Source organism: Paraliobacillus sediminis (genome assembly GCF_003426055.1).
Genome location: NZ_QJSI01000001.1, coordinates 519,040 through 576,710 on the forward strand (window position 1 = coordinate 519,040; position 57,671 = coordinate 576,710).

Below are 57,671 nucleotides of genomic sequence, written 5' to 3' on the forward strand. Positions count from 1 at the left end.
TAGCTCATGATGCAGTGCAAGTTTTATCACATGATTTTGCCCATTCATTAGGATGGAAACTAACATTCTACTTTGTTCTAATTGGGATCGCACTTGCTGGTTGGTTTTTATCAAGTGTTCAAAAAGTAGAAGAGCCTGAAGTAGAAGTAGAAGAAGGAAAATAGCTTATTTTTTACTGGAAAGGATGATAGTTATGGCAGTACATCAATTTCATCTAGAAGCAGATTGGACTGGTGGTCGTAATAGTGTTGGTAAAATTGAATCAGGTAATCTTCAGACTGAAATTTCAATACCACCAGAAATGGATGGTCCAGGAATTGGTACGAATCCAGATGAAATGTTACTTGGAGCAGCAGCGACATGCTATTTGATTACGTTAGCTGCAATGATAGAACGAGCAAATCTACCATTAGAAACGATAAAGTTAACATCAGTTGGAGATGTCGATGTAACAAATGGTATTTTTACCTATCAAAAAATCACACATCGACCTTTGGTGCAATTAAAAATGGAAGCAACTGAAAGAGATTTAGACACACTTAAAATCCTTGTAAAAAAAGCGGAGTCTACTTGTATGATTTCAAAAGCGCTGCAAGGAAATGTTACCATTAAACTCGAACCTAAAATCTCAATTGCAACATTATAAACTAATAGAATCAACTTTTGTTAAAAACCTTGACAAAAGAATGTATAACTTGTAGTCTATTCCTTATAAAACTTATCGGATTAAGTGTAATTCGATAAGTTTTATTTTTGTTTTTTTTACTTAGCATGAAGATACACACATATGGGGGGAATTAGGTTGGATACAGTTTTTATTCTTATCAACATTGCATTAATGTTAGCACTAATAGGTTTATTAATTTTTATGCAAAAAAGGCATGTCTCTTTCAGTAAAAGAGTCTTTACAGGTTTAGGGCTAGGAATACTCTTAGGAGTGTTATTACAAGTTGCATATCCTGCTGATTCAGAGATAGTAAGTACGACAACAGAATGGTATAACATTCTTGGTCGTGGCTATGTTCAATTACTAATGATGATTGTTATTCCACTTGTTATGGTATCAATCATTCAATCTATCATAAATTTAGAAAAATCAGCTGATCTAGGTAAGATGTCAGCTTGGATTATTGGTATCCTTGTTGGAACCGCAATGATTGCAGCACTAGTCGGTATTGTAACGGCTTCTGTATTCAATTTAGATGCTAATCAAATTGAAATAGGTCAAGCGGAACAAGACAGAGGTTTCGCTTTAGAAGAAACATTAGGCGAAGTAGAAAACTTATCTACACCAGACAAAATATTGAGCTTTATTCCAGCTAATCCATTTTTGGATATGACAGGACAACGATCAACCTCAACAATAGCTGTTGTAATCTTTTCTGTGTTTATTGGTGTAGCGGTATTAGGTGTGAGACGAAAAAAACCAGAAGAAGCAGCAAAATTTACTGAAATAATCAATGCGGTATATGCTGTCGTGATGCGAATTGTAACTTTAATATTACGATTAACACCATTTGGTATTTTAGGTCTGATGGCTAATACAGTTGCAGGAACAGATGTTGCGGGGATTCTAGAACTCGGTAAATTTGTTGGAGCTTCTTATGTAGCATTAATTTCGATGTTTATTATTCATTTAATTCTTTTAGCGTTGTTTGGTTTAAACCCATTTACATTTTTAAGAAAAGTATTGCCGGTATTAGGCTTTGCCTTCACATCACGTTCAAGTGCGGGTACGATACCACTTAACATACAGTCGCAGAAGAATAGCTTAGGTGTGCATGAAGGAATTGCAAACATGTCTGCATCATTCGGAGCAACAATTGGTCAAAATGGTTGTGCAGGAATTTATCCAGCTATGTTAGCTGTAATGATTGCACCGTCACAAGGAATTGATCCATTATCATTTGGTTTTATTGTCCAATTAATTTTAATTATTGGTATTAGTTCGTTTGGTGTTGCCGGTGTTGGCGGTGGGGCAACCTTTGCTGCACTAATCGTTTTATCATCAATGAACTTACCGGTCGCATTAGCAGGTCTACTTATTTCAGTAGAACCATTAATCGATATGGGACGTACTGCATTGAATGTTAATGGTTCGATGTTATCTGGAACAGTAACATCAAAAATTTTGCGTAAGTTAAATATAAAAACCTATAACAACCCAACAGCGATTGAAAAAGATACAACTATTTAATAAAGAAAGACAGTTCTCATCAACAATACAACTGGTTAAATGTCACAGTAGATAGAAAAATGCGGCGTAACATTATAAAGGTTAAGTTATATTCCTTGATAATCTGTCGCTGCGGAAAAACACTCGCTTTCCATGGGGAACGCTTCAGCCTCCTCGTGAGCAAAAGTCGCTCACTGCGGGGTCTTCAGACTGTTCCTTTCCCATAGGAGTCTCGCATTTTTCCGCCGCTAGTTTGTGCTAATATTTTCCGTTTCTAAAACGGGGTGCCATAATAAACATGCATTAGTCTTAATCAAACTAGCGTATCAAGTGAAATTGGCGACACTCCTGCAGGAACAGCACGGGCTGAAGATCCACTCGGAAAGCGTACTTTGCTTCCGAGTTAGCTGAAGCCGTGCCTGCGGAAAGGGAGCCAATTTCACTTGAGGAGCGGGTCATGGTATTCTGCTAAGTCTAATTATATCGATTCTTCAAACAATAATCTTGTAAAATATAATGAATAAAAGAGCATCTCCTAATTTGAGGAGATGCTCTTTTAGATTTGTGCTTATTTTCGAATGCGGTCCATTGTTACGTAAAACGCTGGTAATAACAAGAGCGTTAAGATGGTTGAGAATAACAAGCCGAAAACAATCGAAACTGCTAATGGCTTAAACAGTACATCTCCCGTGAAAATAATTGGTACAAGCGCCGCGATGGACGTAAGAGTTGTTAATATGATCGGACGAATACGAGCACGACCAGCTTCGGTTATAGCCTTTATCGTTGACTCATATTTTACTTTGTTTTGTTCAATAAATTCAATCATTAAAATTGAATTTCGAACGACAACACCGGATAAGGATATAATACCTAACACGGCTAAGAAACTTAATGGCTGTCCTGAGATGAATAGTCCAACAATTGCGCCTGTAATGGCTAAAAATACTGTACTTGTCACAAGCAATGGCGTTAACAAGGAGTTAAATTGAATAGCAATCGTTAAGTATATCAAAAACAGAACAATCAAGAATAGTTTTGCAACTTCAATAAAGAAATCTGATTCAGCAGACGATTCACCCGTTTCTAAGATTTGATACCCTTCTGGTAAATCTTCTTTAACACGAGCAATAATTTCATCTGCATCTGTAGTGAAGGATTGCCCCTCACCGTCAACTTCATATCCCTCAATTGTAATCGTGCGCTCACCGTCTAGGTGTGGAATCGCACCAATTTGTTCAGTTGTCTCGGTTGTAATAAATGTATCAAAACTTACCATAGTAGGAATACCATTTTCAGTCTGATTCGTTAATGCAACCTCTAATGTGCTCAAATCAATACCTTCTGGATTTCCGTCATCTAATCCTAATTGGATAGGTAAACGTTCAATACCATTATCGAAATTGCCAAGAGGTACGCCTATGTTAGCTAATTGTAATGTACCTGTTACTTGATCAATGCTGATACCTTCCGCAGCTAAAAAGTCTCGATCAATCTTATAGTTTATAAATGGCTGATCTTGACTTGTGTTACTCGTCACAATTTTAGCTGTTTCTAAGCTAGCTAGTTCTTGTTTGAGATTGTCTGCAATTGTAACGAGTTGATCAATTTCAGGTCCTTGAACCTTTACTTCTACACTTGAAGAAGGAGGTGGACCAGAAGTAATTGTTTCTAAGAATAGTTCAGTATTAGGGAATTCCGCACGTAAAGCTGTTTCCCATTGATCAATAAATGTACTTGCATCTGTTTGATCACGATCTACACGAACAACTAATTGTCCTGTGTTTTCTCCTGATCGCGTTAAAGAGGAATTAAATATGCCTGGTAGCCCACTACCGCTGTAAACGGCTGTTTCACTTATATCATCTGCTTGTGAAACTAAGAAACTTTCGATTTCTTCAAGTTCCTGGTTTGTTGATTCCAACGTTGTTCCTTGTGGTAACATAGCTGAAATAGTAACCTCGGCACGGTCGGCCGCTGGGAAAAATTCAAACGGAACTTTAAAAGCCAAAAGAACTAATAATAAGCATAAGACTACGCCGCTTGTTACTGTCAACCAAGGTTTTTTAAGTGTTGCAGGAATAATTTTGTCTGCATAACTTCCTTCCATTTTACTGAAAAGAGGTCCTAAAAGTCCGGTTTTAGATTTTGTTTTCTTCGTTTTTGAATATTTTTGTTTTGTATATTGTATCGTTGGTATCATGGTTAGTGCCAATAAAGTCGAAGCGACTATTGTACAAATTAACGCTAAAGGCAAGGAACGGATAAAGTCTCCATTACTTCCTGATAAAAAGGTCAACGGTAGAAAACTGAATACAATCATCAACGTTGAGGTAATAATCGAAACAGATATCTCACGTACCCCATTAATTGTACCTTTAAGTGCTGATTCACCCATTTGGAATCGCCGCTGAATATTATCGTTTACTACAATCGCATCATCAACTAAGATACCGATCGCAACAATCATCCCGATAATTGATATTTGATTTAAATCAACACCTGCATAAGGTAAAGGAATGAGCCCGATAATAATCGAGATTGGTATAGCCAATGCTACTAGGATGGCTGATGATAGTGGTAATCCCAATAACATGATAACTAGAACAGCGATTAATGATATCGCAAATGAAGTAATAAGACTTGAATAGACCTCATCTATTACTGTACTTTGCGTGTAAAATTGGTCAACAGTTACTTCACTAGGAAGACCCTGTTCTAATGCTGCAATCTTCTTATCAATTTGTTCCTGTAAATCAGCAATATTTACGCCTTCTTTTGCTTGAATGGTTAAAGAAAGCGCATATTGATCCTGATAACGAATAATATCCTCGACGGGATCATCTGCGATTTCTAGCGATGCAATATCTACCAAATACACAGGTTGATTGCTTGCATTTTGACCAATTAAAACATTCTCTAGATCATCTATTTCTTGATAAGATTCGAGAGACAGTTGATAAATCCCGTCATCTTGTTGTTCGGTACCAATTGCTGTTGGGGCAATTGCTGTATTTAGTGCTGAAATAACTTGATTAGGTTGGATTTGATTGCTACCTAGATCATCTGGATTCATGGTAATTGCAATGGATTGATCTGGTAATCCTTTTGTTAAAATCGCTTCTACTCCAGCAATTTCAGTTAATGTTTGTTTCCATTCGTTTACCGACGCGCGAAGTGCAAATAGGCTAGCTTGATCATCAGCTAGTAAATGATACGTCGCAACATTTGAAGTGACAATATCAGTATTTACAGAGGCTGGTAGAGCAGTTTCAGGAAAAGACGTACTTTCTTCCGCTGCAGCTTGGCGAATTGTGCTATACACTGTAGATGCTTCAACATCACTATCCAGTGAAATAGTTATCGTAGAAAAACCGGTAGTCGATGCGGATGATAGTTGTGAAATCCCATCAATACCTTCTAATGCGTTTTCAAGCGGATTGGTAATCGTTTGTTCAACTTCCTCAGGGTTTGCACCAGGATAAACGGTAGAAATGGATGCAATGTTTTGACTGATTTCAGGTATGTCACGTTTAGGTAGCTGGATATATGTAAATATACCGGTGAAAAATAATAATATAATAAAAACCCAAACGATTTTACGGTAATGTAAAAGCAGTTTCATATATTTCCTCCTAGACTTTATTAGTGTTCATTATATCAGATCAATTTTTTAAATGCCTCTTAGATAAGCTATTTATTTTTTTGAAAATGTGAAATAATAGTAATATAATACGTAGAAAGTGAGGGGATTAGAATGCCTCAAAAAGAAATAGTAACAAAGTATGGAGAACTTGCAATTAAAACAGGTGTTAATGTCCAACAGGGACAGGGGTTAATTATTAATGCTCCAATTGAAGCGGTAGATTTTGTTCGAAGTCTTACAAAAGAGGCTTATAAAGCAGGCGCAAAAAATGTTCATATCCAATGGAGTGATGATCAGCTTACTTATCTAAAAATGCAACATGCTCCTCTTGCAGTGTTAGAAAACTTTCCAACTTGGCAAGCAGAGGGTTTGATTGAAATGGTAAAGGATGGATACTCCCTTTTAACCGTATACGGACCAGATCCGGATTTACTGAATGGAATTGATGGCGAACGTATTAGTGCCGTGACAAAAGCAAGTGCAAAGGCATTAAGCGAATATCGTGATTACGTGATGAATGATCGCGTGACATGGTCAATAGTAGGTTATGCATCAGAAGCATGGGCAAAAAAAGTATTCCCAGATTTACCACTAGACGAAGCACAGGAAAAACTATGGGAACAGATCTTCTTTATTACACGTGTAGATCAAGATGATCCAGTAGCAGCGTGGCAAAAGCACAATCAAACGTTAAAGTCAGCCCGAGAGTATTTGAACGAGAAGCAATATAAAAAATTGATCTATCGTGCAGAAGGAACTGATTTAACTATTTACTTACCAAACGGCCATATTTGGCAAGGTGGATCTGGACCTTCAGACAAAGGGATAGAATTTAATGCAAATATTCCAACAGAAGAAGTGTACACATTAGCTGATAAATATGGTGTAAATGGTACAGTGGTGAGTACAAAACCACTTAGCTATGGCGGAAACATTATCAATAATTTTAGTCTAACTTTCAAGGATGGGAAAGTAATTGATTTTACAGCGGAAGAAGGAGAAGAAGCGTTGAAAAACATGCTCGATACAGATGAGGATGGTGCCAGGCGACTTGGAGAAGTAGCACTGGTTCCACATGAGTCTCCGATTTCAAAGTCAGGGTTAATTTTCTATAACACGTTATTTGATGAAAATGCATCGTGTCATTTAGCTTTAGGCAAGGCGTATCCAACTTCAATTAAAAATGGATCGACAATGTCTAAAGAAGAACTTGATCAACATGGGGTAAACGATAGTTTAATTCATGAAGACTTTATGATAGGTTCAAGTGAGATGAATATTGATGGTGTAACAGAAGAAGGAGAAACCGAAGCGATTTTCCGAAATGGCAACTGGGCAATTCAAATATAGTTTAAAGAACATGCGTGCCAAATCAATTAAGATTGGCACGCATGTTTTTTATGTTATTCTTTTATTTGGACAACAATCTTTTTAACTCTTCTATCTGTAACCTCATCTACAATAATGTTTAATTTGTCGTATGAAAAGGTGGCGCCTATCTCTGGGATTGCCTCTAATTTCTCGATAATCCAACCACCAAGGGTATGATAAGAACTTTTTGGAATAGGTACATTCATAATATTTGCAAAGTCATCTAAAGGATATTGTGCATCAAGCCTATAGTTAAGCTCGTCGATTTGGAAAAGGGAAGTTAACTTTTCATCCTGCTCATCCCATATTTCCCCTACAATCTCTTCTAAAATATCTTCTAAAGTTATTAAACCTGCTGTACCAGAGAATTCATCTAAAACAATTGCCATATGAACTTTCTCTTTTTGTAGAGTTGGTAATAAAGTTGAAATATTTGTTGATTCTACAATGAATAAGGGCTCTCTGAGCAATTCCCTAACATTAAATTCTTTATATCTAATCATATGTGTGAGGAAATCTCTTTCTGACAATATTCCAATTATATTATCAGTATTACCTTCATAAACTGGTATTCTTGAAAATTGTTCTGCAAAGAAAATTTCTTTTATTTCATCTAATGGTTGATTAATATTAATAGCAATCATATCCATACGAGGGGTCAAAATTTCTTTAGCAATCGTATCATCAAAATCCATCGATCGGTGAATTAATTCTCGTTCTTCTTTATCAATAACGCCTTCTTCTTCACTAATATCAAGCATTACTTTCAACTCATCTTCAGTAACAGAAGGCATTCCATCACTTTTAGCAAAGAATTTTGAGACGAATACTTTTAATTTAATAAATAGAAAGTTAATAGGGGCAAGTACTTTTATTAAAAGAAATAATATACTGGAAATCCTCAAAGCGTACGTTTCAGCATGTTCTTTAGCTAAAGATTTAGGTAGTATTTCTCCAAAAATTAATATTAAGATTGTCATTACAATTGTACTAATTACTATAGCACTGTTTCCTCCGACTAAGTCAGTAGCTATTTTAGTAGAAATACTTGCAGCTGCAATGTTCACGATGTTATTACCGATTAAAATTGTTGATAAGGATTTGTCGAAATTTTCTGAAATATACAATGCTTTTTTACTTCCACTTTTTCCTGCTTCAGCAAATTTTTTGATTCTAATTTTGTTAAGACTAGAATACGCTGTTTCGGCAGATGAGAAAAAGGCAGATAACAGGATTAAAGATATAAGTAAAAAAATCGCATTCAGTGGTAAATCGTCCAAAAAAAGTCACGCTCCTAATAGTTTAAAATGATTTTTGAAACCTAAATTGAAAAGGTATACAAAGGATATTATAATATAAAGAATTGTGCATGTATAGTTTATTATAAAGTGGCTAGTTATAAAAGATAAGATAGCAGATTAGTAAATAAAGTGAATTAATTACAAAGATTACATTAGATTAAAAATCAATTACAAGTTGATTAACGGCATTTAAATTTGCTTATCTTATCATATAATGGGTATATAGATAAAGGAGATCTTTCAACTAGATAAGGGTGAGTGAAATGAAGCGAGATGCTTTTTTTGATAATGCTAAATTTATATTGATTTTTTTAGTGGTATTTGGTCACATGATTCAACCGTTCACGCAAGATTCAGCAATCATGCGTGTCAGCTATGATTTTATCTATCTATTCCATATGCCTGCATTTATTCTTCTCAGTGGCTTCTTTGCTAAAGGAATAGGAAACGCGGGGTATATTTGGAATCTAACTAAAAAGTTAGTATTTCCATATATCATTTTTCAAGGTGTATATTCGGCTTATTATTATTTAATTGGTAATGCTAGTTGGCAAACACCAATTTTTCAACCACATTGGTCATTATGGTTTTTACTAAGTTTATTCTCTTGGCATCTGTTATTAATCGTATTTAAAAAAATGCCACCATTGGCTGGGATTATTAGCGCAGTCGGAATTGGCATTATAGTTGGTTATATAAATGGTATTGGAGCGGAATATAGTCTTTCTAGAACTTTTGTCTTCTTCCCATTCTTCTTAATGGGTTACTGGATAACAAAAGATCAAATAAAAAATCTAACGCATCCAATTGTGAAACATGTAAGTTTTGCAATAATGAGTATAGTAGTAATACTACTTGTCTATCTACCTAGTTTTTCATCGCATTGGTTACTGGGATCGTTTGCTTTTGCAGATTTGGATCAACCAATATGGGGTGGTTTCATACGTCTAGGTATTTATCTTATTGCAACAATTCTAATTTGTAGTCTATTTGCTTGGATTCCACGTAAACAATATCGATGGACAAATCTGGGACAACAAACACTCTATGTTTATTTATTGCATGGATTATTCATTCAATTCTTTCGCGAAGCTGGATGGTTTAGGGTAGACCACATACTTGATGTATTTGGATTAGCTATATTATCACTTTTAATTGTTTTGCTTTTATCAAGCAAAACGGTGTTTATATCGTTTCAACCAATTATCGAGGGCAGATTGACGCAAATAAAACTAAGAATAATGGAAAGAAAAAACAGAAAAGACAAACAAGTAAACTATCAATAACAAAGGACTTTTCGCGAGTATTGTTACTCCATTCGAATTTGATAGAAGCTGCGACGTAACAGAAGACCCTTACCCGCTTCACAAGTGAAATGGGCTCGCTTTCCGGTGGGCACAACCTCAGCTATCTATCGAAGCAAAAATCGCTTCGATAGAGGATCTTCGGTTTGTGCTGTTCCCACTGGAGTCTCACCCATTTCACCTGCTCCGCTAGTTTTGTCTTGAAACATTTTATGAACTACAAATAAACACATTAATCATTAGTCTCTTGAAAATGTTTCGATTGATTCTGTCTTACACTTAAAAATAGTTCCACTAACTAGCGAAGGAAGCAAATGCTTGACACTCCTACGGGAACAGCGCGAGCTGAAGATCCACTTAGTAAAGCGTTCTTTGATTTACTAAGTTAGCTGAGGCCGTGCCCGTGGAAAGGGAAAGCATTTGCTGACGTAGCGAATAAGACTATCGACGCAATGAAATGTTACGTCGGAGTTTATAGAAATTTAGTCATAAACGTAATCTTTTAGGAAACTGCAATAACAAAACAGGTACCCATAATGGATGCCTGTTTTGTTTATTAACGTAAAAGATAGGTGAATCCTGCGATAGCTAATGAGAAAACGGCTATTAAACCTGTATATAACGCAAGTTTTGTCCGGAAGTTGCGGTGTTCGCTTGTTTCAGATTGATAACTAGAGCGTTCTCGATGTGATTGTCTATCTGTCGGAACACCACCAAGGGAAAGCATTGAAACAATCAAGGCAGTCACACCAATGATAAGAAAAACTGTCAAATCGATACCCCTCTCTAGAAAAATACTTTATTTAAAAAACGTTTGATATTTTTGCGTATTACAATATAGTACGTATGAATTTTTTGAAAAGTTTCATTTTAGACGTATCTGTGTAAGATTCGATCTACAGAGCTTCCGTATCCTTCACCAAATAAGGTTAAATGGATAAGCAAATAATAGAGCTGGTATAAAGGTTTCACATCATTATAATAATCTTCAATAGGCATAACTTCATTATAGGCCTTATAAAAGTCGTCTGGAAATCCACCAAACAATTCGGTAAAAGCTAATTCGAATAAATGATCACCGTAGAAAACAGCGGGGTCAATTAAGTATGGTTTACCATTAGCACCAGTCAACCAATTCCCGCCCCAAAGATCACCATGCAAGAGAGAAGCTTTAGGGAAAGAGGGAATCCAATTATCTAGATCATTCATTAGCTTTTCTAATTTCGTATAGCGTTCGTATGGCAATCTGCCGCGTTCACTGGCGATGTGAAGTAGTGGTCGCAAACGATAGTCACGGAAATAACCAACCCACGTATCTGTAAAATGATTCACTTGTGATAAGGATCCGATAAAACCATCCTGATCATAGCCGTACATTGAGTGGCTATGTTGATGAAGCGAAGCAATTTGCTGACCTAGCTCAATTGTCGTCTTGGCTGTTGCTTGTCCTTCAATCCAGTCCATTATAAGTATGGCGTGTTCATGTTGCTTTGGTTCATTATAGTAATGGACATAGGGAACCGCTATTGTATTGGTATCCTTAATTAATTGAATCCCATTTGCTTCAAATTTGAAAAAATTAGACGGGACATCTTGATTTATTTTCACAAAATAAATTGTGCTATTTGTTTGAACGCGATATGCTTGGTTAATATCTCCACCTGAGATAGGTTTAATAGTCTGAATAGCCGCATTTGGATTGATTTTTTCGATTGCTTCGTGTATGATTCGTTTCAATCTGTTCACTTCCTTTAACTAATTATAAAGGGACATCTTAGATAATTTCAAATGCTATCTATTTTAACTAAAGCAAACGAATTGTATAATAGGAAAAGAAGTTTTAGGGAGGCATAAAAAGTGATAACAAATAAAAAGGTATTACAAAAAATGCAGCAAGAAATACAATTGGCACTTACAAAACATGATCAGGTTGCAGAAGTGAAGGAACATGCTCGAGCAATTCGGTTGTTATCTGACTTAGTTTTAGATACGGAAGAAATTGTAGACAAGCCTGCACAAACGCATGATGCACAAGAAGAGCTTGAACTTCGAAAAATGATAGGCGAACAACCAGTCCAGCCGAAACCGAATAGCGGAAGTGTTTCTACACAATCAAAGCCACTTGTTGAAGAAGATGCAAATGGCGATTCATTATTTGATTTTTAAATAGGAAAGTGTGTATTTTAAATGAAAAATATAGTAAGGGGATGGAAAAATGAAGTTATTTTTATTACTTGGTATTATTAATGGATTTATCGCTGTTGCATTAGGTGCCTTTGGTGCACATGGACTAGAAGGGAAGATTACGGAAAAGGCAATAGCTACGTGGGAGAAGGCTGTTCAATATCAAATGTTTCATACAGTCGCATTACTAGCTACAGGATTTTTATTAGCAAAGTATCAAGTCACAAGTATCTCGATGGCAGGTTGGTTCTTTCTAGCAGGAATTATTCTCTTCTCGGGTAGCTTGTACATTTATTCGACAACCGCAATTAAGACATTTGCATTAATCACACCGCTTGGAGGCGTGGCTTTCTTAGTAGGTTGGGTGTTACTAGGCTATGCTATTATGAAATTCAGTTAATTTAGGTAGCATACAAATAACTAACAAAGATTAGGATAAGGATAACGCGTAAAACATGATAGGCAAATTGAATGGTATCATGGTTCTTCCATCCAATAAGCCCTTCACATAATAGGTTAACAGCTAGCATGAGACAAGTGACGTAAGCAAGAAATATGTACCCGGAGAACAATGTTATAATCCCGAATACAATAGCTAATAGTAATGTTGAAAATTCTAATTGTAATAACCTTTGATACGGATTACGCATCATGCTCTTCCTCCAAAAAAGGAGTCCTTGCATCTTGATTAGGAAGCAAGGACTTCTTATTTATCTATTTGCGGGCACCAGGAAAATCGTAATTAATCTCTCCGTCAAATGTAATATAATCTAAATAGACCATTAAAAGGAGATAGCGTTTTGCTGTTTCTGGGTCACTAATAATGATGTGGTCTCTACCAGCAGCTTCAATTACACCTTTAAAAACTTTTGCATTCCAGCGATCATTGTTTTCAAAAGTCATATAAACAGTAGCGACTTTGCCTTTGTTTAGGCGCAAAATGTTTTCAATGTAAGATTCTTCTAAAGGTAACATACCTGGTACTTGGCTAGACGAAGGTTGAGTTTGAGTAGGACTTTGATAGGCTTGTGCAGGATAATAAGATGGTTGTTGATATCCTTGTTGGTACATACCAGGTGTGTAACCGTAATTGGGCATTTGCTGTGGCTGATACATCGTTTGACCTTGTAAACCTTGTTGCTGTGTAACTTTATGGGTTGGTTGCCCCGGCATTGGTTGGGCTTGTGCCATATATCCCCCAGCAGGCGTTTGGCGTAGCTTTTTTTCATCAGTCATTTATTATTCGCTCCTCTCATTATTTTACTTATATTAAGAAATTCTCCACTACCTATACTTATGCATAGGCGCAAAAAAGATGAACAAATATGGCAAGATAATTCAAATGCAAAAGACTTTTTTTCGTAACCTTGCTATTTTAAACATAGGAACAACAATTTTTCAAAAAAGCCCATAATAAAAAGCCACGCATATGCGTGGCTTTCTAACTTAAATATATAAAAAAGTAGGGACTGTCTCTTTTGTTAAAATGTTCCCTACATAAAATTTACCAAATTCACCATACTTAGCACTTACTTCATCAAAACGCATTTCATATACTAATTTTTTGATTTCAAGTGCATCTTTGGCAAAAAGTGTAACACTCCATTCCCAATCATCAAAACCCATTGAACCAGTAATGATTTGTCTGATTCGGCCCGCATATTTACGACCAGTTAAACTGTGTTCATACATTAAGCGACGACGATCTTCCATTGGTAGGGAATACCAGTTTTCATCGCCTTCACGACGTTTGTCCATAGGATAGAAACAAATATATTCCCACTTAGGAAGACGAGGGCGTAAACGTGCTTGTGTACCAGGGTTAGCTTCAGGGTTTTCTCCTTCTTTAACCATATATTTAGATAACTCGACAACTGACACATAAGAATAAGTTTGTGTTGTGAAAGCTGCTAGTGAAGATTTATTGAACTTTAATTCAGCCTCGCTTAATTCTTTCATCGTTGGACGCAAGATCATAAAAATCATATCAGCTTTGTGGCCTATAATTGTATAGACAGCATTACTTCCGGTTTTTGCTTCATCAATCTCTTCCCAATTTGATAAAAGTGTTTGGAATTCAGCAAGAGCTGTTTCTCTTGTTTCAGTTGAAGCGGCTTTCCATGCTCCCCAATTTATTTTGCGTAGATCATGTAAGCAATACCAACCATCCATTGTTTCTACTGCTTCTGCCATATGTATCTCTCCTTATTTTGTAATTATTATAATCTAAAATGGTTTATAGATTTAATATAACATAATTCGGGAATAGTAATCATACAGGAAATTTAAATTTGAATGATTTAAGGCGTTACAGAAAAAATATTGTCATGAATTAGACAAAATTTAATTTTAATCTGATTCAGACAGTAAAGTAGCGCATTTTCTAACGTCAAGAGGTAGAAAATGAATAAAAAAGGGAGGAGAAAACAAGATCAAGATCATGATTTTTAAAAAATAATCGGTATCACTTTCATTCACACACAAAAAGGCGTATTATATATAACAGAATAGATTCTGGAGGGTAAAAATATGAGTAATTTATATGACATGCTAAAAGGTAGATTAAAAGGGAAAAGCAGAAGAATTGTATTCCCAGAAGGATCAGACGAAAGAATTTTAAGAGCTGCAAGTAAATTAGGTGATGAAGGTTTAGTGCAACCTGTACTAGTCGGATTAAGAGATAAATTAGAACAGCAAGCGAAAGAATTGAATGTTTCATTAACGAATGTAGAAATTGTTGATCCTAACAAATATGAAGCATTTGATGAAATGGTTGCAAGCTTTGTTGAACGACGAAAAGGGAAAGCAACAGAAGAAGCTGCACGAAAAATGCTTTTAGATGAAAATTATTTTGGAACAATGCTTGTTTATATGAACAAAGCAGATGGTTTAGTAAGTGGTGCTGTCCATTCTACTGCAGAAACTGTTCGTCCAGCTTTACAAATCATTAAGACAAAAGAGGGTATTAAAAAGACATCAGGCGTATTCATTATGGTACGCGATGAAGAGAAGTATGTATTTGCGGATTGTGCGATAAATATTTCGCCAAATAGCCAAGATTTAGCTGAAATTGCTTTAGCAAGTGCGGATACAGCTAGCTTATTTAATATCGATCCACGTGTTGCGATGTTGAGTTTTTCAACAAAAGGGTCTGCTAAATCAGAAGAAACAGATAAAGTTATCGAAGCTGTAAAAATTGCCAAGGAACAACGTCCAGAATTAACTTTAGATGGTGAATTTCAATTCGATGCTGCTTTTGTACCAAGTGTAGCAGAGAAAAAAGCACCAGATGCAGACATTAAAGGTGATGCAAATGTATTTGTATTCCCTGGATTAGAAGCAGGTAATATTGGTTATAAAATTGCCCAGCGTTTAGGTAACTTTGATGCTGTTGGTCCAATTTTACAAGGGTTAAATAAACCGGTAAATGATTTATCACGCGGTTGTAACACAGATGACGTTTATAAATTAGCGATCATCACTGCAGCGCAATCTGTATAATAAAATATCTATCAAGAAGGGTTCCGCTGAAAAAGACGGAACCTTTTCTGTATCTTTTGGGGGAGGGATTCAATTGCTTATAATAAATCGCGTCGTGCTGCATCACCTGATAATGGAATATAAACACCCGTTTGTGACAAGTTTTGGGCGCGTCGAGCATAAGGATTTTTATATTATAGAAGTTATTGATGAAGACGGTGTGAGTGGTTTTGGTGAAACAGAGGCATTTACAACTCCCTGGTATACAGAAGAAACAACAGAAACAAATCGACATGTGATAGAAAAATTATTAGTACCATTACTAGTAGCAACACCAATTGCCCATCCAGAAGAAATTACGGAGCGCTTTCAAAAGATTCGTCGTAATAACATGGCAAAAGCGGCTGTAGAGAGCGCTGTTTGGGACCTATTTGCAAAAAAGAAAAAACAACCGCTTTACCAGATGATTGGTGGAACGAAACAAGTAATCGATGTGGGCGTAAGTATTGGACTCCAAACATCTACGCATCAACTTTTAAAAGTAATTGAAGCCAAGCTTTCTGATGGATACAAGCGTGTTAAGTTAAAAATAAAGCCTGGAAATGATGTGGAACTTGTTCGTGAAGTAAGGCGCGCGTTTCCAACAATTGATCTAATGGTAGATGCGAATTCAGCCTATAAACTGTCCGACTTGAAGATTTTGCAACAGTTAGATCAATTTAGTTTACAAATGATTGAACAACCATTAGCGAACGATGATTTTGTTGAACATGCTTCATTACAAAAACAATTGCAAACACCAATTTGCTTGGATGAAAGCATTCATACATATAGTGATGTGAAAACAGCAGTAGCACTTGGAAGCTGTCAAATTATTAATGTCAAAATGAGTCGTGTTGGTGGGATCAAGCATGTTAAAGAAATAGAAAAATATGCAACAGAACATAACATAACGCTTTGGTGTGGTGGCATGCTCGAAGCGGGTGTTGGCAGAGCACATAGCCTTGCAGTTGCAAGTTTAGGCCAATTCACATTACCTGGAGACACAGCAGCATCAGACAACTATTGGCATCGTGATATCATCGCACCAGCCGTGCATGTAAAAAATGGCCAAGTTCATATTCCAAATAAACCTGGAATTGGATATGAAGTTGACAGAGAGGCTCTAGAGTATTTTTCAATAGAGAAAATAGTTTTGAACAATTAATTAAAGGCATCTATTAGGTGACAGATGAGGATTCTGACGGAGCGAGTGATTAACGCCCGATTAAGTTAAAGATCGCCCGAATAATCAAAATAACGCCCAATAAATCAAATCTGCGCCCAATTAAAAAGCACGCGGTTAAGCTAAATCACCGAGTGCTTTTTGATTTCTATCAATCATATGTTGTTTTCTTTTTTTGTATTCGATACTTTCTTCTTCTATTAAACCATCTTGATCACTTTCTCCAGTCAAATTCTCCAATAGAGTTGTTAGCTTGTTTATCACTTGTCCGACCGTAATCGGCTCGCCTATTAATTCAGATAAGGAGCGCATAGTTTCAGGTTTAACCGACGGATAAGTGAATTTTGATGTTTCCCCGCGTAAGCCGAGGGTGTAAAAGTGTCGGATTAATTCTGCACGTTCCTGTCCATCACCTTCTACCGAAATATAAATTTGAACAGCTATTCCATCACGAACACGTCGTTGTGAGATACCGGCAAACTTTTTACCATTGATACTTAAATCATACTCCCCAGGACAATATGATCCAACAACCTCAAATGCTTTAATATCATTCGTATAATCTGCCAATAGATCTTCAATGAAGGCAACCATAATATCGTATCCTTGATGAATGCCGACTGTATTTCCTCCAGAAAGTAGGAGCGATATGTTAAGCACACCTGAATCAAGGACGACGGCTAAACCACCTGAGTTACGGACAACCGTTTGATACCCTTGGCTTTGCAACCAGCTAACAGCTTCTTCCATATAAGGTAAGCGTGCATCTGATATTCCTAGCACAACCGTTTTGTCATGTACCCATAATCGAATCGTGTGTGGTGCTGTATGTTTACTAACAGACAGAGCGATAGCATCATCATAAGCAAATGAATCCATTGCCTTTTTGATCACACCTGGATCACTATGGTCAATTAGTCGATATGTTGTTCCGGTAAAAAAAGATTTCCAGTCTATCATCTGTTGTACTCCTTTGTGTGTAGCCATTGTTTTGAAAATTATCCGATTGTTAAAGTTTAGTGCCTCTTTTAGAATAACCAAAACTATTATATAATGAAATGATAAATTGTGCAGAAAAAAAGGAAACGGAAAGGATTAGAAAATGGCTTATAAGGACGAACAATTATATGAAGAAAAAGTTTTTAAAGACCCTGTCCATCGCTATGTTCATGTGAGAGACTTGGTAATTTGGGATCTTATTGGAACTGCTGAATTTCAGCGTCTACGTCGAATTAAACAGTTAGGCACAGCCTATGTAACATTTCATGGGGCTGAACATAGTCGATTTAATCATTCTTTAGGTGTTTATGAAATTGTTCGGCGCATATTGTTTAATTTTGAAGGACGAGCTGATTGGAATAAGGACGAGCGTCTTCTTAGTCTATGTGCTGCATTACTTCACGATCTAGGCCATGGTCCGTTTTCTCATTCTTTTGAAAAAGTTTTTAAATTAGATCATGAAGACTTTACCAAGAAAATTATTTTAGGTGACACAGAAATTAATCAGATATTGCGTAAAGTAGAGCCGGGTTTTCCACAAAAAGTGGCAGACGTTATTAATAAGACGTATGAAGATAAATTGGTAGTTAGTATGATTTCAAGCCAAATCGATGCTGATCGGATGGATTATTTGCAACGGGATGCCTATTTTACTGGTGTTAGTTATGGCCATTTCGATATGGAGCGTATTTTACGTGTCATGCGTCCGATTGAAGATCAAGTCGTGATTAAAGCTTCGGGAATGCACGCGGTAGAAGACTACATTATGAGTCGCTATCAAATGTATTGGCAAGTTTATTTTCATCCAGTTAGTAGAAGTGCTGAAGTTATTTTATCAAAAATTTTGCATCGTGCAAAAGATTTATATCAAAAGGATTACGCCTTTTCTTTAGAACCAACACATTTCCTTTCTATTTTTGCAGGAAAAGTAACAGTGAAAGATTACTTGCGATTGGATGAATCAATTGTTCTCTATTACTTTCAAATGTGGCAAGAGGAAACAGATCCTATTTTAAGAGACTTATGTCGCCGTTTTATGAATCGCAATCTATTTAAATATATTGAATTCAATCCCAATCTTCAATTGAAAGAATCACGAGAATTAACGCGTTTATTTACTGAAGTAGGAATAGATCCAGCTTATTATTTAGTTGTTGATTCTTCCTCTGACTTACCATATGATTTCTACCGTCCTGGTGAAGAAGGCGAGCGTTTGCCAATTAATTTATTAATGCCGAATCAAGAATTAGAAGAATTATCAAGGCAATCTGACATTGTTGAATCAATTTCAGGAAAGAAAAGAACAGATCATAAGTTGTATTTTCCGTTAGATTTTGTTCAAACATTACCAGATGATAATCCGAAAAAAGCTAGAATAGAAGTTTTACTAGGTTTGAGAAAAGAATAAAGATTGCAGATCTGAAAGTATTTTTAACAAGTTTGGAATAGGGGATGTTTTTATGTTAGCAAATCATGCTAAACTGATGAAGTTTTTCATGACTTCTGGCGAAATTGTTGGTCGAAAAAAAATGCAAAAAATGATTTATATCTTAAAACAATGTGAGATACCTTTCGAAGAAAAATTCGAATTTCATTTTTACGGACCATATTCAGAAGAATTATCATTAAGAATGGAAGAGTTATGTAACTTAGGCTTTATTGCAGAACAAAAAGAAAAAAAGAGCAATTATTATCAATACCGTTATACAATTACAGCTGATGGTGAAGACTTTCTTGAACAATCTGACGTAAACCTTCCGCCCTTTGAAGATAAAATTGAAAAGATGAAAGAGAAAAGTTCGCGATTTCTGGAGCTTGTCTCAACAATGCTTTATTTTAACGAGTTAACAAAAACAGAAGTAGAAGAAAAAGTACAAGTTGTCAAAAAAAGTTCAAATTACACACCAACCGATATTGAAGAAGCATGGGCGTTTATTAAAGAATTGCAATAATAAACTTTTTAAAAGGCCTTAACGAGAAAAGCGCAGCAACTAATGCTGTGCTTTTTGCTGTCTGGAGATTTATTGTTAATTTTCATAAATTTCATTATAATGGAAACTAGTAATGAGAAAGGGGTTGTAAGAGTGAAGAGGCTAGCACGTTTTTTACTATATTACATAGCAGGTTTGATAGGTATCCTGATCGTTAGTAGCGCACCTATACTATTTCAACCTACTTACCTTTTTAACGTATCTGCATTTTTAAATCAATTCATCTCCCTTACAAAAGCATTAATACAACCAGATAGCTGGACATATTTTTATTTAGATCGGGAGGTATCTGTTTTTTCGATGTTATGGAATCCCTATCTCTATTCAATAAGAATTTTCGTTAGTGCTATCATTTTGGGGTTTCTTGTTGCATTTATAGTAGCGATAATAACGCTATTTTTACCGAAAATAGCAATGCAATCTATTAAACGTTTACTAGGATTGCTAGAATCAATCCCAGATTTGATGGTGGCTTTTTTATTACAGTTGGGCATTGTGATGATTTTTCAACATACCGATACTTTATTGATGCGATTTGTAACGTTAGGTGATGAGCGTATCTATTTAGCACCTATTGTAGTTTTATCCTTTTTGCCAATGGTTTCACTCTATCGAATCCTTATCTTATTGATCGAAGAAGAGTTGATAAAAGACTATGTTGAATTGGCTCGGAGTAAAGGAATTAGACAAAGCTTTATTCTAGTTAAACATGTGCTACGCAATATTATGAAGAGTGTTTTTTATCAGTCAAAAATTATCGTTTGGACAACGTTATCTAGTTTATTTGTGATTGAATATATGTTTAATATTAATGGAATCTCCAGTTATGTGCTGGAAGACTTTCGTTCGATTGTCCTTGCTGTTGTGCTGTGGATGATTTTTACCCCGTTATTTCTCCTTTATCAAGGAGTGGAGATATTCGTTTTTAATGAATCATATGATTCACATCCTGTAGCTTCAGTAAAACAAAAGAAACGCTGGCAAACACTTAAACAATTGGGGGCTCGAAAATGAAATATGGCTATCAATTGGTAAAAGGACTAGGAGCGCACTTGAAAAATCCTAAGTTCTTAATTGGCTTTCTGACCATCTTTGGAATTCTTGTTGTAAGTATTGGCCACTCCATTATCCAAGAAGAACCTGTAAGACAATATGTGTTAGTTTATGATGAAGATGGTGGCTTAGTAAGTTCTAAACCGCACCCACCTTCTAAATATGTCCCTATGGGCAGTGATCTTCTTGGATATAGTATTAGCGACCAATTAATTACTGGAGCAAAATATACGATCCTTTTTGCAAGTGGAGTCGCTTTATTACGTATATTAGTTGGATTTCTATTTGCAATTCCCTATGTGTTTATGCTGAATAATAAGTGGAGAAGAATGGTTGAGAAATTAGTTGACGGCTTTCACTACTTACCGCTGACTGTTCTAGCAATTGTATTGTTAGCACCTTTTGTAATGGGTTCAACAGGAGGGTTTGAATATAGTTTAACGGAACGTATCCTTGTACAAGGACTTATCTTAACTATTTTAGTAGTGCCGCTTCTTACGGTTTTGATTGGTAATGAGATGCGTTTGATATTAGGAAAAGAGTTTATCAATGGTGCTAGAGTTTTAGGAGCGTCTAATCGGCAAATTATTAAAAAACATGTAATGCCACACTTAAGTGCTAGATTAGGTTTGATTTTTGGTCAACAGTTTATTCAAGTTTTAGTGCTGCTGATGCATTTAGGCTTATTTGGTCTATTTCTAGGTGGAACAAGTGTGATGTTTGATGAAGTTTATAAAGCGCCAAAGCATTCTGTCACATTTGAATGGTCTGGACTGATTAGCAATGCAAGGGAGGCGTTCATGACTGGTCATTATTGGATTGTTGTGCCTGTCTTTATTGCGTTTATGGTCGTGATTATTGCGATGCAACTTATTGTCCAAGGAATACAAGAGGTACAGCAGAGAAGAGTAGGCGTTGGAATGTCTAGAAGGAATAGAAATGTATTTAAACGGAAGACAAAAGCAACTGACAATTCTACAAAAGTAGCATCGGTGAAACCAGAAGACTTTCATTTCTTATAAAAAATACCCTAGTAATTTCTACTAGGGTGTTCTCTAATCATCAATCAATCAGACGTTTACCACCGACACCATATTGACTTTTATCAATATCTTCAATAAATACGATGACTTTCTCTTTAGACGCTCCAGTTGTTTCACTAACTGCCTCTGTAACCTTTTCGATGAGTGCCTTTTTTTGCTCGTCTGTACGACCTTCTAACATTTTTACTGTAACGTATGGCATAATAACTCACTCCTTTTCTTTTACCATTATACTTAAATTAGACTTTGAAATCATTTCTAAGCTTTGCAAGATGAAAAGAGGCTATCCAATATGCTACAATAATAGCACTAAGATAAGTCGTTTAGGAGGATTTTAATTATGTCTAAAGAAGATGGATCAAAGCAGAAGAAAAGTAATGCTTTTACAATAATGAAAGACGATTCGACAGATGGCCATGGTGGTTATGGTATTGGAGCGGTTAGTTTGGAAAATATATCACCAGTAATTATCGACCCAAATGAAAGCCGTGCTTTTGTTGATATGGGTGCCATGCACGCCCGAAGTGAAATAGAGCGACGTGTGAAGTTTCTTCCAAACAAAGACGAAGTGCCAAACGGACTATTATATTGGATTGTCTGGGTCACGGTTGAACGGGGAGAGAATGGTCCTTATTACTATGGTGTTGCAGGTAGTGAAGTACGCGTAGATAGATCAATTAAGCGGGCTTATAAATCAATGCCTGAACATGTTACGCATATGGATAAGTCAATGAAAGGAAAATATATAGTAGAACATATGGATGATGCATCTAAGAAATTATTAGCTGACTTTTTACGTTCGTTTGATGCAAAAATGTGGGAGAATGCACCGGATGAATTAAAAGAGGCACTACCAGCATAATAATATGCACTAAAAAAGGATTCTGCTCTCTGCGGAATCCTTTTTCTTCGTACTCAACTTTCGCAGAGTGAATCAGGCGTTTAAGTATAGGTATTACTTGGAAGTCTCGCAATCCAAAATAGAAGCTGACTTCACGCTTCTTTCGAAAACATCTGACGAACTTGAGAGAAACTCCGTCGTAAGTATCTTCGGTTTGTGCTGTTCCCACAGGAGTGTCAACCATTTGCTACCTTCGCTGATTAAAGCAAATATTTCTAAATGTTAAACAAAATTAGTTATTACAGAAATTAGTAGAAGATGCTAAAAAGCGGTAAAAATGTTGGTTTTTTAATTCATTATGCAATAGATTACCTGCTAAATATTTATGAACTAATCTAGGGTATCAAATTAAATTGACGACATCCTCGAAAATAAAAATCTATTTTCTTCGTGCGAAGTATTGCTGTTGAAGTATTCCTTGTCCTGCAGGAACAGCACGGGCTGAAGATCCACTCGGAAAGCGTTCTTTGCTTATCCGAGTTAGCTGAAGCCGTGCCTGCGGAAAGGGAGTCAATTTCATTTGAGGAGCGGGTCTGGAAATTCTTTTTTAAGACAGAGTCTATGATAATTCTGTCATTGATAACAATCTTTTAGAAAGCAGATCTATTTAAAAATGTCACGTAATAGAACAAATATAAACCAAACGCAATACGGCCAACGATTAGTGTTTACTTTTTAAGTGAGAAAGTTGAGGTCGTATAGATTAATTTAATCTTCTGGTTGATGAACAGAGCAATAGTGTTCAGGAACTGTACCCGCAACAAAATACATCAGTTGTCTATTTTCACAGTATGGCGTAGCTAATTCACCACTTGTTGGATCAATATATGCTGCAACAATGCCAGCGGGTGCGTCAAAGCTTTCAACGGCTTGGTTCGCATGAACAGCTTCCATGAAATCAGCCCATATTTGCTTGGCAGCGTGTTGTTCTTCTGTTTTATTGATCGCTCTGTTGTCGTCATAACCTGTCCATACACCCATCACGAGTTGTGGACTATAACCAATCATCCAGCTGTCGGTTTCGGTTGTACCTGACTTTCCTGCATACGTATGTTGCAATTGATCTGCAATTGATTCTCCTGTGACGTGCATATAACCATTTAAATTGGGATTAAACATCCCAGTCATTAATTGATTCAAGATAAAAGTTTGTTGCGGATCAAGAACTTGTTTTTGCTTCTGTTTTGGACGCTGATAAATAATCTTTCCTTTAGAATCAGTTATTTTTTCAACGGTATGTGGTGTAAGAGAACTGCCACCATTTGCTAACATGCTATAAGCGGTTACCATTTCTTTCACACTAATGGATGCCGTTCCTAAAGCAAGAGAAGGTACTGCTTTAAGCTCACTTGTAATTCCGAACTCACGTGTAGTATCAATTAAGCGCTTCGGAGTTAAGAAAATATTTGTTTTTACCGCATAGATATTATCACTGACAGCCAGTGCTTGTGCTAATGTGACAGGTTGATCGGCATAATAACCGTTGTAGTTACTAGGTTGATAACTACTGCCATCAGCTAAGACAAAGTTGGTTGGCTTACTCATTAATGTTGTGCTTGCCGTATAACCATTCGTCAATGCACTATAATATAAGAAAGGTTTAAAAGTGGACCCGACCATTCGTTTTGCTTGGACGGCTCGGTTATAGGGACTTTCTGTGTAATTCTTCCCACCTATTAGGCCTGTAATCGCACCTGTTGTCGGTTCCATTGCAATCCCACCGATTTGCAACGCGCTACTTGTATTGATTTTAGTAGCTACTGATTGATCTAATTTCTCTTGGTGTGTTTCGTCTAACGTTGTATAAACATGGTACCCACTTGTACGAATAACCTTAGGCTCTTGTGCTAAGATCGTTTCCATTTCGGCTAAAACAATATCTTGGAAGTATGGTGCGATAGAATCTGTAGTTGTTGGAAATGCACTATTTATTTGTAGATCTTCTCTTTCTGCCAAAAAGGCTGTTTGTTCTTTAATTATTTCTTCTTCAGCTAATGCAGATAAAATTCGCTTTTGACGCTCTTTTGCGTGATCATAATGATTAATCGGTGAGTAATAACTTGGACTATTCGGTATACCAGACAATAAAGTTGCCTCTGCAAGGCTAAGATCAGCACTTTCTTTTTTAAAGAAATAGTGACTAGCAGTTTCAATTCCATAAGCACCATGGCCATAATAAATCGTATTAAGATAGCCTTCCAGCAAGTCGTCTTTACTATAGAAAAGCTCTAACCGCATGGTATAAAAAGCTTCTTTTATTTTTCGTGACCACGTTTTTTCATGTGATAAGTAAAGGTTGCGTGCATATTGCTGGGTGATCGTGCTCGCTCCTTCTTTCTTTGACCCGCTACTGATATTGACTAAAACTGCTGCCAGAATTCGCTTAAGATCAAAACCATGATGACTGTAGAAATTTTGATCCTCAGCTTGTATCGTTGCATTAATTAGTGTCGGATTAATGTCTTCTAAATCGACCCAATAGCGATTGACTACACCTAATTCTTCGCCGATTTTGGTTCCATCTGAACTATAATAAATCGTGTTTTGGACAGTAGTTAAAGGAGGCGCTCCAAGAACTAGCGCATATGTGTAAATAGATAGTGAGAAAATAATGATAGAAAGGGAACCGATAAAAAAACTAATTGCAATAAAGCGAAGAGGTCTGTGCTCTATTTTTTGAAATATCTGTTTGAATAGCTTCATCATTTTATTGAAACTCCTTTATACGGCCAAATGCGCTCTGGATAGTAGTATCATTATGGTGGAAATGACACATATATAAACGTATGGATTCGACAAATTTAATAAAAAAAGGAAAAACACTTGCTTTTTTCATTAAACTCTCTAGAATTAGTTTGTTTGAAACATTAAATAAGTAGTTGTAATATAGATTTAAAAGCCAAAGGAGATAGACACATGGAATTATGGTATACAGAAAAACAAACAAATGATTTCAGTATTTCAGCAAAAATTAAACAAACATTACATACTGAAAAAACAGACTTTCAACAATTAGATATGATTGAAACAAATGAATGGGGAAATATGCTTGTCTTAGATGGCATGGTTATGACAACAGAGAAAGATGAATTTGTTTACCATGAGATGATTACGCATGTTCCGTTGTTCACCCATCCAAATCCGAAACATGTTTTGGTTGTAGGTGGTGGCGATGGTGGTGTCATTCGTGAAATTCTAAAGCACCCATCTGTTGAAAAAGCGATTCTAGTTGAAATTGATGGAAAAGTAATCGAATATTCGAAGAAATTTTTACCGACAATTGCTGGTAAGTTAGACGACCCGCGTGTAGAAGTAAAAGTAATCGATGGTTTTATGCATATCGCTGAAAGTGAAGCAATGTATGATGTCATCATGGTAGATTCAACTGAACCAGTAGGACCAGCTGTTAGTCTGTTTTCAAAAGGGTTTTATGCTGGAATATCTAAGGCGTTAAAGTCGGATGGTATTTTCGTTGCACAATCGGACAATCCATGGTTTAAGGCAGATCTAATTAAGCAAGTTTATCATGATGTCGAGAAGATTTTCCCGATCACTAAATTATATACGGCTAACATTCCTACTTATCCAAGTGGATTATGGACTTTTACAATTGGAAGTAAACAATACGACCCATTAGAAGTAAAGCCAGAACGTTTCCATGAAATCGATTCTAAATATTACACAGAAGAAATCCATAAAGCTAGTTTTGCATTACCAAAATTCGTTAAAGATCTAACAAAGAAATAAAGGAATAAAAGACGTAGCGCTTCTATCAGTAGAAGTGCTTCTATTCCATTTTTAAAGCCCTTTCGTAAATTTTGTTTCTTTTAAAACTTCGTTAAAGATATATATGCAGACTTAACATTATCGAGGATTTGTTCTATTCTTTATAAGTGCAGTTTTATTCTGCCACTGCGGAAAAACACTCGCTTTCCATGGGGAACGCTTCAGCCTCCTCGCGAGCAAAAAACGCTCACTGCGGGGTCTTCAGACTGTTCCTTTCCCATAGGAGTCTCGCGTTTTTCCTTCGTTTTGTATGGTTTTTCTTAAGAAAGTATAAAAGTTTGTTATTGTTGGTCTAATACCTCTGATAAATCTGTTCGACTAGCGACGGAAATACACGGAGACTCCTGCAGGAACAGCGCGATCTGAAGATCCACTTCGTAAAACGCTTTTTACTTTACGAAGTTAGCTGAAGACGTGCCTGCGGAAAGCGTAGTGTATTTCCAAAGCGGGATCATTACAGAGTTCATCGATTTATTTTAACAATCTTTTGAAATACTAAAGTTTACGAAAAGGTCCTAAATAAAAAGATACTTGAGTTTAGTTGAAAACCTTCTTATACTTAAGATTATCTAGTTAGTGAGGGTGGTACAATGGAAAGTGAACAAATCCCTGTTACAATTAAATTAGTTACGGAAATTCGTGAGCTAAGTGATAAGACAAGAACAGTAGTCGAAGAGACAGGCTCATTTATCCAAAAGGGTACGATCAAGGTAATTCGCTTCACGGAACATCTAGAAGAACAAGGTGACGTGGATGCCTTCATAACCATTACCGATGATAAAGTTAGCATCAAGCGAACAGGCGCTGTAGCGATGCTCCAGCAATTTAAAAGGAAACAACGTACAGAAAATATCTATCACCATGAATTTGGTACGATACATATGGAAACCCACACAGATCAAATTACTTTTGAACAATCAAAAGGGACACGATCAGGGAAACTGTTTATTAGTTATACAACAAAAATAAATGGTGAAGGTGAACGAAGACACCGATTAACATTGACTTTCAAGGAGGTTTCGTAATGAATATTATGCAAGAAATGCAGGAAAGATTAAAAACAGAAATTAAACAAGCTGTACTCAAAGCGGAATTAGCGACAGAAGAAGAGTTACCTGCTATTGTACTGGAACAACCAAAAGACAGAGGACACGGAGACTACGCAACAAACATCGCGATGCAACTAGCAAGAATTGCAAAGAAGGCACCGAAACAAATTGCGGATGAAATTGTTGCAGCACTAAATACAGTGGAAGCCTCTATTACAAAAGTAGAAATTGCAGGTCCAGGATTCATTAATATTTTCATGGATAATACGTACTTAACACGTCTAATTCCAGTTATATTAAAAGAGGGAGACAATTATGGCCGATCAGAAGCAGCATTAGGTCATAAAGTGCAAGTCGAATTTGTTTCGGCAAATCCAACTGGTGATTTACACCTTGGACATGCGCGTGGGGCTTCTGTAGGTGATTCGCTTTGTAATATTCTAGATGCAGCGGGTTACGATGTCGAACGTGAATATTATATTAATGATGCTGGTAACCAAATAAATAACCTAGCTAAATCTATTCAAGCACGCTATATGCAAGCAATAGGAAAAGACGAGGCGATGCCGGAAGACGGTTACCATGGTAAAGATATTATTGCGCTTGGTAAGGAATTAGTTGACGCATATAACGATGAGTGGGCTAATAAACCAGAAGAAGAACGATTAGCATTTTTTAAAGAATATGGTTTGAAATATGAAATTAAAAAACTAGAAAAAGATCTATCGGAATTCCGTGTAAACTTTGATCAATGGTTCTCTGAGACATCTCTTTATGATGACGGTAAAATAGCTCCTACTTTGGCTTTACTTAAGGACAAGGGGCATACATTTGAAGAAGAAGGTGCCACTTGGTTCCGAACTACTGATTTTGGTGACGACAAAGACCGTGTACTGATTAAAAATGATGGAACGTATACGTATTTAACACCGGATATTGCTTACCATAACAATAAATTAGAGCGTGGTTTTAAAACGTTAATTAATATTTGGGGTGCAGATCATCACGGTTATATTCCAAGAGTACGTGCTGCAATTCAGGCGTTAGGCTATAATTCAGACACACTTGAGGTTGAGATAATCCAAATGGTTAGCCTGTTTGAAAATGGTGAGAAAGTCAAGATGAGTAAGCGAACAGGTAAAGCTGTAACATTGCGTGAATTGATGGAAGAAGTAGGCGTTGATGCAATGCGTTATTTCTTTGTGATGCGTTCAAGCGATTCACATTTAGACTTTGATATGGATCTAGCTAAATCAGAATCAAATGATAACCCAGTTTTTTATGTGCAATATGCACATGCAAGAATCTGTGCGATGCTTCGTCAGGCTGAGGAGAAAGGTTTCCTTGTAGATGAAAACTTTGATGCTAGCCTGTTAATTGCTGAAAAAGAAGAAGATTTATTGAAGCGAATTGGTGAATTCCCACAAGTAATTATCGATGCCGCAGAAAATAGAACACCACATCGTCTAACGCAATATATCTATGATGTTGCGTCTGCGTTGCATAGCTTCTATAATGCAGAAAAAGTGTTAGATGCTGAGCATCCGGAGCGCACGAAAGCAAGATTGGCGCTAATGCAATCTGTTAAGTACACGCTTGCTAATGGCTTACGTTTAATTGGAGTAAAAGCTCCAGACAGTATGTAATACTAATGAAAAAGATCCAGCCCATTTAAAATGGACTGGATCTTTTTTTTAAAGAAGGCTTTTCGTAAAAGTTAGTATTTTGAACGAAACAATTGATGGAAATTGCGACGTAAGGCCAGGGCAATCCGGCGGAAGCACGTCGTAATCCGACGGAGCACATAATTTATACCTCTTCTCCAAAAAAAAGTAAGAAAATTCACATAAATTTGTGTTAAAATATTTTTAACTATCAGAATAGAGGAGGTAGAAACACTGTGATTCGGCAATTGACGGAACAAGATGATGCTGTGACACAAGCGTTAATCCAACAAAAACCAGCAGAAAATTTATTTATCATCGGAGATATTGAAGCGTTTGGATATGCAGAAGATTTCCAGCAAATATGGGGTGATTTTGATGAAACTAACCAGTTGCGCGCTATTTTGTTAAAATACGAAAAAAACTACATCCCTTTTGCACTCGGATCCTTCGATGCAAGAGGATTTGCGGATATTATTAATGCCGATAAAAATGCACCACAGCTTTCCGGGTTAAAAGAAGTTACAATCCAAATCGAACCTCATTTGCAAATTACATATAGTGTGAAGCGGCAGTTATATTATGCGAAATGTACGAATAACGACTCATTACCAGAAGTCGATACAACAGAAGTAAACGAGCTGACACTTAACGAAATTAACAAGCTAGGCGATTTTTTGACTAACGTCCCAGAGTTTTCCGAATTAGTATATGATCCAGAGAGCAAGCGTCGCAATCTAGAAAAGGGCGTATCACGTGATTATTATATCGCGCGAGAGGGTGAAATTGTTTCTTCGGCTTCTACAGCTGCAGAAAATAGTAGCTCGGCGATGATAGTAGCTGTTGCAACACATCAAGACTATAAACAACAAGGACTTGCTACTATGTGCTTGAATAAGCTCTGTAAGAACTTACTAGCTGAAGGGAAACAACTTTGTCTCTTTTACGATAATCCAGACGCGGGCAAGCTATATAAACGGCTGGGATTTGAAGACATCGGTTACTGGACGATGTATCGTTAAATTGTTCTAATGAACTTTTATTTACAAGAGTGGCTCAACTAACTTGCCAATCCATCCAGCAATTTTTGCTCTTAATGATTGGTTATTTAAATAACTTTCTGTAGCGGGAAAACTAGATTTAAGATCTTTTAAAAAAGCATTTTTGATTGGTAAAAGCAGCTCTTTGTCACCAGACATTTCAAGATTGATCTCTTGATTTAAAAAAAAGCTCCGTTTGTCAAAGTTTGCAGTACCAAGATTAGCCCAGTTATCATCAATTAAACTAATTTTTGCGTGATAAAATCCATTATTGTAAAAATGGACTTTTCCGCCTGCAGCTAATAGTTTCCGATAGTAAGGAAATGCAGTGGGTTTTACTAGTGGATGGTCCTCCTTTTCTGGAACAAGTATCGTTACATCGATTCCTTTCGCACATGCTTGTAATAAGCAATCGAAGACGCGTTTACTTGGAATGAAGTAAGGGGAGCCAATGCTAATGGATTGTTTTGCTTGCTGTAACCAATGGACTAACAAGTCTTCTAGCTGCCCTGCTTCTGTTATGTGAACGGTAAAGGAAGTATCTCCTTTTAGAGGTTTGGTCGGGGTCTTTTTTAAGGCAGGTTTATTTTCTGCCTCCCAATCATAAGCGAAAACGTTTTGCAATATCCCAGCCATTTGTTTATCAACTAGCTTTAGATGATAATCACGCCAATCACCCAACTTTGGATCGGCGCCTAGATACTCTTTACCGACATTGAAGCCGCCTAGATAACTAATGGTAGAATCAATTATCGTTATTTTTCGATGGTTTCTTCTGTTAAGTCGATAAAAAAAGAATGGAAAAGTTGGTGGATTACTTTTACGCACATGTACACCGCTAGCTCGCAGGTCTTTTATTAGCTTTCTTTTTAATGCAATTGATCCAACCCAGTCTACCTGTAGATTCACTGTTACACCAGTCTGTGCTTTTTCTTTTAACAATTTAAATAAATCTTTACTAATTTGGTCATTTCGAACAGTGAAAAAAGCAATCGAAACGTTTGTTTTCGCTTGTTTCACATCTTCAAAAAATTGTTTAAAAAATGTATCCCCCGTTGTGAACAGTTCGTATTTAGTAGGATCTAATGGAAAATGAACGAGGGGAGCTTTTCTTTTAAAGTGTTTTTTTCCTATTTGAAAATCAATCCATATAAGAATAAGTAAAATAAAAATCCCGATGATTATACTGTACATAGTTATGTCCCCCTTTAGAGATTCGTACAAGTTATCATGCCCGAAAAAGAAAAAACATTTCCTAATAAAAAAAGTAAATGCTTTTTTAGAAAGTATGCGTTACCATGAAAAGTAGTTGAATTAAAATGTGAAGGGATGATAAATTTATGCAAAAGCTTATATTTTTTGTAGGAGTAGCAGGCACAGGTAAAACAACGGTTGCGAAAGAAGTTGCATCGTTTGTACCAAATGCATTTCTTGATCGTGATACGGTTGGAGGACGTTTTGTCGAGCGGATTTTGGACATGCAAGGAATGGACAAAAATGATCGTGATTCCGCATTTTATAAAGAGAATTTAAGAGATTTAGAATATGATACAACAATGGATATATGTATAGATAATGTAGCAGCAGGTCAGAATGTCTTTATGATTTCCCCATTTACTGCAGAGTTAAAAAACAAAGAGTGGATAGAGGATGTTTTAGCTAAAAGTGGCAAAACCTTTGCTGAAGTCGATGTTAAGGTTGTGGTCGTTACGTTAGGTGATATAGAGACGCAACGTGCTCGAATAGAAGAACGAGGCACTATCCGTGATACATGGAAACTAGACAACTGGGACAGTTACGAAACGCGTGTAGATTTCGTTCCAACAATTAACTGGGCAATTCCAGCTGAAAATATTCATATATACAATAATTCTGGCAGCTTAACAGAAGCTAAAGTAAAAGAAATAGTCGATTTTATAAACTAAACAGAAGTAAGTAGACCGAAAATTCATCTCTTTATAAAATGGAATCGCGGTAAATATTGCATTTTGATTTTCATACCAATATAATGTATTGGAGACAATTCAGATTCACTAGTTGTGCTTGATGAAGAAGAGTCTGTTTATAAAAAGAATTTCATCAGCCATTCGTGAAAATGTGTAATAGATGCTGACGCATTTGCTAACATATAAACAGGAAAATAATATGATAAAAGGGAGTGCTTTGACGGTGAGCTTGGATAAATATAGCCGCGAAGAATTACAAGAGCTATCAATGGTTAATTTAGCAACAATGGTATTGAAAAAAGAGAAAAAAGCGATGCCTTATCAAGAGATTTATGATCGTGTTATCGAATTGAAAGGTTTCAATGATGTGAAAAAAAAGGAATATTACGCTCAATTTTATACGGATTTAAATGTTGATGGTCGTTTTATAACGATTGGATCTGGTTTATGGGGACTAAGAGATTGGTATCCTATGGAAAAAATTGAAGAAGAAATTACTGCTGTTCCTAAGAAAAAGAAGAAAAAGAAAGCAGCAGCTAAGAAGAAGAAAAAGGCTGTCGTTGAAGAAGAGGATCTTACAGAAATAGATCTAGACTTTGAACAAACAGACTTTGATGAAAGTGATGATGAAGAATCATTTGACGACGATGATGATGTAGACGTTGATTTTGATGACGATGATGATGAAGAAGATGACGACGACAATGACGAAGAAGATGGAAAAGCGAAGAAAAAGAAATAGTCGATAAAAAATGCGCTTGACTTTTGATGGTGGAATGCGTACAATTTTATTCGGGCTCCATTATTTATTTAAATAATATAAATAGCGTCCCCCTATTAATAGGGGGACGCTTTTGTTTTTTTATGCACTTATGTCCATAAATTATCTTGTTCAATAGATTTTTTGTATTGGAAAACCAATAAGATCACACATTAAACAAAAAAGGAAGAGGGATGTAAGGTGACTAAATATATTTTTGTTACAGGTGGCGTTGTGTCATCCATAGGAAAAGGAATTGCAGCAGCTTCATTAGGACGTTTATTAAAGAATAGAGGATTAAATGTAACAATTCAGAAATTCGATCCTTATATTAATGTCGATCCAGGAACAATGAGTCCTTATCAGCACGGAGAAGTTTTTGTTACAGAAGACGGTGCTGAGACAGATCTTGACTTGGGTCACTATGAACGTTTTATTGACATCAATTTAAATAAATATAGTAACGTTACAACTGGTAAGATCTATTCTACTGTTATTAAAAAAGAACGACGCGGGGACTATTTAGGTGGTACAGTACAGGTAATTCCACATATCACCAATGAAATCAAAGATAAAGTATTTCAGTCTGGTAAACAAACGAATGCTGATGTTGTTATTACTGAGATTGGTGGAACTGTTGGTGATATCGAATCCCTACCGTTCTTAGAGGCAATTCGCCAAATAAAGAGTGACATTGGTAAAGAAAACGTCATGTACATCCATACGACATTAGTTCCATATATTAAAGCGGCTGGTGAAATGAAAACAAAACCAACGCAACATAGTGTGAAAGAATTACGTTCTTTAGGCATTCAACCTGATGTCATCATTCTACGTACGGAATTGAAAATAACACAAGACATGAAAGATAAGATAGCACTATTCTGCGACATTGATGCAGGTTCTGTGATTGAATCTACCGATGCTGAAACACTTTATCACGTACCTCTAGCTCTGCAAGCACAAAATTTAGATCAAATTACATGTGACCATTTTGGTTTGGATTGCCCACCAGCAGACATGACCGAATGGAATGAATTGGCTGAAAAAGTTAGACATTTATCAAAAACCGTTACAATTGGTTTAGTTGGTAAATATGTCGAGCTTCCAGATGCATATATTTCTGTCGTTGAGGCTTTAAAACATGCAGGCTATAGCTATGATTCCGATGTTTGTGTGCGTTGGGTTGATTCTGAAGTTGTAAATGCCGAAAATGTAGCTGAATTATTAGCAGATGTTGATGGTATTCTTGTACCTGGAGGATTTGGTGATCGTGGGATTGAAGGTAAAATTGAAGCAATTCGTTATGCGAGAGAATCTAAAACGCCATTTTTAGGAATTTGCTTAGGTATGCAGTTAGCAACAGTTGAATTCGCACGTAATGTACTTGGATTTGATGGTGCGCATTCTGCTGAAATTGATCCAAATACACCATATCCAATTATCGATTTATTGCCTGAACAAAAAGACGTTTCTGATATGGGTGGAACACTTCGATTAGGTGTCTATCCATGCCGTTTGAAAGAGGGTACAAAAACGAAAGAAGCATATGAAAATGAAGATGTTATTTACGAACGTCATCGTCACCGTTTTGAATTTAACAATGAATATAGAGAAGCAATGGAAGATAAAGGATTTATCTTTTCTGGTACTAGCCCTGATGGTAAACTTATTGAAACGATCGAACTTGCAGATCATCCATGGTTTATAGCATCGCAGTTCCATCCAGAATTCAAATCACGTCCAACTCGTCCACAACGTTTATTTTATGGATTCATTGGCGCATCAGTAGCACAACAAAATAAGTAATACGAAAAGTCGACATAGTTTTAACTATGTCGACTTTTTTAGTAGTATACTTAAATGATGCGAAACCGTAGAAGAAATAGAATGTAATTTTATACAGCGATTATACAAATTTAGTTAAAAAGCAGGAATAATAACAGTTGTCTAGAAATATATAAATATATAGTAGGTAGTTTTGTGAGAGTATATTTCCTATATTTAATATACTAACAAGTACAATGTTGATTCTTGATAGAGGAGTGGATTACGATGACACGTACAGTTTTGATCGTAGATGATCAACTAGGCATACGATTATTATTAGAAGAAATAGTGAAAAGTGAGGGTTACGAAGCATTTAGTTGTGCAAATGGAAAGGAAGCATTAGATTTTATTGAAGAAATACCGCCAGATTTGATATTAATTGATTTTCGTTTACCAATAATTGATGGAGCTGCCGTTATTGAAAAACTAGAAGAAAGCGGAAAATATATTCCAACAATAATGATGAGTGGGTTAGCAGAGGAAGCAAAGAGTAAAACAAAGAACTTTTCATCTGTAAAAGAAGTTTTATCTAAACCATTTAATATAGAAGATGCAAAATTTCATATGAATCGATTATTAAATGATAACTAATTTCAATAAGTTGGGCAATTCTTCAATATATCTTAAAAATTAGGTTATAAATCGATAACCTTCATATAAAAGACAAATTAATTCGGTAGAAAACGTTTACATATGTAAGATTTGTTGCACCTTCTTCATGAAATTGGTATTCTAATAGTATATCCAATCATCAAAACATATTTGACTGGCTATAGGGAATATTAGATTTACTAATCTTTATTAGGAGGAACAATTTTATGCCATTAGTATCAATGAAAGAAATGCTAGACACAGCAAACGAAAAACGTTATGCAGTGGGCCAATTTAACATTAACAACTTGGAGTATATTCAAGCGATCTTACAAGCTGCTGAAGATGAAAAGTCTCCAGTTATTCTTGGAGTTTCTGAAGGCGCTGGAAAATACATGGGCGGTTACAGTGTTGTAGTTGCAATGGTTGATGCAACAATGAAAGCACAAGGAACTACAGTACCAGTTGCGATCCACTTAGACCACGGTCAAACATTTGAGTCATGTGCTAAAGCAATCCACGCTGGTTTCACATCAGTAATGATTGATGCTTCTCACCATCCATTTGAAGAAAATATTGCGTTAACTTCTAAAGTTGTTGAACTTGCACACTTCCATGGTGTTTCTGTTGAAGCAGAAGTTGGAACTGTTGGTGGAACAGAAGACGGTGTTACAGGTGGCATCATGTATGCTGACACTGCGGAGTGTAAAGAGCTAGTAGAACGTACTGGAATTGATTGTCTTGCTCCAGCTCTAGGTTCTGTACACGGTGCATATGAAGGTGAACCAAACCTAGGATTCAAAGAAATGGAAGAAATTAATGTAGTTGCTGGAGTACCACTAGTACTTCACGGTGGAACTGGTATCCCTACAGCAGACATCAAAAAAGCAATTTCTTATGGTACATCTAAAATTAACGTAAACACAGAAAACCAAATTCAACAAACACAAAAAGTACGTGACGTATTAGCTGCAAATCCTGATATGATTGACCCACGTAAATACTTAGGGCCATCACGCGATGCGATTAAAGCAACAGTAAGCGGAAAAATGCGTGAATTCGGTTCATCTAACCAAGCTTAATATATAGTAGAAAAAGCCATCCTGACGGGGTGGTTTTTTTGTTATAATGAATAAATATAGCGTTAAAGGTAGTCCCTTTTAAATTAAATATCTGGTTAGGGTGGATAGATAGCCCAATTGTTTGTATAATAGAAATTGTGTTAGTGAAAAATTATGCATGTTTTCGGGAAAAATGTGTACGATAAGAAGAATACAATCATCATTTATATAAACAATAGATAAAGCGAGGAATTCAAATGCAAAAATTATATGTGCAGGGCGGTACTCCTCTTAATGGAAAAGTAAGAATCAGTGGAGCGAAAAATAGCGCGGTGGCATTATTACCAGCAGCGATTTTGGCTGATTCTAAAGTTATTATTGAAGGTTTGCCGAAAATATCTGACGTCGGTATATTAGGTGAGTTATTAGAAGAAATCGGGGGAGAAGTATCGTGGCATGGACAGACTGTACATATTGATCCTTCCAATATGACTTCTATGCCCTTACCGAACGGAAAAGTTAAAAAATTAAGAGCTTCCTATTATTTTATGGGCGCTATGCTTGGGCGTTTTAAGAAGGCAGTTATTGGTTTGCCAGGTGGTTGTCATATTGGACCACGCCCAATTGATCAGCATATAAAAGGCTTTGAAGCACTTGGTGCAAAAGTAACAAATGAACAAGGTGCAATTTATTTGCGCGCTGATGAACTAAAAGGTGCACGGATTTACCTTGATGTTGTTAGTGTAGGTGCGACAATTAATATTATGTTAGCAGCTGTTAAAGCAAAAGGGAAAACAATAATTGAAAATGCAGCACGCGAACCAGAAATTATTGATGTTGCTACATTGCTTACTAGTATGGGCGCCAGAATTAAAGGTGCTGGAACAGATGTTATTCGAATTGAAGGCGTAGATTCTCTGACTGGTTGCATGCATACGATTATTCCAGATCGAATTGAAGCAGGTACCTATACAATTATGGCAGCAGCTATGGGGGAGAAAGTGTTGATTGATAACGTGATTCCACAACATTTAGAACCATTACTTGCTAAACTGCGTGAAATGGGCGTCCAAATTGAAGAAGGGGAAGAACAGTTACTGATCACACGATCAAAAAACTTGAAGAGTGTTGATATCAAAACACTTGTACATCCGGGCTTTCCTACCGATTTACAACAACCTTTCACCTCGCTGTTAACAAGTTCAACTGGTACGGGTGTTGTAACGGATACCATATATCAGGCGCGTTTTAAACACATTGATGAACTCCGGAGAATGAATGCACAAATAAAAGTAGAAGGAAGTTCAGCTATTATTTCCGGCCCTGTTCAATTAGAAGGAGCAAAAGTGAAGGCGAGTGATCTTCGCGCTGGTGCGGCTTTAATTGTTGCAGGTTTGATGGCGAATGGTATTACCGAAATAACTGGATTAGAGCATATTGATCGTGGTTACGAAGATTTAACTGAAAAACTTACTAAATTAGGTGCTATTATTTGGCGAGAAGAGATGACAGAAAGTGAAATAGAACAATTTCAAAACTCGTAAATAGTACGAAATGATTGTACAGGAAGCTAGTAACAAACAGAAGCTTCCTGTAATTTTTTTGATATCCTCTTAATTTTTTCACCTCAAAAACTACATCATTTTATTTTTCGCAATAAATTTAGTCAATTTGTGCTAGAATAAAATTATAGATTGATTAATCTATAAGAAAAAGGTACGATATAAGAGGTTTAAGTATGTAAGAACAGGGTATCCTTTGTAGCAATGAACAAACTTCTATTCTATCTTTAAGAATCGAATCTATTTTGCTCCAATAAGATGGTCTACTAGCTAGAACAAACAATGAATTCCTTCGCATAACTTCTTGAATAAATGTGTGAAAAAGCCAGCTCTTCTACGCTGCATACATACTTACAGCAGGATGTTTACACAACTTAGCAGACTTCAATTACAAGAAGTATCCAAAGAATGAAGTAGTTTCTATATAATAAAGGAATAATTTTTACAGTTGAATAGATTACAGGATGGACATGCTTTTTTTATAATAAAGGTGGCCATGTTGTGTGTTTAAATAATTAAATAGGTGTGGTGATTTTGTGAACGAAGTAACTATTTCTCAATTAGAGACCATGACATTGAAAGACCTTTATACTCAGGCAAAAGAGTTTAAAGTATCTTACTATGCCAAATTAACAAAAAAAGAATTAATATTTGCAATTTTGAAAGCGCAAGCTGAAAAAGGTGGATATTTATTCATGGATGGTGTGTTAGAAATTATTCCATCAGAAGGATTTGGTTTTTTACGACCAATTAATTATTCACCAAGTGCAGAAGATATTTATATTTCCGCATCCCAAATACGTCGATTTGATTTACGAAATGGTGATAAAGTATCTGGTAAAGTACGACCTCCAAAAGAAAATGAGCGTTACTATGGTTTGTTGCATGTTGATGCCGTAAATGGAGAAAATCCTGAAATGGCAAAAGAACGTGTCCATTTTCCAGCATTAACAGCTTTATATCCGAATCGTCTAATGAATTTAGAAACGGACGAAAAGGCAATCTCAACGCGAATTATGGATTTGATAACACCTGTAGGTTTTGGACAACGTGGACTAATTGTTGCGCCACCAAAAGCTGGTAAAACGATGTTACTAACGCAAATTGCGAATAGTATTACTAAAAACCATCCGGAGGCTAAACTAATTATTTTATTAGTTGATGAACGTCCAGAAGAAGTTACAGATATTGAACGTTCTGTTCATCCTAATGTGGATGTTGTAAGTTCTACATTTGATGAAGTTCCTGAAAATCATATTAAAGTATCTGAACTTGTTCTAGAACGGGCAATGCGTCTTGTGGAGCATAAAAAAGATGTTATTATCTTAATGGATAGTATCACGCGTTTAGCTAGAGCATATAACCTTGTTATTCCGCCTAGTGGTCGTACACTATCAGGTGGTATTGATCCTGCTGCGTTTCATAGACCAAAGCGATTCTTTGGTGCTGCGCGTAATATCGAAGAAGGTGGTAGTTTCACGATCTTAGCAACTGCTTTAGTCGAAACAGGATCACGTATGGATGATGTTATCTATGAAGAATTCAAAGGTACCGGTAACATGGAATTACATTTAGATAGAGCATTAGCACAACGTCGTATCTTCCCAGCGATTGATATTTTGCCTTCTGGTACAAGAAAAGAAGAATTATTGTTACCACAGGAACAACTGGATATCCTTTGGGCTGTACGCAAATCGATGCAGGATTCATCTGATTTCTTAGATCGCTTCTTACGTAAGATTCGCTCAACAAAAACAAATCTAGAGTTTTATGAGCAATTAGAGTTAGAAATGAAACGAAAAGGAACGATGAAGAATAATCCTAGTAAAAAATAAAACTAGCTATTGCAAAGGTCAAACCAGACTGTTATAATCTTTCAGTGTGAGTATAAAGAATAAGTATATTAAACAGTTTTTTAAATTGTGTAATATAGCTAAATATTAACTCTGTTTCTAAGGGATTCAGGGCAGAAGGAGTGGAACATAATGAGAGAAGGCATTCACCCAGAATACAAGAAAGTAGTATTTCTTGATACAAGTTCTGATTACAAATTTCTTAGTGGATCAACGAAATCTTCCGATGAGACAATCGAATGGGAAGATGGTAACACATACCCGTTAATCCGTGTAGAGATAAGTTCAGATTCGCATCCTTTCTATACTGGTAAACAAAAAGCAGATAAAGCTGGCGGCCGTGTAGATCGCTTTAAGAAAAAATATAAACTTAACTAAGTCACTTAAATGTGCTAGTTAAAGTAAGAAGCCATTCTTCATTTTGAAGGATGGCTTATCTTAACTAATGTTGATGAGAAAACAGGCGAATTATCTTCCTTTGCCTGTTTTTTCCTTTTTAATAGAGTGAAAAATATCCTTTGACTTAAGGATAATGAACAGAATATATGGAATATGTATATAATGCTACTAGATAACCTCTAAGGCAACTTGTTTTACATATGAAAGGAGAAAATCATACGTGTATGTTATGAAGCAAAGTGGATGGGTAGAACTCATCTGTGGTAGTATGTTTTCAGGGAAATCAGAGGAACTCATACGCCGTGTCAGAAGAGCGACATACGGTAATTTATCTGTTCGAGTTTTTAAACCAGCAATTGATGATCGCTATGCTAAAGAATCCGTTGTTTCTCATAATGGAAATACTATATTAGCTCGACCAGTTTCATGTGCAGACGATATCATCGCCGAAATGGATGACTCAATTGATGTAGTAGGTATTGATGAAGTTCAATTTTTTGATGACAAGATTGTAGACATAATTAATGAATTAGCAAATCATGGTCACCGTGTAATTGTTGCTGGTTTAGACACTGATTTTCGTGGAGAGCCGTTTGGTCCTGTTCCAGCGCTAATGGCGCTAAGTGAATCAGTCTCTAAATTAAATGCTATTTGCCCTGTCTGCGGTTCACCAGCAAGCAGAACGCAACGATTAATCGATGATTTACCTGCTTCTTACGATGATCCAATTATATTAGTAGGTGCAGCCGAATCGTATGAACCACGCTGCCGCCATCACCACGAAGTTCCAAATAAACCAACGCAATCCATAAAAATAAAAGCTTCAGAAAAAACAGCAGATTAATAATCTTAAAGCACCGTCCATGTACGGTGTTTTTTAGTGAAAATTTATATCACTAGTTAGAAATGCTGGCGTGTGGCAGGTTTAATCTAGCGGAAGAGAGCGATAATCCGGCGGAGTACGCGATAATTGGGCGGAAGGAAGCGATAATTAGGCGGAGCAAGGCGATAATTCAGCGGAACACCGCAACAATTCGGCGGAGCACGCAAACGAAGTGTGAAATGAAAATAGGAACTTTTAAATCGGCTTCGGAATCACGTTGAACTTTTGACTCGAGATATCAGCTATACTATAATGAAAAGTATTGTATAATAAATAAGAACGTATTCGGGAAAAGAAAAAATGAGGTGAACTGCATGCTTGATAAATTACAATCATTAGAAGATCGTTATGAGAAATTAAATGAACTATTAAGTGATCCGGAGATAGTTAATGATACGAAGAAACTAAGAGATTACTCAAAAGAACAATCTGACTTAACAGATATTATTGAAGTTTATCGCGAATATAAAGAAGTATCGGAAGAACTGAAGGAAGCAAAAGTAATGCAAGATGAAAAATTAGATGCTGATATGCAGGAAATGGTCAAAATGGAAATTTCAGAATTAGAAGAACAACTTCCAGGCCTAGAAGAAAAGTTAAAAGTTCTATTGCTACCTAAAGATCCAAATGATGATAAGAGTGTAATTATGGAAATTCGCGGAGCAGCTGGTGGAGATGAGGCAGCGCTGTTTGCGGCTGATTTATACCGTATGTATGCTAAATTTGCTGAGTCACAAGGTTGGAAGATGGATGTAATGGAATCAAGTTCATCAGGTGTTGGTGGTTATAAAGAGATCATCTTCATGATTAATGGTAAAGGCGCCTATTCAAAATTAAAATATGAAAACGGGGCCCACCGTGTACAACGTGTACCAGATACAGAGTCAGGTGGAAGGATTCATACATCAACTGCAACTGTTGTAGCGATGCCAGAAGCAGAAGAAGTAGAAGTGGATGTTCATGAAAAGGACATTCGTGTGGATACATTTACATCTAGTGGACCGGGCGGACAAAGTGTTAATACAACAATGTCAGCAGTGCGATTAACTCACCTGCCAACAGGTACTGTGGTTTCGATTCAAGATGAAAAATCACAAATTAAGAATAAAGAAAAAGCGATGAAAATTTTACGTGCGCGCATTTATGATAAAGTCCGCCAAGAAGCGCAAGCAGAATATGATCAAACACGTAAATCTGCTGTTGGTTCAGGTGACCGTTCCGAACGGATTCGCACGTATAATTTCCCTCAAAACCGTGTGACAGATCACCGTATAGGTTTAACCATTCAAAAGCTTGATCAAATTTTAGAAGGTAAGCTAATGGAAGTAATCGATGCGTTGATCATGGAAGAACAAACAAGTAAAATGGAACAAATAGGTGAATAATATATGAAACAGCCTAACGTACAAGAAGTCCTTCGTTGGGCTTCTCTTTTTTTAGAAGAACATAATCGTGAGCCACGTGTAGCGGAAATTCTTTTACTCCATCATTTAGATTATACGAAATCACAACTCTTAATGAGCTTGCGCGAACCAATTCCTGATAAGGTATATCAAGCTTATCAACAAGATATACACAAACACACAGATACAGGCATTCCCGTTCAACACATAATTGGTTCGGAATATTTTTATGGACGAAACTTTCATATAACAAAAGATGTCTTAATACCACGACCTGAAACAGAAGAATTGGTGTTAGGTGTCCTGGAACGAACGAAACAAATGAAAGAACCAATCAAAATAGCCGATATTGGGACAGGTAGTGGGGTTATTGCAATCACATTAAAGCTAGAGGACCCGATGTTACAAGTAGAAGCGTGTGATATATCAATGGCCGCGCAGAAAGTAGCAACGAATAATGCAGAACGTTTAGATGCTGCAGTAACCTTTCATCAAAGTGATTTTTTGCAAAAGTGGATAGATAATGGAGAAATGCTTGATGTTATTGTCTCTAATCCCCCTTATATTGCTTGGGAAGAAAAAGAAACATTAGCAGATACGGTTAGAAATTTTGACCCAGAGCTAGCTTTATTCGCAAAAGATAATGGACTTTTTGCTTATCAACAAATTATTAGCCAAGCTAAAACTGTGTTATCCACATGTGGATTACTTGCTTTTGAAATTGGTTATCAACAAGCTGAACAAATTAAGACGCTTATCTTACACGCATTTCCTGATAGTGAGGTAGAAGTCTGCAAAGATATAAATGGCCGTGATCGGATGATTTTTGCAAAAAGAAAAGGTAACTAATACACAAAAAAGCAGCAGAAAATAAATTCAATAGATTGCTAGTTTAAAGAAAGCGTAACATGCCCATACTAATCTTAAGAAGTAATTAGGGGGCTGTTACAAATGAAAAAAATCATACCTATAATCGGACTTTTAGCAGTGTGTATCACACTATTTTCGATGCAATCTTTCGTTAGTGGTAAGGGAACATCATCAGACGAAGCGTATCAAGTTATTCCTGATGAAGCAATACGCTTACGGATTCTTGCCAATAGTGATCAGGATAAAGACCAACAAATAAAACGATTGGTACGCGATGAAGTTAATGAAGAAATTACTAGATGGGTAGAAGACCTTGATGATATTGACGTAGCACGTGAAATGATTGAATCTCGACTAGATAAAATTGAAGATATAGTAGGAAATACGCTAGTAGCTGAAGGTATAGAGATGTCATCGGAAGTGTCCTATGGAAAGAATGTTAATTTTCCAGATAAGGTTTATGGCTCCTACATTTATCCCGCGGGAGAATATGAAGCCATTATGATAACGCTCGGTGAAGGAAAAGGTGCGAATTGGTGGTGTGTACTGTTTCCACCGTTATGTTTCCTTGATTTTTCGAATGGAACTAGTGTTGCAGCTGCAGAGGAAAAGGATGAACCAGAAGAAATAGAAGAAGAGGACGAGGAAGAAGAAGTAAAAGTGAAGTTCTTTTTATTCGAATGGTTTAGTTAAATTGGTATATTTCCTTTTTTCTCTCATAAACTGATAGAAAACTAGATTCAATAGGAGATGATAGGAATGGAGTGTCTTTCAACGCGTACAGCAGACCATGCAATAGTGGATGATTTTTTTCAAGATCAGTGGCCTGACGGTCTAAACGAACAAGCGATATGGGAATACGGCTATCTAGTAAAGCATGAGAAAGTTGCATATGCCTTTTTCATGTTACAACCAGTTGAAGAGAACGCTCTGTGGTTAAATAACTTCTATATAAAGCAGGTATTGGCACCATCTTATGTGTTGGGACTAATCGAGATTTGTATGGAAGTAGCTCGAAAAAAAGAAGCGAGTAAACTATATGTGCATAGTCAACAAAAGGCAATAAGGGACCTTGTCGAACAACTTGGTTTCGAACTAATTGATCAACCAACATTTCAAAAAGAATCAATCGGAGAATGGTGGATGATTCGTGTTGATAAGTAAAAAAGTATCAACAGGTGTGGATAAACCCTGTTGATAAGCTGTGTGTAATATGAAGCACTTGTTAATCGTATTAATTTTATATAAACTTAGTAAATACAGCGTAAATAAGAGAATTTCAATTGTGGATAGAAAGTTGATAAGTGGATAACTTGTATATAAAGTGTATATAACTTGTGGATAAATTGTTAATAGCGAAAGGGATTGCGATGAAGCAGACAAAATATTGGACAGTTAAAGAAATAGATAGAGAAGGACAACAAGCAATCAATCAAGCGGCGAACTTATTGAAGCAACAAGAAGTAATAGCTTTTCCAACTGAAACGGTTTATGGATTAGGTGCTGATGCAACGAGTAGTCAAGCAGTTAGTAATATATTTGCAGCAAAAGGGCGACCATCAGATAATCCGTTGATCGTCCATCTTGCTAGTTCTGAACAAATTGGACAATATGTTACAACTATCACTCCTATTGCTAAAAAACTTATCGATGCATTTATGCCAGGGCCTCTTACTATTATTCTGGCTAGCAATGGAAAGATTGCAGCAAATGTTACAGCTGGATTAGATACAATTGGGATTCGAATTCCAGACCACCCAATAGCTAGGGCGTTATTAAAGGAAGCAAATTTACCAATTGCAGCACCAAGTGCAAATACATCAGGAAAGCCAAGTCCAACAAGCGCAGTTCATGTTTACAATGATTTAAATGGAAAGATTGCCGGGATTATAGATGGTGGTCCAACTGGTGTTGGATTGGAGTCAACAGTTGTAGACTGTACGACGGAGGTACCAGTTGTATTGCGACCGGGCGGTGTTACACAGGAACAATTAGAAGAGGTAACTGGGACACTTGTCTTAGATCATTCAATTAAAAAAGAAGATCAACCTAAAGCACCTGGAATGAAATATAATCATTACGAACCGGAAGTACCTTTATATCTTGTCGATGGCGATGCAGCTTTTATTCAATCACAGATTGATCGATTTGAGATTGAAGGCAAAAAAGTCGGTGTAATGGTAAGCGAAGAATTAGTAGCACATGTTACAGCATCTAATATGAAAATTATCGGTTCACAGGCAGACTTAACAACTGTTGCTGTGCATCTTTATGATACATTGCGCGCTTTTAACAAAACAGATGTGGATATTATTTTGGCGGAAGTCTATCCAAAAATTGGTTTAGGTGAAGCAATTATGAATCGACTGGAAAAAGCAGCAAGCCAACTGATTTTACAATAACAGATTAGATAAGAAGGCTTTCGCAAAGTGTAAGTAGTTCACTTTCGCTGGAGAAAACCTAAATTAGTAAGTGAACTAGCATACCAATTTGTATATTGGATGCTAGTTTTTGTGTATTTCAGAAACAGTCAGAACGTGAAACAGGAATTTAAGACTTGATAAACTTGAGAAGTCTCGCAATCAAAAGTTGAAGTTGACCACGTTCTCCTCATTGCGTTTTATCTTTCGAAATTGATAGAAAATGTGACGTAGTGGAACTTTCTTACCCGCTACGTCAGCAAATGGATTCCCTTTCCGAGTGGATCTTCAACTTGTGCTGTTCCCACAGGAGTGTCATCCATTTGCTTCCTTCGCTGGTGTCTAATTACAAACGGTATCTGTTTGGTGAGAACGTGATATTCTGAATATAATACTTTGTGAAAAAAATGTATCTATATGAAAAAATAAAGGAGGCATCAAGAAATGCCAACTTGCCAAAATTGCAACAAAGAGTGGAGTTGGAAACAAACGTTTATAAAGATGTTTACATTAGATAATTCTATGGAATGTCCTCACTGTGGCGAAAAGCAGTATTATTCAACGAAAGCAAGGAAAAGAACTGCAGCATTAACCTTTATCTTTCCCTTTATTATTCTACTGAATATGTTTGACATTTCACTTTATCTTTCAGTCGGAATTTTTCTTGTTTATTTGATTTTAATGGTGGGGATTTTTCCGTTTCTAACAGAATTATCGAATGAAGATGAGCCGCTATGGTAGTTAGTTGACAGCATATCGAATTCCCTTTTTTAAAAGAGTTAAAATATAAAATAGATCTATTCATAACGCCTTACTTTCGCGCATATAGTACAATAGCATGTCCGAAAGTAGGGGATAAACAGTGCCGATCGATCAACTTGATCAATATCTATCACTTATAATGATGGCAATTGCGTTAGGCATGGATGCTTTTTCGGTAGGACTTGGGATGGGATTACAAGCCTTACGCTTAAAGCGCATTCTTTTTATTGGTATTACGGTTGGATTCTTCCATATGTTTATGCCATTTATCGGTATTGTCCTAGGTAATTTCATTTCTGGGAAAATGGAAGGACTTGCTGTAATTGGTGGGGGGTTCCTCTTATTTGGTTTAGGCATACATATGATATTACAAACATTTGAAAAAGAAAATAAGCTTCCGTTAAAACCAATTGGATTTGGTCTATTGTTATTTGCTTTAAGTGTAAGCCTAGATAGTTTTTCAGTAGGCCTAAGTTTAGGAATGTCTGGAGTTAGAACATTCTTCGCAATAATTATTTTTGGAATATCTAGCATGATGTTGACATGGGCAGGTTTACTTTTAGGAAAGAAAGCTCGTGGTTTACTTGGAGTGTATAGTGAATTATGTGGTGGAAGTATTCTTTGCGCATTTGGTCTCCACTTTATTTTTGGCTAAAAAATGAACGAAACCGAGCTGCGTCTAACCAAACGGAGCTCTTTTTTCTTGTTTTGGTGCTAGTATATAAATATGATATAGTTTAATTAGATAAGTTGTCAGTTGAGGAGGAAGCAAGACATGAAGAACGTATTATTTATTTGCACGGGAAATACTTGTCGAAGTCCAATGGCAGAAGCATTACTGAAACATAAATCTAATTTCGAAGTGAAATCAGCGGGGATTTTTGCATCAAATGGTTCTCCTGCGTCACAAGGAACGATCGATGCGTTACAAACTGCTAATATTAAGGTGGAGCATCAATCACAGCCCGTTTCGGAGCAACTGCTCGATTGGGCGGATCTTATCCTAACAATGACGATGCAACACAAGCAAACAGTAACAATGCAATACCCACAGGTTCATGACAAAACTTATACATTAAAAGAATATACACTATTAGATGGACAATCCACATGGGAACAATTAAAAAAGGCATATGTACGTTTAGAAGAAAAGAGAGCACTAGTAGTTGCAGAAAAAGATCAAAATCAATCAGAACAACAACTACGGGCCTTTTTACGAGAAGATCAAGATGAAATTGATCGTTTAGAAGCAGAACTGCCGAATTTTGATATATCAGATCCTTACGGTGGAGATGCTGCAACGTATCAACAAACGTTAGAAGAAATGGATAAATATGTTGATCTTCTAATCGAAACGTTAGACAATACGGATAATTAAGGAATATTTCTAAAAATTTAAAAAAGTTTTTAAAAATAGTCTGACTTTACCTGTTCATCTAGCAGTAAAACAAGTAAGATAGTAGATAATAGAATTGTGTTCAATAAAGGAGCGGTTTACTAATGAAAGTAGTAGTGGCTTCAGATCATGGTGGCTACCAATTAGCCAAACAAATAGGCGTATTATTAGAAGAATTAGGCATTAATTATAACAATATTGGCAGTGATTGTGCTGATTCAGTTGACTACCCGGATTATGGTATCCCAGCGGCAGAAAGCGTTGCTAAAGGTGAATATGATCGTGGGATTTTGATTTGTGGAACTGGAATAGGCATGTCGATTGCTGCGAATAAGGTGAAAGACATTCGCTGTGCATTAGTTCATGATGTATACAGTGCGCGAGTTACTAGAGAACATAATGATTCAAATATGTTGGCGATGGGTGCACGTGTAATTGGAGAAGATTTAGCGAAAGAAATTGTGCGTACTTGGATTGGAACAACATTTCAAGGTGGACGACACGCAGATCGAATTGGTAAATTAAGCGACTATGAAACGAAGCATGAAGCATAAAGGATGCGAAGATAATGATGCAAATTGAAAAGCAATTACAAGAAATTATTATCGAGTGGAAAAGTAGCGGTTATATAAAAGAAAATCAACTATTTGTGATTGGCTGTTCAACAAGTGAAGTAATTGGTGAGCATATTGGTACGTCTGGTAGTGAAGAAGTAGCTGAACAGATTTATCAGGCTTTTCAACAATTACAAAAGGAAACAGGTATTGCGTTAGCGTTTCAATGTTGTGAGCATTTAAATCGAGCACTCGTAATTGAACGCCAAACAAGTGAAAAATATGGCTATGAGGAAGTATTTGCGGTACCTGTTCGCACGGCGGGTGGGTCTATGGCGGCTTTCGCATTTAAAGAAATGAAGGATCCTGTTGTTGTTGAACAGATAAAGGCAGATGCTGGAATCGATATTGGTGAAACAATGATCGGCATGCATTTGAAGCATGTAGCAGTTCCACTTCGCTTTAAACAGCGTACTGTTGGGAGCGCTAGAATAAATGCCGCATATACGAGGCCCAAGCTAATTGGTGGTCCACGAGCGGTTTATGTACGTTAAGTAGACAGTTTAGTTAGAACTCTAACTTTTCTAATAAAATAAACGAAGCAACCACATTACTTAGGGGGAATTACGAAATGGAGCATGTGAAACAGAATGATTTAGAACTTTTTCAAGCAATGGAACTAGAACGCGAGCGCCAAAATGATAAAATTGAGTTAATTGCATCTGAAAACTTTGTCTCTGAAGCCGTTATGGAAGCGCAAGGATCCGTACTTACAAACAAATATGCTGAAGGTTATCCAGGCAAACGCTATTATGGTGGTTGTGAATATGTTGATATTGCCGAAAATTTAGCGCGAGATCGTGCAAAACAACTATTTGGTGCTGAACATGTTAATGTGCAACCTCATTCAGGTGCACAAGCAAATATGGCAGTTTATTTCACCATTTTAGAGCCTGGAGATACTGTTTTAGGTATGAATCTTAATCATGGCGGACATTTAACACACGGAAGTCCAGTTAACTTTAGTGGAACGCTTTATAATTTTGAAGATTATGGGGTAGATCCTGATTCAGAGCAAATTGATTATGATGTCCTTTTGGAAAAAGCAATCGAAGTAAAGCCAAAGCTAATTGTCGCTGGTGCTAGTGCTTATTCACGTACAATTGATTTCAAAAAATTCCGTGAGATTGCAGATCAAGTAGGCGCATATTTAATGGTTGATATGGCCCACATTGCTGGACTTGTAGCAGCTGGCTTGCATCCTGATCCAGTTCCACATGCCCATTTTGTAACGACAACAACACACAAAACACTTAGAGGTCCTCGTGGTGGGATGATTTTGTGTAATGAAGAATTTGCGAAACAAATTGATAAATCTATTTTCCCAGGTGTACAAGGTGGTCCATTAATGCACGTTATTGCAGCCAAAGCAACTGCGTTTAGAGAAGCGTTATCTGATGATTTTAAAGTGTATGGTCAAAACATTATTGATAATGCAAAACGTTTTGGTGAATCATTGCAGGCTGAAGGTATTCGCATTGTATCAGGTGGAACAGATAACCATCTCTTATTATTAGATGTACGTGATCTTGGTTTAACTGGGAAAGTTGCAGAAAAGGCATTAGACGATATTGGAATTACGACAAATAAAAATACAATTCCGTTTGATCCTGAAAGTCCATTTGTGACAAGTGGTGTCCGTGTTGGAACCGCAGCAGTGACAACTCGTGGTTTTGGTTTAGCAGAAATGGAAGAAGTCGCATCTATCATTGCGTTCACATTAAAAAATCACGAAGATGAAACGAAATTAGAACAAGCAAAAGCACGTGTGAAGGAATTGACAGCTAAATTCCCTCTATACCAAAGCTAAATCCCTAATAAAACAAATCCCTAACCAGATTAACAGGTTAGGGATTATTTTAAATGACTGGTTTTTAAACCCGCAGATCAAGTGAAATGGGCTCCCTTTCTGTGGGCACGGCTTCAGCTAACTCGGATAAGCAAAATGCGCTTTCCAAGTGGATATTCAGCCCGTGCTGTTCCCACTAGAGTGTCACCCATTTCACATGATCTGCTAGTTAGTGGATCTACTTCTATGTGCAAAACAGAATCAATCAGTAAATTATTATGTTACTAACTATTGTATTTGTATATAGTTCATTACCTCATCGTCAAGGGCCATATTCACCGTATGTTGAATCAATCCCTGAGTTTAACAAGCAAAGTTTACGGAAATAGTCTATTAAAATAGAGGCATTTATTAAAAAAATAAAAATAATTAGCATCTTAACTTGAAACAATGTGCTTTTTTCAGTACACTTTTAAAGATGCAAAAAAAGATGAGGAGTGATCAGAAGTGGGAAATGTATTTGTACTGGATCATCCATTAATACAGCACAAACTGACGTATATTCGAAATAAAGAAACAGGGACAAAAGAATTTCGTGAATTAGTTGATGAAGTGGCCGGTTTAATGGCTTTTGAAATTACTAGAGATCTACCAGTAGAGGAAAAAACAATAGAAACACCAGTAACTACTGCAGTTACAAAAACATTAAGTGGAAAGAAAATAGGTCTCATACCTATCTTACGTGCCGGTTTAGGTATGGTAGATGGTGTATTGCGTTTAATTCCAGCAGCAAAAGTAGGACATGTTGGTCTTTATCGCGATCCAGAAACCTTACAACCAGTAGAATATTACATCAAATTACCTTCTGATATCCAAGAACGTGAATTAATTGTAATTGATCCAATGCTTGCTACAGGTGGCTCTGCTAATGATGCGATTGAATCATTGAAGAAGCGCGGGGCAACAAACATTAAATTGATGTGTTTAGTAGCAGCACCAGAAGGCGTAGAATTAATTAAAAAAAATCATCCTGATGTAGATATTTACCTTGCAGCATTAGATGAAAAATTAAATGATCATGGCTATATCGTTCCGGGTCTAGGTGACGCCGGTGACCGTTTATTCGGTACCAAATAATATTGTGAAAGAAGCGCTACCTATGCCATATATGTAGCGCTTTTCTTCTGAAAAGGAGGAAGTGTGACACATGACAAAACGAATCAAAGTAATGACGGTATTTGGAACACGACCAGAAGCGATTAAAATGGCACCACTCGTACTAGAATTAAAAAAACGTTCAGAACAATTTGAACCGATTGTTACGGTCACAGCACAACACCGAGAGATGCTTGATCAAGTCTTAACGATTTTTAATATTAAACCAGACTATGATCTAAATATAATGAAAGCGCGTCAAACGCTAGCAGAAATTACGACACGCGCGCTTGAGGGTTTAGACAAGGTAATGAAAGAGACAAAGCCAGATATTGTACTTGTTCATGGTGATACGACGACAACATTTGCAGCCTCTTTAGCGGCTTACTATAATCAAATTACAGTAGGTCATGTGGAAGCTGGACTTCGGACGTGGAATAAATACTCCCCTTATCCTGAAGAGATGAATCGACAATTAACAGGTGTAATGGCTGATCTTCACTTTTCACCTACTACTAGAGCAAGAGAAAATCTATTAGCAGAAAATAAAGCAGATGCGAATATCTTTGTGACAGGTAACACTACAATAGATGCACTAAAAACAACTGTTAATGCGAGCTATACGAGTGAAATATTAGATGAAATAGAAGGAAATCGACTGGTGTTAATGACTGCACATCGACGGGAGAATCTGGGCGAGAATATGCAACAAATGTTTCGCGCAATCAAACGTCTAGTAGAAAAACATCAAGATATCCATGTCATCTATCCTGTTCACCTTAATCCAGTTGTTCAAGAAACTGCTGATCAAATTCTAGGAAAAGAGCAGCGTATTACCTTAATTGACCCGCTTGGCGTTGTTGATTTCCATAACTTCGCGTCAAGAGCATATCTGATTTTAACGGATTCAGGCGGCGTTCAAGAGGAAGCACCTTCATTAGGTGTGCCTGTATTGGTGCTTCGTGATACAACAGAGCGTCCGGAAGGTGTAGACGCAGGAACACTGAAACTTGCTGGCACAGATGAAGACAACATATTCGAATTAGCAGATCAATTACTATCTGACGAAACAGAACATCAAAAAATGGCACATGCATCGAATCCATATGGAGACGGAGAAGCAAGTGCACGCATTGCAGATGCCATTCGTTATTATTTCAAGGAAATAAACGATAAACCACCTGCTTTTATAACGAGATAATACTAAAAGGAGAACTTCGCAACTAATGGAGTTCTCTTTTTTGTGAATTTTTGAGTGTATTCCATTCTCGCAACTAAAAAGTATAGCAAACTGATTTTTCTCACATACTAGCGAAAAAACAAGGAGAAAATCATTGTATGCGAACTAGAATTATCTTATTCTTTCTCATTACACTAGCGTTAATTAATCCCCCAATTACGATGCAAGCGCAAATAGAAGAACAAGCAATCATTGTAGAAGTTGAAGGGAATCCACACGAACAAAAAGAATATATTGAAACATATTTTCCAACTGTAGAAGTGCTTGAGGTTTATGACACCCTTTTTCAAGGATTAGCATTACGTGGTAAAGCCCATCAGTTAGAACGTTTGAATGGACTAGAGTTTCTAAAAAAAGCATACCCGGTACAAACGTATCAAATAACAGAACAAGCACCGATAAATGAAAGTGTTCCCTTTCTATTGGAAGATGCAGTAACGCATGAACCGCTATCTTACACTGGAAAAGGTGTGAAAATTGGTGTGATCGATACAGGAATTGATTATCAACATCCTGATTTAGAGAAGAATTATAAGGGTGGATTTGATCTTGTTGATATGGATGATGATCCAATGGAAACGCTAATAGAACAAGGGTTACCAACCATTCATGGCACACATGTTGCTGGTATTATCGCGGCTAACGGAAAGATGAAAGGGGTAGCACCTGATGCAGATCTTTATGGTTATCGCGCACTAGGACCAGGGGGTGCAGGCACATCCGTTCAAGTTATCGCAGCTTTGGAGAAAGCGGTCAAAGATGGTATGGATATTATTAATATGTCACTAGGCAATACAATTAATGGCCCGGATTGGCCGACTAGTATTGCTGTTAACCGTGCAGTAGATGAAGGAGTATCCGTTGTGATTGCAAATGGTAATTCTGGCCCAGATGATTGGACTGTGGGTTCTCCTGCAACAGCAACAAAGGCAATAGGAGTAGGTTCTTCTACACCTCCAATCAAAATCGCCTCTTTATACGATAGTTTTGAAAATAAAAAAATAGAACTTATTACATTGGCAGGAGCGCCAGCTTGGGATTTGCAAAAAAAATACCCGCTAGTAAATGGTGGAGATGGTAAAGAGACAATTCCAAATGCAAGAGGGAAAATTGTCTTAGTAGAACGAGGAGACATTTCGTTCACAGAAAAGGCCAAACAAGCTGAAGCTTCTGGAGCTGTGGCTGTACTTATCTATAATAATGAAAAAGGCAGCTTTCAAGGAGGGATGGAGGAAGAGATTTCTATTCCGGTTACAGGAATATCACAAAAAGATGGCAAGTGGCTAGTAGAACAAATCGATGCACACACGTATTGGATTGACACCGAATATCAGATCACACAAGATCAGATATCAGATTTCAGCTCACGAGGTCCTGTGACGGCAAATTGGCAAATCAAACCTGAAATTGTTGCACCAGGCGCACAAATAACAAGCACAGTCCCGGGTGGTTATCAGACACTTCAAGGAACCAGTATGGCTGCCCCACATATTGCAGGTGCACTTGCAGTATTAAAAGAAGCACATCCTGAATGGACACCTACACAATTAAAAGGGGCGCTTCTGACCCAAGCTTTACCGCTGCTAGATGGGGTGCAATTTTATGAGCCGATTGAGCAGGGAATGGGTAGAATCAGATTATCAGAATCGATTAATACGGCAACGATTATTACGAATCCATTACTCTCATTTGGTAAAATTAATACCCCAAAAGAAAGCCACGTCGTAGAACTTGAAGTAAGTAATATATCAGACAAGCCGCAAACGTATGCTTTTGATTTACCTGAACAAACAAAGGGATTACGCTGGTACACACCAAAATCGTTCACTATAAAACCGGGTCAAACAGAGCAAGTGCCAATAGAATTAGCGATTACGAGCAGTTTACTTGAACCGGGACTTTATCAGGGATGGTTAAAACTCACAAATCAAGAACAAACATTTTCTTTGCCATACATGTATGTCAATCAAATGAGTAATTTTCCTAAAGCAATGGGTTTTGAATTAGAGTTAGCCCCTTTTCAAGAAAAGATCTACCAGTACCGTTTTTATTCGCCAGAGGTTGCAGAAAAAATAACGGTTGATTTATATGATCCGAACACCCTAACATTTCAACAAACACTAGTAGCAATAGATGCTCCGAAACAAGGTGTAGTGGAAGGGGAAATTCCATTAAAATCGATGCCTGAACCAGGTGAATACATTGCAGATATTTCTGTTGAAACAGAGAATGAAGAAATTTTTCACTATCAAATGAATATATTGATTGAGTAATATAACGGATATTGGTAAGATAGTGATAGCAAATTTTAAATCTTCTCAAAATTTAATAGTGAATTCACAAAATTGTCTCTACCTTTATAGTGATAAATCCATTATAATAGTAAATAGACATTTTAAACCAAAGCTATGTATTCGAAGGCGATATTGTTCTTTTTAGGTGATTTCTAACTTGAATTTGATTTATTTTATCGGAACTATCCTAAATAAAGCGTGCCTAAAGAAATTAAATTTTGATTTATGACAGGGTTTTCATGTGACTTTTGTCACTGACAAATCATTTCTGGTTTAAAGACTTGCGAATATATTTTCTTTTTGTCATAATTTGTCGAGAGGATCGCCTTGGTTTGGCTGATGGATTTTTTTGGGGGACGAAGAATCATGGATGAATATGGACAAATGATATCTCGTCAGAAAAAATGGATGTTTTATTATCTTGCGATTCTAGCTTTAGGTACAGCGGTAACGTCCTATCATAGTATATTTAATGGTTTGTTACTGGGTAGTGCAGTTAGTTTTTATAATCTCTGGTTGCTACAAAGGAAAATAAAAAAGCTAGGTGAAGCTATTGTAAATGATACAAAAGTTTTTGGCCTTGGTACATTTGTTCGATTTGGTTCAGTTGCCGCGGTTGTCTTACTTGCAATAGAATTTGAACAGTATTTTCATTTTATTGCAGTGATCATAGGATTAATGACAATGTATCTTGTTATTATGATAGATGGTTTATTGTTCCTGACAAGAGATTAATTTTTGAGAAAAGAGGTGAAACAAGTGGATCACGAATCACCAATTGTATATGATTTTCTTGGTATTCCAGGACTCGATTTTAATGCGTCAACTGTATTGATGATCATTGTAGCGTCAGTCATTGTATTTATAATTGGTTTAGTAGGCAGTCGTAATTTGCAAACAAAACCAAAAGGTATGCAGAATGCGATGGAATTCTTAATAGACTTCGTAAAAGGTATTATTGGCGATACGATGGATTGGCGTAGAGGTAAAATGTTTTTGCCGTTAGGACTCACATTAATTTTATACATCTTTATTAGTAATATCTTAGGTGTAATAACGATGGGAGTATATGATCATGAGTTATGGTGGAAATCACCAACATCTGACGTAGGCATTACATTGTCACTAGCAGCATTTATTATCGTCCTTTCAAACTTTTATGGTATTAAAATTAAGGGTGTGAAAGGTTATTTTAAAGATTTAACAAAACCAGTTGCATTTATCTTACCATTTAAGTTAATTGAGGAAATCACAAATACGATGACACTTGGTTTTCGTTTGTTTGGTAATATTTTTGCGGGGGAGATCTTACTATCCCTTATAGCCCAAATGGCTTTTATGGCCGGAACAGGTAGTTTTATTTTTTCGCTAGTGCCGATGATAGTATGGCAAGGCTTTAGTTTATTTGTAGGGGCGATTCAAGCCTTTGTATTCACCATGTTAACGATGGTTTATATGTCGCATAAAGTGGCAGATGATCATTAAATATAATGTAGAAACTAATAAAATTTTTACATATTTTAAAAGGAGGAATTTTTAAATGGAAGCATTAGCAGCAGCATTAGCAGCAGGATTGGCAGCATTAGCAGCAGGTTTGGGAAGTAGTATGGTAGTAAAGACAACGGTTGAGGGGATTGCGCGTCAACCAGAATTAAGAGGACCATTAACTACAGTTATGTTAATTGGTATTCCACTTGTAGAGGCAGTTCCGATCTTAGCTATCGTTGTAGCCTTCATGGTACTGTAAGAACTCAATAGTAACAATAAAGTGGCGAAATTATCTTTAGGGGAAGTTTCGCCATTCCTTTAATTTCAAAATCAAGGCTTTCACCATGAAACTTGGCGATAAGCCAAGTTTTTAATCTGTTTAAAGTCTATTTTTATATAATCACGGATAACGGACCTACAGTTTGATGTTAGTAGTTGTTGAAAGGAGTGAATACAGTGGAATATTTGGCTGGAAATCTTATTCTCGGAGCTGGAGTTGGCGGCCTACTTTATGGGGATATTATTTTTTCGTTACTAAGCTTTGCGATATTACTTTATCTATTAAGGAAATTCGCTTGGGGTCCATTGATGAATAAAATGGAAGAACGAGAAAACTACATTGCAAATGAATTAGATGTTGCCGAAAAGAACCGTATCTCAGCAGAAAAAGCGTCTGTAGAAGCAAACGAGCGTTTAAAAGAAACGCGTCTAGAAGCACAAGTTATTATTGAAGATGCAAAAAAAGCTGGGATCGAACAAGAACAAGTTATTATGAAAGCAGCTGAAACTGCAGCAGATAGAATAAAACAAGCAGCGCAGGAAGAAATCAAGCAAGAAAAAGAAAATGCGATTCAAGCACTTCAAGCACAGGTGGCTTCACTTTCCGTGCAAATTGCTAGTAAAGTAATTGAAAAAGAATTAGATGCACAAGATCAAGAAAAACTAATTTCTGACTACATGAAAGAGATAGGAGAAGAGTAATGAGTAAAGCAGTGATTGCTAAACGCTACGCAGAAGCTCTTTTTCAACTTGCACAACAAACAGAAAATGTTGATTCAATTGAATCTCAACTTTTAATAGTCAAGGAAGTTTTTCAACAAAATCAAGATTTCATTGGATTTTTAGAACATCCTGGCTTTGAT

General features: G+C 36.6%; 57 protein-coding genes (2 of these 57 only partly in view). 46 read left to right on the plus strand and 11 right to left on the minus strand.

What is annotated here, in order from left to right:
• The 3 genes from D2K60_RS02280 to D2K60_RS02290 form a co-directional block, all read left to right on the plus strand.
• Positions 1 to 164: the end of a TerC family protein gene (locus D2K60_RS02280; RefSeq protein ID WP_117168369.1), read on the plus strand. 625 nt of this gene lie to the left of the window's left edge; 164 of the gene's 789 nt are visible here — the last part of the coding sequence; its start codon lies beyond the left edge, outside the window; it ends in the stop codon at positions 162 to 164.
• Positions 165 to 193: 29 nt separating this feature from the next.
• The gene (locus D2K60_RS02285) at positions 194 to 646 is read left to right on the plus strand and encodes an OsmC family protein (protein ID WP_117168370.1); all 453 of its coding nucleotides are present in this window, start codon (positions 194 to 196) and stop codon (positions 644 to 646) included.
• A gap of 156 nt (positions 647 to 802) precedes the next feature.
• The gene (locus tag D2K60_RS02290; protein WP_117168371.1) at positions 803 to 2,197 is read left to right on the plus strand and encodes an L-cystine transporter; all 1,395 of its coding nucleotides are present in this window, start codon (positions 803 to 805) and stop codon (positions 2,195 to 2,197) included.
• A gap of 547 nt (positions 2,198 to 2,744) precedes the next feature.
• On the opposite strand, the gene D2K60_RS02295 is transcribed toward D2K60_RS02290, so the two are convergent.
• A complete protein-coding gene (locus D2K60_RS02295; protein WP_117168372.1) occupies positions 2,745 to 5,801 on the minus strand; it encodes an efflux RND transporter permease subunit in 3,057 nt (1,018 codons plus the stop codon).
• Positions 5,802 to 5,933: 132 nt separating this feature from the next.
• On the opposite strand from D2K60_RS02295, the gene D2K60_RS02300 reads away from it, so the two are divergent.
• On the plus strand, positions 5,934 to 7,172 hold the full coding sequence (locus D2K60_RS02300; RefSeq protein ID WP_117168373.1) for an aminopeptidase: 1,239 nt from the start codon (positions 5,934 to 5,936) through the stop codon (positions 7,170 to 7,172).
• Between the two features lie 53 nt (positions 7,173 to 7,225).
• On the opposite strand, the gene D2K60_RS02305 is transcribed toward D2K60_RS02300, so the two are convergent.
• Complete coding sequence (locus D2K60_RS02305; RefSeq protein ID WP_117168374.1) at positions 7,226 to 8,473, minus strand: hemolysin family protein; 1,248 nt, start codon at positions 8,471 to 8,473, stop codon at positions 7,226 to 7,228.
• 284 nt (positions 8,474 to 8,757) lie between these two features.
• Here D2K60_RS02305 and D2K60_RS02310 point away from each other — a divergent pair, with 284 nt between their 5' ends.
• The gene (locus D2K60_RS02310) at positions 8,758 to 9,780 is read left to right on the plus strand and encodes an acyltransferase family protein (protein WP_117168375.1); all 1,023 of its coding nucleotides are present in this window, start codon (positions 8,758 to 8,760) and stop codon (positions 9,778 to 9,780) included.
• 574 nt (positions 9,781 to 10,354) lie between these two features.
• On the opposite strand, the gene D2K60_RS02315 is transcribed toward D2K60_RS02310, so the two are convergent.
• Complete coding sequence (locus tag D2K60_RS02315) at positions 10,355 to 10,570, minus strand: hypothetical protein (RefSeq protein ID WP_117168376.1); 216 nt, start codon at positions 10,568 to 10,570, stop codon at positions 10,355 to 10,357.
• Between the two features lie 98 nt (positions 10,571 to 10,668).
• On the minus strand, positions 10,669 to 11,544 hold the full coding sequence (locus tag D2K60_RS02320) for a fructosamine kinase family protein (RefSeq protein WP_338048331.1): 876 nt from the start codon (positions 11,542 to 11,544) through the stop codon (positions 10,669 to 10,671).
• Positions 11,545 to 11,655: 111 nt separating this feature from the next.
• On the opposite strand from D2K60_RS02320, the gene D2K60_RS02325 reads away from it, so the two are divergent.
• A complete protein-coding gene (locus tag D2K60_RS02325; protein ID WP_117168377.1) occupies positions 11,656 to 11,964 on the plus strand; it encodes a YwdI family protein in 309 nt (102 codons plus the stop codon).
• A gap of 49 nt (positions 11,965 to 12,013) precedes the next feature.
• Complete coding sequence (locus D2K60_RS02330) at positions 12,014 to 12,382, plus strand: DUF423 domain-containing protein (RefSeq protein ID WP_117168378.1); 369 nt, start codon at positions 12,014 to 12,016, stop codon at positions 12,380 to 12,382.
• 1 nt (position 12,383) lies between these two features.
• Here the strand turns inward: D2K60_RS02330 and D2K60_RS02335 are convergent, their stop codons facing one another.
• The 3 genes from D2K60_RS02335 to hemQ all read right to left on the minus strand — a co-directional run bounded on the left by D2K60_RS02335 (position 12,384) and on the right by hemQ (position 14,175).
• Positions 12,384 to 12,635: a hypothetical protein gene (locus D2K60_RS02335; RefSeq protein WP_117168379.1), complete on the minus strand. Its 252-nt coding sequence runs from the start codon at positions 12,633 to 12,635 to the stop codon at positions 12,384 to 12,386.
• Positions 12,636 to 12,696: 61 nt separating this feature from the next.
• Complete coding sequence (gene gerQ / locus D2K60_RS02340; RefSeq protein ID WP_420818808.1) at positions 12,697 to 13,173, minus strand: spore coat protein GerQ; 477 nt, start codon at positions 13,171 to 13,173, stop codon at positions 12,697 to 12,699.
• A 255-nt stretch (positions 13,174 to 13,428) separates the two neighbouring features.
• Positions 13,429 to 14,175: a hydrogen peroxide-dependent heme synthase gene (hemQ, locus tag D2K60_RS02345; protein WP_117168380.1), complete on the minus strand. Its 747-nt coding sequence runs from the start codon at positions 14,173 to 14,175 to the stop codon at positions 13,429 to 13,431.
• A 336-nt stretch (positions 14,176 to 14,511) separates the two neighbouring features.
• Between hemQ and pta the strand changes: the two genes are divergently transcribed.
• Positions 14,512 to 15,483 (plus strand): phosphate acetyltransferase, encoded by a 972-nt coding sequence (pta, locus tag D2K60_RS02350; protein WP_117168381.1) that lies wholly within the window; start codon positions 14,512 to 14,514, stop codon positions 15,481 to 15,483.
• A 112-nt stretch (positions 15,484 to 15,595) separates the two neighbouring features.
• Positions 15,596 to 16,669, plus strand: a complete 1,074-nt coding sequence (menC, locus tag D2K60_RS02355) for an o-succinylbenzoate synthase (protein WP_117169083.1) — start codon at positions 15,596 to 15,598, stop codon at positions 16,667 to 16,669.
• Positions 16,670 to 16,804: 135 nt separating this feature from the next.
• Here the strand turns inward: menC and D2K60_RS02360 are convergent, their stop codons facing one another.
• Complete coding sequence (locus D2K60_RS02360; protein WP_117168382.1) at positions 16,805 to 17,647, minus strand: lipoate--protein ligase family protein; 843 nt, start codon at positions 17,645 to 17,647, stop codon at positions 16,805 to 16,807.
• Positions 17,648 to 17,789: 142 nt separating this feature from the next.
• On the opposite strand from D2K60_RS02360, the gene D2K60_RS02365 reads away from it, so the two are divergent.
• The 4 genes from D2K60_RS02365 (at position 17,790) to D2K60_RS02380 (ending at position 21,752) form a co-directional block, all read left to right on the plus strand.
• A complete protein-coding gene (locus D2K60_RS02365) occupies positions 17,790 to 19,094 on the plus strand; it encodes an HD domain-containing protein (RefSeq protein ID WP_117168383.1) in 1,305 nt (434 codons plus the stop codon).
• Positions 19,095 to 19,146: 52 nt separating this feature from the next.
• A complete protein-coding gene (locus tag D2K60_RS02370) occupies positions 19,147 to 19,638 on the plus strand; it encodes a YwgA family protein (RefSeq protein ID WP_117168384.1) in 492 nt (163 codons plus the stop codon).
• Between the two features lie 132 nt (positions 19,639 to 19,770).
• Positions 19,771 to 20,691, plus strand: a complete 921-nt coding sequence (locus D2K60_RS02375; RefSeq protein WP_162880669.1) for an ABC transporter permease subunit — start codon at positions 19,771 to 19,773, stop codon at positions 20,689 to 20,691.
• The gene (locus D2K60_RS02380) at positions 20,688 to 21,752 is read left to right on the plus strand and encodes an ABC transporter permease subunit (protein ID WP_117168386.1); all 1,065 of its coding nucleotides are present in this window, start codon (positions 20,688 to 20,690) and stop codon (positions 21,750 to 21,752) included. The genes D2K60_RS02375 and D2K60_RS02380 overlap by 4 nt, the downstream gene beginning before the upstream one ends.
• Positions 21,753 to 21,792: 40 nt before the next feature.
• On the opposite strand, the gene D2K60_RS02385 is transcribed toward D2K60_RS02380, so the two are convergent.
• Complete coding sequence (locus D2K60_RS02385; protein WP_117168387.1) at positions 21,793 to 21,975, minus strand: 2-hydroxymuconate tautomerase; 183 nt, start codon at positions 21,973 to 21,975, stop codon at positions 21,793 to 21,795.
• Positions 21,976 to 22,113: 138 nt separating this feature from the next.
• On the opposite strand from D2K60_RS02385, the gene D2K60_RS02390 reads away from it, so the two are divergent.
• Positions 22,114 to 22,635 carry a YwhD family protein gene (locus D2K60_RS02390; RefSeq protein ID WP_117168388.1) on the plus strand — a complete coding sequence of 174 codons (522 nt, stop codon included), beginning with the start codon at positions 22,114 to 22,116 and terminating at the stop codon, positions 22,633 to 22,635.
• Positions 22,636 to 23,382: 747 nt separating this feature from the next.
• Here D2K60_RS02390 and D2K60_RS02395 read toward each other — a convergent pair.
• A complete protein-coding gene (locus D2K60_RS02395) occupies positions 23,383 to 25,380 on the minus strand; it encodes a transglycosylase domain-containing protein (protein WP_117168389.1) in 1,998 nt (665 codons plus the stop codon).
• Between the two features lie 210 nt (positions 25,381 to 25,590).
• On the opposite strand from D2K60_RS02395, the gene speE reads away from it, so the two are divergent.
• The 4 genes from speE to D2K60_RS02415 all read left to right on the plus strand — a co-directional run bounded on the left by speE (position 25,591) and on the right by D2K60_RS02415 (position 30,195).
• Positions 25,591 to 26,421, plus strand: a complete 831-nt coding sequence (gene speE, locus D2K60_RS02400; protein ID WP_117168390.1) for a spermidine synthase — start codon at positions 25,591 to 25,593, stop codon at positions 26,419 to 26,421.
• Positions 26,422 to 27,050: 629 nt separating this feature from the next.
• The gene (locus tag D2K60_RS02405; protein WP_117168391.1) at positions 27,051 to 27,485 is read left to right on the plus strand and encodes a YwiB family protein; all 435 of its coding nucleotides are present in this window, start codon (positions 27,051 to 27,053) and stop codon (positions 27,483 to 27,485) included.
• Positions 27,485 to 29,155 carry an arginine--tRNA ligase gene (gene argS / locus D2K60_RS02410; protein ID WP_117168392.1) on the plus strand — a complete coding sequence of 557 codons (1,671 nt, stop codon included), beginning with the start codon at positions 27,485 to 27,487 and terminating at the stop codon, positions 29,153 to 29,155. Before D2K60_RS02405 ends, argS begins: the two co-directional genes overlap by 1 nt.
• A 254-nt stretch (positions 29,156 to 29,409) precedes the next feature.
• Positions 29,410 to 30,195 carry a GNAT family N-acetyltransferase gene (locus D2K60_RS02415; protein ID WP_117168393.1) on the plus strand — a complete coding sequence of 262 codons (786 nt, stop codon included), beginning with the start codon at positions 29,410 to 29,412 and terminating at the stop codon, positions 30,193 to 30,195.
• Positions 30,196 to 30,216: 21 nt separating this feature from the next.
• On the opposite strand, the gene D2K60_RS02420 is transcribed toward D2K60_RS02415, so the two are convergent.
• Positions 30,217 to 31,407 (minus strand): phospholipase D-like domain-containing protein, encoded by a 1,191-nt coding sequence (locus D2K60_RS02420; RefSeq protein ID WP_117168394.1) that lies wholly within the window; start codon positions 31,405 to 31,407, stop codon positions 30,217 to 30,219.
• A 146-nt stretch (positions 31,408 to 31,553) separates the two neighbouring features.
• On the opposite strand from D2K60_RS02420, the gene D2K60_RS02425 reads away from it, so the two are divergent.
• The 28 genes from D2K60_RS02425 to D2K60_RS02560 all read left to right on the plus strand — a co-directional run.
• Positions 31,554 to 32,138 (plus strand): P-loop nucleotide/nucleoside kinase family protein, encoded by a 585-nt coding sequence (locus tag D2K60_RS02425; protein WP_117168395.1) that lies wholly within the window; start codon positions 31,554 to 31,556, stop codon positions 32,136 to 32,138.
• A gap of 244 nt (positions 32,139 to 32,382) precedes the next feature.
• Entirely contained in the window at positions 32,383 to 32,901 is a 519-nt protein-coding gene (gene rpoE, locus D2K60_RS02430) for a DNA-directed RNA polymerase subunit delta (RefSeq protein ID WP_117168396.1), read from the plus strand.
• Positions 32,902 to 33,120: 219 nt separating this feature from the next.
• Entirely contained in the window at positions 33,121 to 34,728 is a 1,608-nt protein-coding gene (locus tag D2K60_RS02435; RefSeq protein ID WP_117168397.1) for a CTP synthase, read from the plus strand.
• Positions 34,729 to 34,974: 246 nt separating this feature from the next.
• Complete coding sequence (locus tag D2K60_RS02440; RefSeq protein WP_117168398.1) at positions 34,975 to 35,340, plus strand: response regulator; 366 nt, start codon at positions 34,975 to 34,977, stop codon at positions 35,338 to 35,340.
• A gap of 227 nt (positions 35,341 to 35,567) precedes the next feature.
• Positions 35,568 to 36,422 carry a class II fructose-1,6-bisphosphate aldolase gene (gene fba, locus D2K60_RS02445; RefSeq protein ID WP_117168399.1) on the plus strand — a complete coding sequence of 285 codons (855 nt, stop codon included), beginning with the start codon at positions 35,568 to 35,570 and terminating at the stop codon, positions 36,420 to 36,422.
• A gap of 236 nt (positions 36,423 to 36,658) precedes the next feature.
• A complete protein-coding gene (locus tag D2K60_RS02450; protein WP_117168400.1) occupies positions 36,659 to 37,945 on the plus strand; it encodes a UDP-N-acetylglucosamine 1-carboxyvinyltransferase in 1,287 nt (428 codons plus the stop codon).
• Positions 37,946 to 38,499: 554 nt separating this feature from the next.
• Complete coding sequence (gene rho, locus D2K60_RS02455; RefSeq protein ID WP_117168401.1) at positions 38,500 to 39,798, plus strand: transcription termination factor Rho; 1,299 nt, start codon at positions 38,500 to 38,502, stop codon at positions 39,796 to 39,798.
• A gap of 150 nt (positions 39,799 to 39,948) precedes the next feature.
• Positions 39,949 to 40,194 (plus strand): type B 50S ribosomal protein L31, encoded by a 246-nt coding sequence (locus tag D2K60_RS02460; RefSeq protein ID WP_117168402.1) that lies wholly within the window; start codon positions 39,949 to 39,951, stop codon positions 40,192 to 40,194.
• 241 nt (positions 40,195 to 40,435) lie between these two features.
• Complete coding sequence (locus tag D2K60_RS02465; protein WP_117168403.1) at positions 40,436 to 41,059, plus strand: thymidine kinase; 624 nt, start codon at positions 40,436 to 40,438, stop codon at positions 41,057 to 41,059.
• A 353-nt stretch (positions 41,060 to 41,412) separates the two neighbouring features.
• Complete coding sequence (gene prfA / locus D2K60_RS02470) at positions 41,413 to 42,483, plus strand: peptide chain release factor 1 (protein WP_117168404.1); 1,071 nt, start codon at positions 41,413 to 41,415, stop codon at positions 42,481 to 42,483.
• A gap of 3 nt (positions 42,484 to 42,486) precedes the next feature.
• Positions 42,487 to 43,350, plus strand: coding sequence for a peptide chain release factor N(5)-glutamine methyltransferase (prmC, locus tag D2K60_RS02475; protein ID WP_117168405.1), 864 nt, complete (start codon positions 42,487 to 42,489; stop codon positions 43,348 to 43,350).
• 102 nt (positions 43,351 to 43,452) lie between these two features.
• The gene (gene spoIIR / locus D2K60_RS02480) at positions 43,453 to 44,064 is read left to right on the plus strand and encodes a stage II sporulation protein R (RefSeq protein ID WP_117168406.1); all 612 of its coding nucleotides are present in this window, start codon (positions 43,453 to 43,455) and stop codon (positions 44,062 to 44,064) included.
• A gap of 66 nt (positions 44,065 to 44,130) precedes the next feature.
• Positions 44,131 to 44,535, plus strand: coding sequence for a GNAT family N-acetyltransferase (locus tag D2K60_RS02485; protein WP_117168407.1), 405 nt, complete (start codon positions 44,131 to 44,133; stop codon positions 44,533 to 44,535).
• A 206-nt stretch (positions 44,536 to 44,741) separates the two neighbouring features.
• On the plus strand, positions 44,742 to 45,773 hold the full coding sequence (locus D2K60_RS02490; RefSeq protein ID WP_117169084.1) for an L-threonylcarbamoyladenylate synthase: 1,032 nt from the start codon (positions 44,742 to 44,744) through the stop codon (positions 45,771 to 45,773).
• 462 nt (positions 45,774 to 46,235) lie between these two features.
• A complete protein-coding gene (locus tag D2K60_RS02495; RefSeq protein ID WP_117168408.1) occupies positions 46,236 to 46,532 on the plus strand; it encodes a TIGR04104 family putative zinc finger protein in 297 nt (98 codons plus the stop codon).
• A 121-nt stretch (positions 46,533 to 46,653) separates the two neighbouring features.
• Positions 46,654 to 47,208, plus strand: coding sequence for a manganese efflux pump MntP (locus D2K60_RS02500; RefSeq protein ID WP_117168409.1), 555 nt, complete (start codon positions 46,654 to 46,656; stop codon positions 47,206 to 47,208).
• 120 nt (positions 47,209 to 47,328) lie between these two features.
• Positions 47,329 to 47,931 (plus strand): low molecular weight protein arginine phosphatase, encoded by a 603-nt coding sequence (locus D2K60_RS02505; RefSeq protein WP_117168410.1) that lies wholly within the window; start codon positions 47,329 to 47,331, stop codon positions 47,929 to 47,931.
• A 122-nt stretch (positions 47,932 to 48,053) separates the two neighbouring features.
• A complete protein-coding gene (gene rpiB, locus D2K60_RS02510) occupies positions 48,054 to 48,503 on the plus strand; it encodes a ribose 5-phosphate isomerase B (RefSeq protein ID WP_117168411.1) in 450 nt (149 codons plus the stop codon).
• Between the two features lie 14 nt (positions 48,504 to 48,517).
• The gene (locus D2K60_RS02515; protein WP_117168412.1) at positions 48,518 to 49,057 is read left to right on the plus strand and encodes a TIGR01440 family protein; all 540 of its coding nucleotides are present in this window, start codon (positions 48,518 to 48,520) and stop codon (positions 49,055 to 49,057) included.
• Between the two features lie 77 nt (positions 49,058 to 49,134).
• Entirely contained in the window at positions 49,135 to 50,373 is a 1,239-nt protein-coding gene (locus tag D2K60_RS02520) for a serine hydroxymethyltransferase (RefSeq protein WP_117168413.1), read from the plus strand.
• 486 nt (positions 50,374 to 50,859) lie between these two features.
• Positions 50,860 to 51,489, plus strand: a complete 630-nt coding sequence (upp, locus tag D2K60_RS02525) for a uracil phosphoribosyltransferase (protein ID WP_117168414.1) — start codon at positions 50,860 to 50,862, stop codon at positions 51,487 to 51,489.
• 70 nt (positions 51,490 to 51,559) lie between these two features.
• Positions 51,560 to 52,708 (plus strand): non-hydrolyzing UDP-N-acetylglucosamine 2-epimerase, encoded by a 1,149-nt coding sequence (gene wecB / locus D2K60_RS02530; protein ID WP_117168415.1) that lies wholly within the window; start codon positions 51,560 to 51,562, stop codon positions 52,706 to 52,708.
• Positions 52,709 to 52,845: 137 nt separating this feature from the next.
• Positions 52,846 to 55,020, plus strand: coding sequence for a S8 family serine peptidase (locus D2K60_RS02535; RefSeq protein ID WP_117168416.1), 2,175 nt, complete (start codon positions 52,846 to 52,848; stop codon positions 55,018 to 55,020).
• 387 nt (positions 55,021 to 55,407) lie between these two features.
• Positions 55,408 to 55,776 (plus strand): ATP synthase subunit I, encoded by a 369-nt coding sequence (locus tag D2K60_RS02540; protein WP_117168417.1) that lies wholly within the window; start codon positions 55,408 to 55,410, stop codon positions 55,774 to 55,776.
• A gap of 24 nt (positions 55,777 to 55,800) precedes the next feature.
• A complete protein-coding gene (atpB, locus tag D2K60_RS02545; RefSeq protein WP_117169085.1) occupies positions 55,801 to 56,526 on the plus strand; it encodes a F0F1 ATP synthase subunit A in 726 nt (241 codons plus the stop codon).
• A gap of 55 nt (positions 56,527 to 56,581) precedes the next feature.
• Positions 56,582 to 56,788 (plus strand): F0F1 ATP synthase subunit C, encoded by a 207-nt coding sequence (gene atpE, locus D2K60_RS02550; protein ID WP_117168418.1) that lies wholly within the window; start codon positions 56,582 to 56,584, stop codon positions 56,786 to 56,788.
• Positions 56,789 to 56,985: 197 nt separating this feature from the next.
• A complete protein-coding gene (gene atpF, locus D2K60_RS02555) occupies positions 56,986 to 57,510 on the plus strand; it encodes a F0F1 ATP synthase subunit B (RefSeq protein ID WP_117168419.1) in 525 nt (174 codons plus the stop codon).
• Positions 57,510 to 57,671, plus strand: partial view of a F0F1 ATP synthase subunit delta gene (locus D2K60_RS02560; protein ID WP_117168420.1) — the beginning only. It continues 381 nt past the right edge of the window; the window shows 162 of its 543 coding nt (coding positions 1-162); its start codon is at positions 57,510 to 57,512; its stop codon lies off the right edge, out of view. The genes atpF and D2K60_RS02560 overlap by 1 nt, the downstream gene beginning before the upstream one ends.

What these genes read in the sequence shown, in the direction of transcription:
- gerQ (WP_420818808.1), bottom strand. Translation starts at nt 13,173, where the DNA reads ATGGCACAAGCCCAACCAATGCCGGGGCAACCAACCCATAAAGTTACA.
- D2K60_RS02380 (WP_117168386.1), top strand. Translation starts at nt 20,688, where the DNA reads ATGAAATATGGCTATCAATTGGTAAAAGGACTAGGAGCGCACTTGAAA.
- D2K60_RS02390 (WP_117168388.1), top strand. Translation starts at nt 22,114, where the DNA reads ATGTCTAAAGAAGATGGATCAAAGCAGAAGAAAAGTAATGCTTTTACA.
- fba (WP_117168399.1), top strand. Translation starts at nt 35,568, where the DNA reads ATGCCATTAGTATCAATGAAAGAAATGCTAGACACAGCAAACGAAAAA.
- D2K60_RS02285 (WP_117168370.1), top strand. Translation starts at nt 194, where the DNA reads ATGGCAGTACATCAATTTCATCTAGAAGCAGATTGGACTGGTGGTCGT.
- D2K60_RS02370 (WP_117168384.1), top strand. Translation starts at nt 19,147, where the DNA reads ATGTTAGCAAATCATGCTAAACTGATGAAGTTTTTCATGACTTCTGGC.
- D2K60_RS02450 (WP_117168400.1), top strand. Translation starts at nt 36,659, where the DNA reads ATGCAAAAATTATATGTGCAGGGCGGTACTCCTCTTAATGGAAAAGTA.
- atpE (WP_117168418.1), top strand. Translation starts at nt 56,582, where the DNA reads ATGGAAGCATTAGCAGCAGCATTAGCAGCAGGATTGGCAGCATTAGCA.
- D2K60_RS02330 (WP_117168378.1), top strand. Translation starts at nt 12,014, where the DNA reads ATGAAGTTATTTTTATTACTTGGTATTATTAATGGATTTATCGCTGTT.
- argS (WP_117168392.1), top strand. Translation starts at nt 27,485, where the DNA reads ATGAATATTATGCAAGAAATGCAGGAAAGATTAAAAACAGAAATTAAA.
- D2K60_RS02460 (WP_117168402.1), top strand. Translation starts at nt 39,949, where the DNA reads ATGAGAGAAGGCATTCACCCAGAATACAAGAAAGTAGTATTTCTTGAT.
- hemQ (WP_117168380.1), bottom strand. Translation starts at nt 14,175, where the DNA reads ATGGCAGAAGCAGTAGAAACAATGGATGGTTGGTATTGCTTACATGAT.
- D2K60_RS02505 (WP_117168410.1), top strand. Translation starts at nt 47,329, where the DNA reads ATGAAGAACGTATTATTTATTTGCACGGGAAATACTTGTCGAAGTCCA.
- speE (WP_117168390.1), top strand. Translation starts at nt 25,591, where the DNA reads ATGGAATTATGGTATACAGAAAAACAAACAAATGATTTCAGTATTTCA.
- D2K60_RS02405 (WP_117168391.1), top strand. Translation starts at nt 27,051, where the DNA reads ATGGAAAGTGAACAAATCCCTGTTACAATTAAATTAGTTACGGAAATT.
- D2K60_RS02295 (WP_117168372.1), bottom strand. Translation starts at nt 5,801, where the DNA reads ATGAAACTGCTTTTACATTACCGTAAAATCGTTTGGGTTTTTATTATA.
- D2K60_RS02365 (WP_117168383.1), top strand. Translation starts at nt 17,790, where the DNA reads ATGGCTTATAAGGACGAACAATTATATGAAGAAAAAGTTTTTAAAGAC.
- spoIIR (WP_117168406.1), top strand. Translation starts at nt 43,453, where the DNA reads ATGAAAAAAATCATACCTATAATCGGACTTTTAGCAGTGTGTATCACA.
- D2K60_RS02385 (WP_117168387.1), bottom strand. Translation starts at nt 21,975, where the DNA reads ATGCCATACGTTACAGTAAAAATGTTAGAAGGTCGTACAGACGAGCAA.
- D2K60_RS02440 (WP_117168398.1), top strand. Translation starts at nt 34,975, where the DNA reads ATGACACGTACAGTTTTGATCGTAGATGATCAACTAGGCATACGATTA.
- D2K60_RS02515 (WP_117168412.1), top strand. Translation starts at nt 48,518, where the DNA reads ATGATGCAAATTGAAAAGCAATTACAAGAAATTATTATCGAGTGGAAA.
- D2K60_RS02425 (WP_117168395.1), top strand. Translation starts at nt 31,554, where the DNA reads ATGCAAAAGCTTATATTTTTTGTAGGAGTAGCAGGCACAGGTAAAACA.
- D2K60_RS02490 (WP_117169084.1), top strand. Translation starts at nt 44,742, where the DNA reads ATGAAGCAGACAAAATATTGGACAGTTAAAGAAATAGATAGAGAAGGA.
- D2K60_RS02395 (WP_117168389.1), bottom strand. Translation starts at nt 25,380, where the DNA reads ATGATGAAGCTATTCAAACAGATATTTCAAAAAATAGAGCACAGACCT.
- D2K60_RS02535 (WP_117168416.1), top strand. Translation starts at nt 52,846, where the DNA reads ATGCGAACTAGAATTATCTTATTCTTTCTCATTACACTAGCGTTAATT.
- D2K60_RS02540 (WP_117168417.1), top strand. Translation starts at nt 55,408, where the DNA reads ATGGATGAATATGGACAAATGATATCTCGTCAGAAAAAATGGATGTTT.
- D2K60_RS02495 (WP_117168408.1), top strand. Translation starts at nt 46,236, where the DNA reads ATGCCAACTTGCCAAAATTGCAACAAAGAGTGGAGTTGGAAACAAACG.
- menC (WP_117169083.1), top strand. Translation starts at nt 15,596, where the DNA reads ATGGAATATAAACACCCGTTTGTGACAAGTTTTGGGCGCGTCGAGCAT.
- rpiB (WP_117168411.1), top strand. Translation starts at nt 48,054, where the DNA reads ATGAAAGTAGTAGTGGCTTCAGATCATGGTGGCTACCAATTAGCCAAA.
- prmC (WP_117168405.1), top strand. Translation starts at nt 42,487, where the DNA reads ATGAAACAGCCTAACGTACAAGAAGTCCTTCGTTGGGCTTCTCTTTTT.
- D2K60_RS02420 (WP_117168394.1), bottom strand. Translation starts at nt 31,407, where the DNA reads ATGTACAGTATAATCATCGGGATTTTTATTTTACTTATTCTTATATGG.
- D2K60_RS02300 (WP_117168373.1), top strand. Translation starts at nt 5,934, where the DNA reads ATGCCTCAAAAAGAAATAGTAACAAAGTATGGAGAACTTGCAATTAAA.
- pta (WP_117168381.1), top strand. Translation starts at nt 14,512, where the DNA reads ATGAGTAATTTATATGACATGCTAAAAGGTAGATTAAAAGGGAAAAGC.
- D2K60_RS02485 (WP_117168407.1), top strand. Translation starts at nt 44,131, where the DNA reads ATGGAGTGTCTTTCAACGCGTACAGCAGACCATGCAATAGTGGATGAT.
- D2K60_RS02335 (WP_117168379.1), bottom strand. Translation starts at nt 12,635, where the DNA reads ATGATGCGTAATCCGTATCAAAGGTTATTACAATTAGAATTTTCAACA.
- D2K60_RS02520 (WP_117168413.1), top strand. Translation starts at nt 49,135, where the DNA reads ATGGAGCATGTGAAACAGAATGATTTAGAACTTTTTCAAGCAATGGAA.
- D2K60_RS02310 (WP_117168375.1), top strand. Translation starts at nt 8,758, where the DNA reads ATGAAGCGAGATGCTTTTTTTGATAATGCTAAATTTATATTGATTTTT.
- D2K60_RS02360 (WP_117168382.1), bottom strand. Translation starts at nt 17,647, where the DNA reads ATGATAGACTGGAAATCTTTTTTTACCGGAACAACATATCGACTAATT.
- wecB (WP_117168415.1), top strand. Translation starts at nt 51,560, where the DNA reads ATGACAAAACGAATCAAAGTAATGACGGTATTTGGAACACGACCAGAA.
- prfA (WP_117168404.1), top strand. Translation starts at nt 41,413, where the DNA reads ATGCTTGATAAATTACAATCATTAGAAGATCGTTATGAGAAATTAAAT.